This window comes from Sphaerisporangium sp. NPDC049002 (genome assembly GCF_040649355.1).
Classification (GTDB): Bacteria; Actinomycetota; Actinomycetes; order Streptosporangiales; family Streptosporangiaceae; genus Sphaerisporangium.
Genome location: NZ_JBEZFH010000036.1, coordinates 1 through 43,068 on the forward strand (window position 1 = coordinate 1; position 43,068 = coordinate 43,068).

Genomic DNA, 43,068 nt, shown 5'->3' on the forward strand with positions numbered 1-43,068 from the left:
TTGACGGCCCAGGAATGGTAGCCGGGCCCGGTCCAGGTGCTCTCCCACTCGGCCACCGGGCGGCCCGGGGTTCGCGCCCCCTCCGGCCTACCCGCCCGCGCCGTACGGGCATCCCGGGCAGCACGCCCCGGCGCCCTACGTGGACCAGCGGGTGGCGGGCTATCCTCCGCCGCCGCCCATGGGGCCCGCCACCCGGGGCGTCGCGCCCCCGCCGACCAACGCCCGCCCGCACCTCCCCGACCAGGGGCGCGGCCCGTACGCGCCAGAGCAGGGCCGGGGGCCGTACGCGGCCGAGCAGGAGCGAAGGCGCGAGCCCGACCGCCCGCGCTACCGCACCGGGCACCCGCTCCTCGCGGCCCTGATGCTGGTCGTCGCGCGCGCGAGCGCGCGCATGCTCCCCGTGCTGGTCGGCGTCCTCATGGTCGTCGTGGCCCTGTGCCTGCGCGTCGGCGAGTACCTCTGGAGCGACCTGGCCGAGCGCCGCTCGGTCCGGGGGAACAGCGCGAGCGATCCGCTGCTCGCCGTGCTCGGCACGCCGTGGGCGTTGATCAAGGCCGCTCTCATGACGGTCGTGGTCACGCCGCTGGCGGGGATGTTCGGCCTGTGCGTGTGGGGCGCGCTGTACTTCCTCGGCGGGATGACCACCGACGCCGCCGCCTCGTGGGCGGCCTCGGCGTTCGTCGGGGGGCTGTTCCTGCTGCCGGGTGGCGGGCCGCCGCGCAAGGCCGTGGCCCGCACGCTCACCGCCGTGATCCGCAGCCCGGGTGCGGGGATGGTGGCGACGATCATCGTCGGCACCCTGGCGTTCTTCGCCGTGGTGACCGCGATGTCCGCCGTTCCCTCCTGGATCCCCTGGCAGGCGCCGTCGAAGGCGATCAGCGCTCTGAGCGACCACGCCAGGAGCAGCGCCATGGGTCTCATCGGCGGCCTGGTCAAGGACCTCATGAACAACCTCGGCCTCGGATTCCTCGCCTTCTGGAGTAAATGACCTGGTCATCGTTTCCTCGATCGCGACTTTGGAAAAAGGTTCGCCGAGGGCGCGATCGCGTAGACGGGGCCGGAAGGAGTGCCATGAGCGTGCCGACGGCTGGTCAGCTCGGGCCCTACCGCCTGCTGTCACGGCTCGGAGCGGGCGGGTTCGGCGAGGTCCACCTGGCGCTCGACCCCGAGGGGCACACGGTCGCGGTCAAGGTCCTGCATCCGCACGTCGCGGCCGACGAGGCGGCGCTCGCCCGGCTGGGCCGCGAGGTCGAGACCATGCGCCGGGTGCGGGGCCCGCACATCGCGGAGGTGCTCGACGCCTCCCTGACCGGCCCCCGGCCCTACCTCGTCACCCGGTACGTCCAGGGCCGGTCCCTGGCGGCGGTGGTCTCCACCGGGGGCCCGCTGCGGGGCGAGGAGCTGGTTCGGCTGGCGCGCGGGCTGGCGGAGGCGCTGGCGTCGATCCACGGAGCCGGCATCGTGCACCGCGACCTGAAACCGGCGAACGTCATCATCGGCGACGGGGAGCCCCACGTCATCGACTTCGGCATCGCGTACGCGCTCGACTCCGCCTCGGTGACCGCCTCGGGCGCCGTGCTCGGCACGCCCGGATACCTCGCGCCCGAGGTGCTGGAGGGCGGGGAGGCGGGTCCCTCGGCCGACGTGTTCTCCTTCGGCGCCACCGTGGCCTACGCCGCCTCGGGACGGCAGCCGTACGGCACCGGGCCGGCGACGGCGGTGGCCTACCGCGTCGTCCACCACGAGCCCGACCTCGATGAGGTGCCCTCGTGGCTGGTGCCGCTGCTGGGCGAGTGCCTGCGGGCCGACCCCGCTGCCCGGCCCACGGCGGCGCAGCTCTGCGCCAGGCTGGGCGTCGTGGCGCCGCAGGTGTCGGTGCCCCCGGCGCGGCGGCCCGTCTCCGGGGTCCGCGAGCCTCCCACCCAGGAGTGGAGGCCGGGCGCGCGGGAGGCCTCCGGTTCCGTCGATGAGGCGCTGGCCCGGCATCGCGAGAAGGTGCGCAAGCGCTGGGTGGTCGGCACGGGCGTCGTCTCCGGGCTGGTCGCCGCCGCCGTGCGGGCGTACGTACCGGAGATGTCCCTGCTGGTCCTCGCGGCGTACGGCATCGGGGTGCTGGTCGACGCGGGGCTGGGCGTCGCGGCCAGAGCGCGGGCGCGCGTGGTGTTCGACCTGGTCGGCGGGGCGGGTACGGTCGGTCTGTACGCCGCGCTGACCGCGCTGTTCAGCCCTTCCACGTTGCTGCTCGCCCTGGCGACGGTGATGGTCGTGCTCGTGATGGTCGCGTTCGCCAGCTGATCCGCCGTGCGCGGAAGCTCTGGAATAAGGTTCGGTAGGGTGGGAAATGAAGGTCGCGAGAGCCGGTACGGCTGCGAGTTTGCCCCTAAGCTACTAGCGGGTAACATAACGGGAGGAAGGGATGGTCCCCGACACGGAGATCGTCCCGGGCCACCCAACGTCACGGCGCCCCAGGGCGCATGACAGTCTGGAGGCGGCTCCCGGTGCCGGTCACCGGGGCAGCCCGCACGACGTGTGCGTACCCCACGTGCACGTGCCGAGGAATCGGCGCCAGCCCAGCGATGTGGTGGCGCCTGTGAAACGGGAGGTCGGCCACCGGCCATGAACATCGTCGTCTGCGTGAAGCAGGTCCCCGACACGGCGACCGAGCGCAAGCTGAGTTCGAAGGACAACACGCTCGACCGTGACGCCGCGGACGGTGTCATCAACGAGCTGTGCGAATACGCCGTCGAAGAGGCGCTGAAGATCAAGGAGGCCCACGGCGGCGAGGTGACCGTCCTCACCATGGGCCCGAGCAAGGCCTCCGACACGATCCGCAAGGCCCTGGCGATGGGCGCCGACAAGGCCGTCCACCTCCTCGACGACGCCCTGCACGGCTCGGACGCGCTGTCCACCTCCTACGCCCTGGCCCAGGCGCTGAAGAAGATCGGTTTCGACCTGGTCATCCTCGGCTCCGAGTCCACCGACGCCCGCACGGGCGTGCTCGCCGCCATGCTGGCCGAGCGCCTCGGCGCGCCGCAGCTCACGCTGGCGAGCAAGGTCGACATCGACGGGTCCGCCATCAAGATCCAGCGGGTCACCGACTACGGCTTCGACAGGGTCGAGGCCACGCTGCCCGCCGTCGTCTCCGTGGTCGAGAAGATCAACGAGCCGCGCTACCCGTCCTTCAAGGGCATCATGGCCGCGAAGAAGAAGCCGGTGGAGACCCTCGGCGTCGCGGACGCGGAGATCGACACCTCCCAGGTCGGCCTGGGCGGCGCCTGGAGCGAGGTGGCGGAGTTCGCCGTCGCCCCGCCGCGCGCGGCCGGCACCATCGTCAAGGACGAGGGCGACGGCGGCTCCAAGGCCGCCGACTTCCTCGCGTCGAAGAAGTTCATCTAAGGGGGACCGATGGCTGAGATTCTGGTTCTCGTCGAGCACGTCGACGGCGCGGTCAAGAAGGTCACCCTGGAGCTGCTGACGCTGGCCCGCTCGCTGGGCGCTCCCTCCGCGGTGTGGGCCGGTCCCGGTTACTCCGCGGACGCCAAGGCCAAGCTGGCCGAGTACGGCGCGGAGAAGGTCTACGTCGCCGACTCCGCCGAGATCACCGACTACGTCGTGGCGCCGAAGGCCGAGCTGCTGGCCCAGCTCGTCTCCTCGGCCTCTCCGGCGGCGGTCCTCGTGGCCGCGACCGCCGAGGGCAAGGAGGTGGCCGGGCGCCTGGCCATCAAGACCGACTCCGGCGTGCTCACCGACGCGGTCGGCCTCGGTGACGGCTTCGTCGCCGAGCAGTCGATCTTCGGCGGCGGCGTCAACGTGAAGTCCAAGGTCGTCAAGGGCACCCCGATCGTCGCGGTCCGCCCGAACTCCACCGCCCCCGAGGCCTCCGCGGGAGCGGCGGCCGAGGAGCAGGTGTCGCTCTCGCTGTCCGACGCGGCCAAGACGGCCAGGGTCGTCGAGCGCGTCGTGCAGGAGAAGGGCGCCCGCCCCGAGCTCGCCGAGGCCGCGATCGTGGTCTCCGGCGGCCGTGGAGTCGGCTCGGCCGAGAACTTCTCGATCATCGAGAGGCTGGCCGACGCGCTCGGCGCCGCCGTCGGCGCCTCGCGCGCCGCGACCGACGCCGGGTGGTACCCCCACCAGTTCCAGGTGGGGCAGACCGGCAAGACGGTGTCGCCGCAGCTCTACATCGCGGCGGGCATCTCCGGGGCCATCCAGCACCGGGCCGGTATGCAGACCGCCAAGACGATCATCGCGATCAACAAGGACCCCGAGGCTCCGATCTTCGAGCTGGCCGACTTCGGCGTCGTGGGCGACCTCAACCAGGTCGTCCCGCAGCTCTCCGAAGAGGTCGACAAGCGCAAGTAACCACCTCGCCCGCCGACGGCGGTCACACGTGGAGAGGGCGGCGCCGCACCCGCGAAGGCGGGGGCGGCGCCGTCCGCTTCCTGGCCGGGCGCCGGTGTGACCGTCGTGGTCACGCGGCCAGCTTCAGGGGCTCCCTGTCCGCGAGCTCGTGGATCTCGGCGCCGTCCGTACGCGTCTCCGTACGCGTCTCCGAGCGGGGCAGGAAGCGCGCGGCCACCGCGATGAGCACGCCCAGCACCACCGCCACACCGAGCGCCACCCGCAGCGTCGCGGCGTGGCTGATGAAGCCGATCACCACGGGCCCGAGGAGCAGGCCCGCGTACCCCATCGCACCGGTCTGGGCGATGGCCGGGCCCGGGTTGCCGGTGGCCGTACCGGCCAGCGAGATCGCCATCGGCGAGACCGTCGCGACGGCGAGGCCGATGAGGATCATCCCGCCGACGGCGACCACCGGGGACGACGTGGTGATCACGAGCGCGAAGGCCGCGGCCGTGGCGAGCCCGGCGGCGATGATCAGGCGGCGGGCGCCGAACCCGGTGCGCAGCCGGTCGCCGGTGAGCCGGGAGACCAGCATGCCCGCCTCGAAGATCGGGTAGCCGAGGGCGGCGACCGCCTCGGGCGCGCCGATGGTGTCACGCAGGAACAGGCCGTTCCAGTCCGCGACGGCGCCCTCGACCATGAAGGCGCCGAACGCGATCGCGCCGAGCAGGTACACCACCGGGGGCATCCGCCGCCTCGTCTCGCCGGATCCGGTCTCGGTGGACACCGGGTCCGGCAGGAAGCCGCGGCTGAGCAGATACGCTCCGGGGGCCGACACCAGGGCGACCGCCGCCAGGTTGGCCGTGAACGACACCCCGGCCGAGATGGCCACGGTGCCGAGCAGGCCGGCCGACATGGCGCCCACGCACCAGCCGGCGTGCATGCCGTTCATCAGCGGGCGGCCGTAGGCGCGCTCCACCGCCGAGCCCTGCGCGTTCATCGCGACGTCCACGGCCCCGAAGAACATGCCGAACAGCCCGGCCGCGACCACCATCCACGGGAACGACGGGGCGAAGGCCACCCCGAGCAGCGATGCCGCGCAGAGCGGAGCCCCGACCCGCAGGACGGAGCGGCTGCCCGCCCGTGCCATCACCCCGCGCATGGACTGCATGGTCACCAGCGCCCCGAGCCCCCACGAGAGGAGCACGACGCCGACCGAGGCCTCGGACAGGCCGAGTTTGTCGGTCAGCGCGGGGATGCGCACGGTGAACGTGCCGCACATGAGGCCGGCGAGGACGAAGGTGAGGATCGCCCGGGAGCGGGCGGTCCTCAGGTCGCGGGTCATCACAGGGTCCTTTCAAGGGTTCTGCACGAGGGCGTAAGGGTGTGTGGATACGTGGGGGGTCTGCCGCTCCTGGCACGCCGTGGTGGCGCGCGACGCCGTCGCTGGTCAGGCGGGGCCGTACCAGGGGCGCGTCCGGGTTGGGGAGGCACGCCTGCCGGGCCGGGGCGCGGCAGGGAACAGCCTGCCCTGCTCAGGCGGACGGGGGGAGTACGGAGCCCGGCCCCCGGGTGAAAGACCGGGACCGGCCGGAGGCGGCCCGGGTCAGGCGGGACCGCGCACGGGGACGGCCCTTCCTGGAACGGCCCGGAAGGGTGAGCGCCAGGGTCAAGGGCTCTTGAGGAGCCTCAGGAGGGTCAAAAGCTCTTGAGAAGCGCCGGGAGGGTCAAGGGCTCGCGAGAAGCGCCAGGAGCCCGCGGTGGAGCTCCTCGTAGTGGGCCTCGCCGTAGAAGCCCGGGTCGTGGGTCACCACATCCCACAACCCCTCGCACGCGAGCCGGACGATCTGCGCCGCCATCGGGTCGGCCTCGGTCTCCATGCCCTCGCGATGCCACCTGGCCATCGCCTCGCGCAGGGGCGCGAGCAGCTCGGGGTCGCCGGCCGCGCCGGTGACCACCGCCCAGCGTCTCAGGCGCCCGCTCTTGATCGCGATGAACGTCGCGGCGAGGTAGGCCCGGGTGTAGGTGCTTTCGTCCTGGGATGCGACTAAGTGGTCGAAGTCGGCGACGAGCCGCTCGATCATGCCCTTGACCAGGGCCTCTTTGGTGTTGAAGTGGTAGAGGAGACCGCCTTTGCTCACGCCGGCGCGCTCGGCCACGGCCGACAGGGTCAGGCACGGGGCCCCCTGATCGGCTAGCAGCCTTTCCGCCGCGTCCAAAAGCTCATCTTTCCTCACATCCGGAACTATACCGTCCAGACGGTACAGTCGCAAACTGGGTACCCTGGGTACGTCATGGCATACCTAGACCACGCGGCGACCACGCCGATGCTCACCGAAGCGATCGAGGCGATGACCGCACAGCTCGTGCGCGTCGGCAACGCCTCGTCCCTCCACGCGGCGGGCCGCCGCACTCGCAGGGTCGTCGAGGAGTCGCGCGAGACCATCGCCGGCGCGCTCGGAGCACGGCCGAGCGAGGTCGTCTTCACCTCCGGCGGCACGGAGGCCGACAACCTCGCCATCAAGGGGCTCTTCTGGGCGCGCCGCCAGGCCGCGGGGGCCGACCGGGTGCTGATCAGCGCCGTCGAGCACCACGCGGCCCTCGATCCCGCCCACTGGCTGGGCGACCGGCAGGGCGCGTCCGTCGAGCTCCTGCCCGTCGACGAGTACGGCCGCGTCCATCCGGACACCCTCCGGGCGGCGATCGAGAGCGATCCCGGGCGCGTCGCCGTGGTCAGCGTCATGTGGGCCAACAACGAGGTCGGCACTGTCCAGCGGATCCCCGAGCTGGCGGCGATCGCCCGCGAGCACGGCATCCCGTTCCACACCGACGCGGTCCAGGCCGTGGGGCAGTTGCCGGTCTCGTTCGCGGAGTCGGGCGTCGAGGCGCTCACCCTGTCCGGGCACAAGCTCGGCGGCCCGATGGGCGTGGGAGCGCTGCTGCTGGCGCGCGGCGTCGACCCGGTCCCGGTGCTCCACGGCGGTGGTCAGGAGCGCGACGTGCGCTCGGGCACCTTGGACGCCCCGGCGATCGCCGGGTTCGCCGCGGCCGTACGGGCGGCGGTGGAGCAGCGGGAGGAGAAGGCGGCCCGGCTGCGGGCCCTGCGCGACGAGCTGATCGCCAGGGTCAGGGAGGCGGTGCCCGACGTGATCCTCAACGGCCATCCCGGCGAGCGCCTTCCCGGCAACGCCCACTTCTCTTTCCCCGGCTGCGAGGGCGACGCGCTGCTGATGCTGCTCGACGCCAAGGGCATCGAGTGCTCCACGGGCTCCGCCTGCTCCGCGGGCGTCGCCCAGCCGTCCCACGTGCTGCTGGCCATGGGGTCCGACGCCGTACGGGCGCGCGGGTCGCTGCGGTTCACCCTCGGCCACACCTCGACCAGGGCCGACGTGGACGAGCTGGTCGAGGTGATCGGCGGCGTCGTCGAACGCGCCCGCCGCGCCGGTCTGACGTAGGCCTCATGGGCCACGGGACGTACACGATCGGGCAGCTCTCCAAGCTCTCCGGGCTGCCGGTGAAGACGATCAGGTTCTACTCCGACGTCGGCGTCCTGCCCGAGCGGTCACGCACCCCGGCCGGCTACCGGATGTACGGCGAGAGCGACCTGGCGAGGCTGGAGCTCGTCCGCGCCCTCCGCGACATCGGCGTCGACCTCGCGACGATCCGCTCCCTGGGCGAGCGCGATCTCCGTCAGGTGCTCGCCCTGCACCTGCGCTCGGTGGAGACCCAGCTCAAGGCCCTGCAGCGCACCCGGGCCGTCCTGCGGGCCACACTCGACCGGGGCGACACCTCAGAGGCCGACCTGCGCAGGCTCAACACCCTCGGCCGCCTCGGGGCCGCCGAGCGCGAGGCGATGATGGACTCGTTCGTGGCCGAGGTCGGAGGCGGGATCCGCGCCCGCGAGCAGTGGCTGACGCGGCTGAGGGAGGCCATGGTGCCCGAGCTGCCCGCCGAGCCGACGATCGAGCAGCTCGACGCGTGGCTGGAGCTGGTCGAGCTGCTCTCCGACGACGACTACCGGGCGAGTCTTCGCCGGCAGAGCACCGGCTTCTGGGAGAAGCGGCAGCGGGCCGGGAAGCCTGACGCGGCGGGCTGGGATGAGGTCAACGAGGCCGTGGTCGAGACCGCGCTCACCGCCCTCGACGAGGGGGTGGAACCCGCATCCGCCGAGGCGGGGCCGATCCTCGACCGGCTGGTGGCCCTGCTCGGCACGATGCACGGCGAGGCCGACACCCCGGAGTTCCGGCGGTCGCTCTCGCGGGGCTACGAGGAGCACGACCCACGTGCCGTACGCCACTGGGAACTGGTGGCCACGATCCAGAACACCCCATGGCCACCCCCACAAACCCGCGCCCACACCTGGATCGCCGAGGCCCTACGCCTCAACCTCCCCTAACCCGTACTTGATGCCGAAGGCATGGTCTGGAGTCGCTCGATCACGAGACGGTGGGGCAACCTCGGTACGCGGCTGCTGCGGCGATCAGGTCGATGAGGAGGTCGGCTGCGACCTAGGCGGTTGGGCAGGGCGTGCAGGTGAGCCCAGGCGAATGGTGGTCCACCGTGAGCGCGGTACCGCGATGGTCATCGGTCATCCGACAGGGAGGATTCGACCAGCGAGCAACGGGTCAGTCTGGAACGCGGCCTGACCAGAATCGGCACCTACGGCAAGCACATCCTGGTCGGTCGGCACGCCAAGGAAAAGCTGCGCCACCTGCTCGCCCTGGCCTGCACCAACCCGGCCGGTTCCCAGATCGCCCACCGCCCGCACGCCTGGTGCGCCACCCGCCACAGCCTGCAGGCGTATATCCCACACCCACTAACCTACCGATACCGGATCAAAGAGGACGACATATCCATCTTGCGAGAAGATTTCATGGTATCCCCGCTGTCGCAGCAGTTCGACGTCCGCAGCCTGGTCTTGGAGCGAATCGAAGTGCGGCTGCTTTTCTTTGAGGTCAGCCAGAATCCATGGGGCACGCTCGGGACGTGCTGCGGTCTTCGCAGCCCAGGCCACGACCTTTGTACGAGCCGACATGTTCGGACCGACGGCACTCGCCGCTTCTACGAGGACGTCGTCCGGAATCTGGCGCATGGCTTCCACAGCCGCTGCGGATCGGGGACCGGCCTTGTACCAGTTCGGCATGAACACGTTTCCGAATGCGAAGAAGGGCACGATACCAACTGCTATGACCGCTGTTACGACGGTCCAAGTCGGGGTGAACCAGTTCAATCGCCGTCCTTGAACGGCCCGGCGAAGCCGCACCGCGCCATCGACGCCGGCGCAGCAGAGGGCCATCACGATCGCGGCGTTGTAGTGGTAGCGCGTCCCCCACCAGCCGGCGGCGCCGGGATCGGTGGCAAGCATGCGTTCGGCCAGCAAGGCGGCGGGCGCCAGGACATAGGGCGACAGCAGTGGAAGGAAAAGGAGAGGAGCAATGAGCAGGAGAAGCGTCCACAATTTGGTGTCCGGGGTGGAAAGAACGCTAAGGATCTCCTGGGGCCGGGTCATGATGCGTGTGACTGCCGCGCCGGGGGTTCTGCCCCACTCGCTGTAGTACCAGTAACGGGCGGGGTCACCACCGAAGGCGGGCATGATCACGTTGCTGGTCAGCCACAGGAACCCCACGCCGGTGGCGATCATCACAGTGCCTGTACGGCGCCATTCGTGGACGAAGAGAAGGCTCACCCCGAGACCGATGACGAAGAGCGCCAGGTCTTCCTTGACCATGAGTAGGGCAACTGCCGCCGCCAGCACGTGCGATCGACGCCGGGCCTGCAGTCTTTCGAACAGAATTGCGGTGATCAGCGGTACGAAGGCGTACTCATGGAAGTGAAAGTTCACTGCCTCGGCGACGGGCCAGGACAAGAGGTAGGCGATACCGAGCAGATATGCGGCTCTTGCGCCGAGTACACGATTGACGTAGGTCCAGAAGGGCACCACTGCGAGGGAGAGAAGGGCAGCCTGCGCCACGATGAGCGTCTCCGGGCCGTTATGGATCCAGTACAGCGGAGCCAGCAACGCGAGGATCGGCGAGAAGTGATCCCCTAGCAGGGAGAATGCCGATCCGAGCTCCTGCCAGTTCCCCTTTACGAACGACAGGGGGGGGCCGAAGTTCGCATACCCTCGTACACCCTGGTCGAAGATGACAAGGTCATAGATTCCTGTCCGGAACGTGTAGAACTTGACTAGCCCGAGCAGTGAATATCCCAAGAAGGCGAATAGGGTAACGGTTCCTACAAGGTAGCCATGGTGGAGACCCGCAGGAGATCGACGCGAAGACATGACGCGGATCATGCCACGATTTCTGGTGTCTGACCGACGTTGTTGAAACAGAGAGGCATGCCAGCCCGACCGGTCACGAAGACAAGCCTGCGCCAATGAGGATGCTTCGAATCCCAAGCACCGACGGATCAACATCACATGATCACGGATAGCCGCCACCCGTCAGATAATCTATCAAAACGTCAACGGCGTAAACGCGGAATTGCTGCATAAAAAGGCGGAGCCTCTGTGATTAATAAATACAGTCCAGTGGCATCCGGTGTGAATTCATGGTTTCCTGGTGGGCGATGCGCGATCATCGTCAAATGGGATCGATCTCGGCCGACGCGGTTCCTGGCAAAGAGTGGAAGCGCCAGGTATCGATGCCCGATACTCACCCTCACCCGGAAGGTTGGGTGCGCCACGGATCAGCGCACCCAACCTTAAGTAAATCAGAACCTGCGCATGGTGTGGGCCGTCGAACTCTTACCAGACGGACAGTAGGCGCTGAGTCCGGTCCGGTCACCGAATGCCTTGGCGCCGGCACTCCAGTACCAGACCGCGTCGGAGCACTTCACACCGACCTGGTACTTCTGCGGGCCTGTGCCGTCGCACCAGCCGGTAGCATATCCGGTACCGCCGCCCTGGTAGTGTTGGATATCGCAGACACCGTTCCAGTCAGCGTTAGCTGCGGGGGCGCTCAAGAGAGCTCCCGCCATGGCGGCCGAGGCCAGTCCTCCGAGCAGAGCTGCGCGCATGCGTATACGCATAGTACCCTTTCTTTTGCATCTACGGATGTTCCGTGGGCGGGGGCGTTCCAGGCTTTCCCGCCCACGGCAATATTCGCTTATCGTTGATCATTCAGCAAGCCTTGTTTTTTTGGCTTAAGACTGCTTACTATCGCAGGCTTGACGGTCAATCTGACTCTCTGTATCGGGAAAACTGCGTTCCGCCCCTTTTTTTGATCCGATGTGAGCTTCGTCGAATTGTCTGCACTCTTAACTAGAAGAACGCTGGGTCTACGAATTCAGGCGGGGATGCTCAGTCTCGGCTGGCGCGGGTAGTTGCGCAGCGTGACATAGACGTTGGTTAGTCATGTCGCGGGAGCCGCACACGCAGCGGGCTTCGAGCTTGATGACCCGGTTGGTTCCTTTGCTCTTGGCGTCGGTGATGCCGGTGAGTAGGAACGTTTTGACCTGTGAAGCCGACGTGCCATCGTCTGCCGTTGGCCGGTATTTGCGGTGATGGGGGCAAGTTTCGAGCGCCGCGCGGGTACAACTGCTCCTGGCAGGTCCAGCGGCGCTTGTGCCACAGCACGGTGATCGGCTCGCCACCCATGCACAGGTTTCTCGGCGAGGTGACCACGCGCTGCTTGACCCGTGCCGATAACACCCCGCAGGTGGGACAGGCTCGCGCGGCCTCATCCTGGGTGAGCACGTGGACCACCCGATGGCCGCCATCACCCGCTCCACCCTGCTGACGGCCAGGCCCTACAGCAGTCGCGAGCGACGTCCGCCGACTCGTAGACATCCCTGACGAGGCGCAGGAGGGAGATTCCAGCGGGATCCCGCTGGAATCCCGCACCTCGTCGGGCGGAGGCTTGCGCCCTCGCCGGAGGCGAGTTCGTACTCGGGCACCAGGTCCAGACCGTCGACGCCGGTGAGACCTTGCCGGTAGGCGTGGGCGAGGCGACGGACGTCGGAGGCGTGCTGGAAGGTGACGTGCCAGGTGTAGAAGCGGCGCCCGATACTCCAGCCGGGCCGCCACCACCAATGGTCTGTCATCTGCTGCTGATCACTCACGCGTTCTCCTCACATTCTCCCGCGTGGGCGGAGTGAAGGGGAGCCTCGGGGGTCGCGCCTTGCTTCTTGGTATCGCGCCCGGGTCGGGTTGGGAAGGAGGGTCGGGGCGTGGGTCAGTTTCAGTTGAGGAAGGGGGAGATGGCGATCCAGCCGGGGTCGGTGGTCACCTCGACGTCGGGTGAGCCTTCCTTCCAGCTCGCGGCCAGGTCGCCGACCCGCGACGCCGCGTCTCCCGAAGGGTCGGCGTAGACGTGGAGCACGCGGGTGCCTTCCGAGCTCACGTGGACGGCGAGCACGGCGGTGCCGTCCAGGCGGTCGAGGCGCTGGGCCAGCCGCTCCTCGAACTCGCGGAGCGCGGCCGACGACGCCCCGGCGGGCAGGCCGTCGTCATCGGCCTCGGTGTACGGAAGCGTGATCGCGATGTGCTGGTCGAGCAGCGGGTAGTCGACCGGGCGAAGGGGATGGCGTGCGGTGGCGATCAGGGGTGCCCCACCGGCCGTCTGGCCCTCCATGAGCGCCCACTGGTCCCGCGGGTACTCGGAGGCGAGGTCGGCGACCACGGCGGGGAGGTGGACGGCGGGCACGGCGTCCAGGGGCTGGAAGGTGGCGGCGACGATGTCGCCCACCCAGCGGGCCACCTCGTCCTCGCCGAGCAGCCAGTCGAGGGCGAGGACGGCCGCCTCGATGCGGGTCTCGTCGACCAGGTCAGGAAATATCGGGTGATAGGCGGTGACGTCGATGCGCGGCGTCCCCTTGGGCACCCGCAGCCCGAGCACCAGCTTGTCGAGCGCGAACTCCCGCCCGCCCACGTCGAGGGTCAGGTCGATGGCGCCCGGGTTGGCCTGCCGGGACGGGTGGAACTCCCACACCGCGTCGGCCGGCGGCGCGGCGAGCGCCCAGCGGTGGGCCAGCGGCCTGAGCTCGGGGTTGCCGGCCGCCGAGACCACCAGGGCCTGCCGCGCGGCGCCGCCGGGCGCGATGTCCCAGACCAGCCCCGGATCGAGGGCGGTGACCGCCGGAACCAGCTCCTCGGCGAGCCCTGGGCCGTCGCCCGCCTCAAGCAGGGCGTCGATCCTCGGCCGGGCCTGCGCCCACCACGCCCAGAAACCGGCGATCGCCTGGACCGGCTCACCCGGCTCGTTCTTACGCCCGAACAGTCGCATGGCACTCGATCCTCCCAGGTGTCCGGCGCCTGTGCCAACGCCGGCCGCCGCGGGGCGCGGAGATCTCCGGTGGCCCGCCGGCATCGCAGGGGCGCGGAGATCTGCGGGTGGCTGTCGGCGTCGCGGGGGGCGGAGATCTGCGGGTGGCCTGTCGGCGTCGCGGGGGCGCGGAGATCTGCCGGACGCCCGCCGGCGTCGCAGGGCGGGTAACCTCGACGGTGTTATGAGTCTTCGTGTGCTTGCCGCCATGTCCGGCGGCGTCGACTCCGCGGTGGCGGCCGCCCGCATCGCCGAGGCCGGCCATGACGTCACGGGCGTCCACCTCGCGCTGTCGTCCAACCCGCAGTCCTACCGCACCGGCGCGCGGGGCTGCTGCACCCTGGAGGACTCCAGGGACGCGCGCCGCGCCGCCGACGTGATCGGCATCCCCTTCTACATCTGGGACATGGCCGAGCGGTTCCACCGCGACGTCGTCGAGGACTTCGTCAACGAATACGCCGCCGGCCGCACTCCCAACCCGTGCCTGCGCTGCAACGAGAAGATCAAGTTCGAGGCGGTGCTCGACCGGGCGCTGGCGCTCGGGTTCGACGCGGTGGCCACCGGCCACCACGCCCGGCTCGAAGACGGCGTGCTGCGCAGGAGCGTCGACCCCGGCAAGGACCAGTCGTACGTCCTCGGGGTCCTCACCCGCGAGCAGCTCTCCCACGCGATCTTCCCGCTGGGCGGCTCCACCAAGGCCGAGGTCCGCGAGGAGGCCTCCGCCCGTGATCTCGCGGTGGCCGACAAGCCCGACAGCCACGACATCTGCTTCATCGCCGACGGCGACACGCGAGGCTTCCTGGCCGAGCGGCTGGGCGCCGAGCAGGGCCCGATCGTCGACGAGGCGGGCACCGTCGTCGGCACCCACGCCGGGGCCTTCGGCTTCACCGTGGGCCAGCGCAAGGGCCTGCGCATCGACCGGCCGACCGCCGACGGCCGCCCGCGCTACGTGCTGTCGATCGAGCCGGTGTCCAACACGGTGACGGTGGGCCCGCGCTCGTCCCTGTCGGTCAGCTCCATCGTGGCCGAGCGCCCGGTCTGGAACGGCCCGCTCGCCGAGCCGTACGAGCCGGTGGCGTGCCACGTGCAGCTCCGGGCGCATGGCGAGGTGTACGGCTGCCGCGCCCAGCTCTCGGGCGGCGTGGTCCACATCGAGCTCGAAAGCCCCGCCACAGGGGTCGCGGCGGGCCAGGCGGCCGTCCTCTACAGCGGGGACGCCGTCATCGGCTCCGCCACCATCGCCACGTCCTCCTGAGGCCCCCTGGGGTTCTTCTGAGGCGCCCGGGTGAGGCGGGTGGGGTCAGCCGCCCAGGACCACGCTCTCGCCGGTCTTGAGGCGGCGGAAGTCGCCTCCCTGCGCCTTGCCCCGGCGGTCGAGGAGGCCGTCGACCAGCATCAGCCCGATGTCGTTGTACAGGCCGTCGTGGATGGAGTAGGCGCGCCTGGGCGCCACCTCCAGCAGGTAGTCGACCATCTCGGAGGCCTTCATCCACGGGCCGCTGGTCGGCGTGAGCAGGGTGCCCACGGGCTGCCCCGGCACGGTGAAGGCGTCTCCCGGGTGGAACACCTCGCCGTCGACCAGGAAGCCGACGTTCTGCACCACGGGCACGTCGAAGGCGATCACCGCGTGGTCCCTGCCGACCACCCCCACCTCGAAGCCCGCCGCCGTGAACGAGTCGCCGTCCCCGATGACGCCGACCTTGGCGCTCAGGCCCTCCAACTGCCTGGCGACGGCCGCGCAGGTCCAGATCGGCACGTCCGGTCCGAGGGAGGCGAGGCGCTTGACCTCCAGGTGGTCGAAATGCTCGTGGGTGATGAGGACGGCGTCCGCCCCGTCGAGCGCGGACTCCTCGGTGAGGCCCCCGGGGTCGATGACCAGGGTGGCCCCGTCCTTCTCCAGTCGCACGCACGCGTGGCCGTGTTTGGTGAGCTTCATCTTCCCATCATGGCCCTCGCCTCGTCCGCTGAGGGACCCGAGGGACCCGAGGGCCTGAAGCGGCGACCTCGCTCCAGGCCCCTTGTGAACGGATAACCGGCTTCCGGGTTCAGGTCCCGGTCACCGGGGTTGCCTCAGACGGAGACGCAGATGCCGGGCGGGTCGATGTAAATGCCGACATCCACCCTGACCTGGCCACCGCTGAGCTTGTCGAGCTCGGTGTCGTCGAGCACCTGCCCGAGCATCTCCGGGTTGTTCACGTTTGGCCCCTCCTTTCGCTGCTTTGGGGAACGCCCCCAACAGCATCTAGATCTACGAGGCCACGCTTGGAATCGGCTTGGATCAGGCTTAACTGCCCCTGGTGACGGCTATCCGAGGGTCAATTCCCCGTCCTGGCCGAGGCGAGGTCCTGGCCCTCGACCAGGGTCACGTACTCCCCGCCGAGGGCCATGAGGTCGTCGTGACGGCCGCGCTCGACGATCCGCCCCTCACGCAGGACGAGGATCATGTCGGCGTCCCTGACCGTGCTGAGCCGGTGGGCGATCACGATCCGCGTCTGCCGCAGCCCGGACAGCCGGGCCTCGATGCCGGCCTCGGTGGCGGTGTCGAGGTGGCTGGTGGCCTCGTCCAGAACCAGCATCCGAGGCTCGGTGAGCAGCGCCCTGGCCAGGGCGAGCCGCTGGCGCTGGCCCCCGGACAGGCCGTGGCCTTCCGACAGCGGCGTCTCGTACCCCAAAGGCAGGTGCGCGATGTCCTCGTCCACGCAGGCCAGCCGGGCGGCGGCCACCACCCGCTCCATCGGGGCGGACGGGTCCCCGAGGGCGATGTTCTCCCTGATCGTCCCGGTGAACAGCGCGGGCTCCTGGGTGACGACCCCGAAACGGCGCCGCAGCGCGGGCATCTCCTCCGCCGCCACGGGCACGCCGTCGTAGCGCACCTCGCCTTCCGCCGGCGTGTACAGCCCGAGCAGGACCCTCGCCAGGGTGCTCTTCCCCGAGCCGGAGCGGCCGACCAAGGCGATCTTCTGGCCCGGCTCCGCCCTCAGGGAGATGTCGCGCAGCGTCCAGGCGCCCCTCGGGTCGTACCGGAAGCCGACTCCGCGCAGCTCGACGTCTCCCCGGAGGTCCGGAGCCCTTCCCGCGCCCGCCTCGTGGCCGGTCACCCCCATCTCACTCTCCGGGTCGCTGTCCAGGATGTCGGCCAGCCGTGCGATCGCCGCTCCGGCGACCTGCAGCCGTTGCAGGGCGCTCATCAGCGAGTTCAGCGGGGTTACGGTGGCGAGCCCGATGGCGTTGAGCGCAAGCAGCGTGCCGAGGGTCATGCTGTGGTCGATCACCCTCCAGGCCCCCACCCAGAGCAGGGCCATGGGCGTGAGGAGATGGATGGCGTTCTGCACGGCCGCCATCCCGCCGATGGCCGTCGTGCTCCGCGCGCCGGCGTTCAGTTGCGCCGTGAGCAGACCGGACCACCGGTCCATCACCCGGGACTCGGCGCTCATGGCCTTGAGCGACTCGATCCCCTTGATGGACTCGATGAGCCGCCCCTGGGCGTCGGCCTGGGTGGCGAGCTGACGCTGCATGAGCGCGGCCGTACGCCGCCTGTTGCCGAACAGCAGCAGCGCGTGCGCGGCCACCGCGGCGAGCAGGCACCCGCCCAGCACGGGATCGCCCACGGTCACGAGCGCTACGTACACCAGGGTGAGCGGTCCGTCCAGCATCGCCGGGAGCACCTGCCCGGTCGCCAGCTCCCGGATCGCCGTGACGCCCTGGATCCGCGTCACCAGATCGCCGGTGCCCCGCTGGGCGAAGAAGCGGTACGGCAGGGCGAACATGTGGCGTACCACTTCCGTGGTCAGGTCGCGGTCGGCCCTGACCTGGAGCGCGGTGAGCATCCGTACGCGCAGGTAACTCAGGAGCAGCTGCGTCGCCGCGGCGACCGCGATGCCGGCGCCGACGAGGGGCAGGAGCCCGGTGCCGCCCGAGGGCAGGATCCGGTCGACGATCACTCCCGATGACAGCGGCAGCACGAGGCCGAGCGCCTGGAGCAGCAGCGAGGCCAGCAGGACCAGGCCGACCAGGCCACGCGAGCGCCGCAGGACGTCGGCGGGCATCCTCCGCCGCCATGGGCGCGTGGGGATGCCGAGCCGCCGGGGGCGGAAACCGGGTCCGGGCGTGGGCACGAGCACGACGCCGTTGAACCCGGCCGCGAACTCGGCGGCCGTCAGCCGCAGGCGGCCCAGCGCCGGGTCGATGATGGTCACGTGGCCGCGCCGGGCCCGCTCGACGACCACGAAGTGCGCGGGATTCCAGTGGGCGATCGCGGGGAGGGTCAGATCGGCGACGCGTTCTGGCGCGATCCTGAGCGCGACCGTGTCCATGTCGTACTCCCTGGACACCGTCACCAGGGCTCTCGCGGTCAACCCGTCGCGCGAGACGCCGGCCCTCTCGGTCACCTCGCGGGTCGTCGTGCGCAGGCCGTAGTGGTCCAGCACCATGGTCAGGCAGGCGGGGCCGCAGTCGGTCAGCATGTTCTGCCGCACGACCCGCATACGGCGGCTCACGTGGTTTCCTCTCGTCGTCGTCACAGGGGTGCCGGTGCCGCCCGCGGTCGGGGCCGATGTCGCCGGTCACGACTACAGATAGGAGGAGGTCCTTGGAATCGGCTTGCGTCGCACTGGCCCGCGCCGCCGCGGTCTCCCGTGCCGTCCGTCCCGAGGCGCTTCTAAGCTTGCGCCTTGTGAGCGAGTTTCCGTGGAACGCGGCGAGTGCCACCGGGGTGGGTTCCCACCCCGGTGATGACCATGTGGAGACGCTGCGCATGGTGTTCGGGGAGCTTCCCGACCTGCCGTACCTCCCGGAGCTGCCTGATCGGGGAGTGGGCGCGGACATGGTCGGGCGTACCGCGTCCCTGCTCGTGGAGCTGCCGGTGGAGGTGCAGCCGTCCGGCTGGCGCTTCACCGACCGTCCCGGACGCGACGTCCGCCGCGCCAGGGACCACCTGAACCGCGACCTGGACGCCCTGGAGGAGGTCACGCAGGGGTACGAGGGGCCGTTCAAGATCCAGGTGTGCGGGCCGTGGACTCTCGCGGGCGCCATCGAGCTGCGCTACGGCGACAAGACGCTCGCCGACCCCGGAGCGGTGCGCGACCTGACCGACTCGCTGGCCGAGGGGCTGGCCGCGCACCTCGCGGCGGTGCGCGCGCGGATACCGGGCGCGCGGGTCGTGGTGCAGGTGGACGAGCCGGGCCTGCCGGGGGTGCTCGCCGGCACCGTGCCGACCGCCTCGGGATTCGGGCGGCTCGCCGCCGTCGAGGCCCATACCGCCTCCGAACGGCTCCGCGCCGTGCTGCCCTCCGATGCCTTCACGATCGTGCACTGCTGCGCGCCCGACGTGCCCTTCGGCGTGCTCCGTGCGGCCGGGTTCGGCGGCCTCTCGCTGGACGCGCGGTTCCTGCGGCGCCGCGACGAGGACCGCCTCGGCGAGGCGATCGAGGCGGGGACGGCGTTCTTCCTCGGCGTCGTCCCGGGCACGGACACGAAGCTCGCGGACGTCGACGTGATCGCCAAGCCGGCCACCGAGCTGTGGCGCAGGCTCGGCTTCGATCCGTCGCGGCTCGCCGAGCAGGTCGTGCTCACGCCGTCGTGCGGGCTCGCCGGAGCCTCTCCGGCGTACGCGCGGGCCGCGCTCGCCCGGTGCCGTGACGCGGCGCGCGTGCTGCGGGACGACCCCGGCGACGCCCGGTGATCGCGGCCATCGCGGTGATCGCGGCGGGGGGATCGCGGCCGGTAGCGGCGGGCGTTCCTGTGCAAGTTCGGTCAAGTTCGCTGCAAGGTCGCTGGTCTATCTCTTGAGGTGGTAACCGACCACGTCTTCAGGAGAGAAAGTCATGCACAGCGGTCTTCGCGTACTGCTCGGGCTCACCACCGCCGCCGCCCTGGGCCTCGGCCTGCCCGCCGCCGCGTCCGCCTCGGCGGGCGCTTCCTCCACGAGCCGGGCGTCCGCCGCCGAATCATGGTCCTGGGGGCCCACCGCCTCGTCCGACCGCAAGGGATGGGCGGGTGGCAAGATCCGTTCGACGAACTCCGGCCTGCGGATCACCGGAGACCTGTACGACGCGGGCGGCGCGCGCACGTGCTCCTGGTTGAAGATCAAGTGGCTCACGGACAAGGGGAAGTACCGCACGGCCACCTTCAGGAACTGCTCCCAGTCGCGGGCCCTCGCGTTCCGCGTGAACGCCGGGTACATGCTGAGCTCCACGGCCAAGGTCTGCCGGGGCACCTCCAAGAAGGTCACCGGCAAGTGCTCGCAGTGGGAGGGCGTCTGGGCACAGGGGGGCTGAGTTCCGGCCGTCCCGTCCCATGAGCGCGGGTACGGCCGAGGTTGACAGCGGCGGTCGTTTTGTACGGAAATGTCGGTGGTGGATGGCATGGTGGAGGTAACGATTCCCCAGGTAGACCGCATTCGCGGAGGCGTGAGCACTCGTCGCTGGCCGTAGCGTTCTCCTTGGGTTCGACCGACGAGGGGAGACGGCATGGCTGCCGAGGTGGAGGGCGTGCCGGTGGACGCACTGGAGCGTCACGCCGAGCTGGCCGAGCTGGCCGACGACGCCAACTGGCGCTACTACGTGCTCGACGCGCCGACGGTGAGCGACGGTGAGTACGACGCGTGGATGCGCGAGCTGCGCGAGCTGGAGGAGGCGCATCCGAGCCTGCGTACGCCCGACTCGCCGACGCAGAAGGTCGGCGCGCCGATCTCCACCGACTTCACGCCCGTGCAGCACCTCCGGCGGCTCGAAAGCCTCGACAACGCCTTCAACGACGCCGACCTCGCGGGCTGGCAGGCCCGCGCCGAGCGGCTCGTCGAGGCCGACCCCGGGCCGTACCTCTGCGAGCTGAAGATCGACGGGCTGGCGATCGCCCTGGTGTACGAGAAGGGCAGGCTGGTCAGGGGCGCCACGCGGGGCGACGGGCGCGTGGGCGACGACGTGACCGCGAACGTGCGCACGATCGCGAACATCCCCCACCGGCTCACCGGTGACGACGTTCCCGACCTGCTGGAGGTCAGGGGCGAGGTCTACCTCTCGGTCGAGGGCTTCGAGAAGCTCAACGAGCAGCTCGTGGCGGCGGGCAAGGCCCCGTTCGCCAACCCCCGCAACTCGGCGGCGGGGTCCCTGCGCCAGAAGGACCCGCGCGTCACCGCCCAGCGCGCGCTCGGCATGATCGCGCACGGCGTCGGCACCTGGGAGGGCTCCCCGCTCCCGGCGACGCAGTCGGGGGTCTACGAGCGGCTGAAGGAGTTCGGGCTGCCGGTCAGCGACCTCTACAAGGTCGTCGGGAGCCTCACGGAGATCGACGAGTTCATCGAGCACTACCGGCAGCGCCGCCACGACACCGCGTACGAGATCGACGGCGTCGTGGTGAAGGTCGACCGCATCGAGCTGCAGCGGCAGCTCGGCTCGACGTCGCGCGCGCCCCGGTGGGCCATCGCGTTCAAGTACCCGCCCGAGGAGGTCAACACCAAGCTCCTCGACATCCAGGTGGGCGTCGGCCGCACGGGGCGCGTGACGCCGTACGGCGTGATGGATCCCGTCGTCGTCGCCGGGTCCACCGTGGAGCGGGCGACCCTCCACAACGCCTCGGAGGTCGCGCGCAAGGGCGTGCTCATCGGCGACACCGTGGTGCTGCGCAAGGCGGGCGACGTGATCCCCGAGATCGTCGGGCCGGTGACCGCCCTGCGCGACGGGAGCGAGCGCGAGTTCGTCATGCCTACCCACTGCCCCGAGTGCGGCACCGAGCTGCGGCGCATGAAGGAGGCCGACGTCGACATCCGCTGCCCCAACGCCCGCTCGTGCCCGGCGCAGCTGCGTGAGCGCATCTTCTTCGCCGCCGGCCGGGGAGCGTTCGACGTCGAGGGCCTCGGCTACGTCGCCGCCACCGCGCTGACGGCCCCGCTGCCTCCGCAGGAGCCGCCGGTCCGCACCGAGGCCGACCTGTTCGACCTGACGATCGACCGGCTGCTGCCGATCAAGTCCGTCGTGCGCGACCAGGACACCGGCCTGCCCAAGACCGATCCCGAGACCGGCGAGCCGAAGGTCGTCACGTTCTTCGCCAACATGAGCGGCGAGCCGAGCAAGAACGCCGAGCACATGATGGAGCAGCTTGAGCTGCGCAAGTCCCAGCCGCTCTGGCGGGTGCTGGTGGCCCTGTCGATCAGGCACGTCGGGCCGACGGCGGCGCAGGCCCTGGCCTCGGCGTTCCTGTCACTCGACCGCGTCTTCGGCTCCTCGGTCGAGGAGCTGGCCGTGGTCGAGGGGGTCGGCCCCACCATCGCCGCGTCCATCCACGAGTGGTACGCCGAGGACTGGCACCGCGAGATCGTCGAGCGCTGGCGCCAGGCCGGGGTGCGCATGGAGGACGAGCCTCCCACCGGGCAGGGCCCGCAGACCCTCGCCGGGCTGACATTGGTGGTCACCGGCACCCTCAAGGGCTTCACCAGGGACGAGGCCGGAGAGGCCATCCAGAGCCGCGGCGGCAAGGTGACGAGCTCGGTCTCCAAGAAGACCGCCTTCGTGGTCGCCGGCGAGAACGCCGGCTCGAAGTACGACAAGGCGCTGAAACTCGGCGTCCCCATCCTCGACGAGGACCGTTTCCAGGTCCTGCTCGACCAGGGACCGGACGCCGTCACCCCGGCAGAGCCCGGGGAAGTGCCCGCCGAGCCCAAGGAGACGCCTACCCCCGAGGCCGGAGAACTCTCCCGTGAGGAGACGCCGGCCTAGCCCGGGAGGACGCTCGCCGGGGCCGGGAGGATTCCTTCCCGGCCCGCGTGATGGGACCCGTCATGGCGCCCATGAGGGCTTGATCCGAACTTTTCCGCCCTAGACGGATATTTCCCGAAAAATTTGTCATCCGTCATCGTCGCTCGTCACGAACAGGAAGAGCTGGAGCGCCGAAATTGCCGGTGACGGAACGTGCCCAACCGGTTTCGCGAAGTGGCCCAGAGGTCGTACCCTCCCATAGTGACCTCTTGGGGGTTTACTTGCCTATGACGGACCCATCCGACACGCGCGACACCGCACCTCGGCCCTTCTCCCCGCTCTGGACCTACCTGACCGGGGTCGTCGCCACCGGGCTCGTGGCGCTGCTCGTCGCCGAGGTCCGGCTCGGTTTCAGCGAGCTGGCCACCCTGGCGCGCACCCCGCTGTTCTGGATGCTCGTGGCCCTGGTCGTGCTGGGAGAGCTACGGCCGATCGTGGTCTCCACCTCGCGCCTGGCCGGGGGCACGGCGACCTCGACGCTGTTCACCTTCGCGGTTCTGCTCTACCACGGTCTGTCCGTCGCGGTGCTGATCCACTCGCTGGCGCTGGTCGTGAGCGGTCTGTCGCACCACAGGGCCTGGCACCGCACGGTGTTCAACGTCGCGCAGGTCTCCCTGGCCTCCACCGCGGCCGGAGTGGTGCTGGCCGCCTTCGGGCACCACCCCCATCCGGCCACGCCCTGGGTGCCCGAGGGCACCGACATCACGGCGGTCGCGCTCGCGGCCGTGGCCTACTTCGCGGTGCGCGGCGTCCTGGTCTGCGGGGCCGTCGCGCTGCACGAGCGCCGGCCGCTGCTCCGGGTGATCCGCACGACGATCGGGCACCAGAGCCTCGTGTACGCGGCCCTCCTCGGGCTGGCCCCGCCGGTCGTGGTCGTCATGAGCCACTCGACCGCGCTGGTCCCCCTGTTCGTCGCCCCGCTCGCCACGATGTACTTCACCGCGTCGCTGTCGGTGCGCCGCGACCACCAGGCCATGCACGACGGGCTGACCTCCCTGCCCAACCGCAAGCTGCTGATCCTTCGTACGGAGGAGGCGCTTGCCGAGGCGCGCGAGGACGTGCGGGTGGGCCTGCTCCTGCTCGACCTCGACCGGTTCAAGGAGGTCAACGACACCCTCGGCCACCCCGTGGGCGACCGGCTGCTGCAGATCGTCGCGCACCGGCTCACCCACAGCGTGCGGCCGGGCGACGTCGTGGCGAGGCTCGGGGGCGACGAGTTCGCCGTGCTCCTGCCGACCGTGCGCGACTCCGTCGCCGCCCGCGAGGTGGCCGCCCGGCTGAGGGCCGCGCTCACCGAGCCCGTACGGCTGGAGGGCATGACCTTCGACCTTGACGCCTCCATCGGCATCGCGCTGTACCCCGACCACGCGCCCGACTTCGAGCTGCTCCTCCAGCGGTCCGACGTCGCGATGTACTTCGCCAAGGAGGGCCGGACCGGGGTCGAGGTCTACCTCGCCGAAAAGGACCGCAACTCGCCCGAGCGGCTCAACCTCCTCGGCGACCTGCGCAGGGCCGTCGGCGGGAGCGAGCTGGAGCTGCACTACCAGCCCAAGATGAGCCTCTCGTCGGGCGAGGTGCAGGGCGTCGAGGCGCTGCTGCGGTGGTGGCATCCCGACCGGGGGCCGGTCTCCCCGGCCGACTTCATCCCGCTCGCCGAACAGTCGTACCTCATGCGCCAGATCACCGAGCACGTGATCGACGCCGCGCTGGAGCAGGCGGCCCGCTGGTGGCACTCGGGGCTCAACGTGCCCGTCTCGGTCAACGTGTCGGCCCGTGACCTGCTCGACTCCGCGCTGCCCGACCAGCTTGAGGCGGGACTCGACCGCCTGCGGCTCCCCGCCGAGGCGATCCAGCTTGAGGTGACCGAGCGCATCCTGATGACCGACCAGGCCTACAGCTCCGACTCGCTGCACGCGCTGGTCGCGCTCGGGATCCCGCTCGCGCTCGACGACTTCGGCACCGGCTACTCCTCGCTGGTCCGACTCCAGCGCCTCCCGGTGCGCGAGGTCAAGATCGACGGGTCGTTCGTCCAGCGGCTCGGGAAGTCGGTGGACGACGAGCGCATCGTCCGCTCGATCGTCGACCTGGTCAGGTCCCTCGGCCTGCGGTCGGTGGCCGAGGGCGTCGAGACCGAGGAGGTGGCCCAGCGCCTTCGCGACATGGGCTGCGACTCGGGCCAGGGATGGCGGTTCGCCGAGCCGATGCCGGCCTCCGAGACGACCGCCTGGCTCCGCGAGCGGCTCAGCTCGCCCTCGTACGACCGCTGCGAGTCCGCCGAGGTCACGACCCTCTAGGGCTTTCGCCCGGCCGGTGCGGGCGTGGAGATCCCCGGCTACGCGGGGCCCGCGGCCGTCCGACGCGCACATGGCCTCGGAGAACCATGGTTAATGGTTCGGCCACGTTCGGTCACGAGCCCTAGGATGACACTGTCCAATTGCCATCCATGAAACGGGTTAACGACTCATGTCCGCCATAACCCGCGACGAGGTCGCTCACCTCGCCCGGTTGTCCCGGCTGGCGCTGGCCGACACCGAGCTCGACCACTACGCCGCGCAGCTCGATGTCATCATCGGCGCGGTCGCGCGCGTCGCCGAGGTCGCCACCGACGACGTGCCGCCGTCCTCACACGCGCTGCCGCTGACGAACGTCTACCGTCCCGACGAGGCACGGCCCAGCCTGACCCCGGAGCAGGCGCTGGCGGCCGCTCCGGCCGTCGAGGACGACCGTTTCCGCGTCCCGCGCATCCTCGGGGAGGAGGCATGAGCCTCACCCGCAAGACCGCCGCCGAGCTGGGCGCCCTGATGGCCTCCGGCGAGGTCTCCGCCGTCGAGGTGGCCCAGGCGCACCTCGACCGCATCGCCGAGGTCGATCCCAAGGTCAAGGCGTTCCTGCACGTCGCCACCGAATCGGCGCTGGAGCAGGCCCGCGCGGTGGACGCCAGGCGCGCCGCCGGCGAGGAGCTCGGCCCGCTCGCGGGCGTGCCGATCGCGCACAAGGACGTCTTCACGACCAAGGACATGCCGACCACCGCCGGGTCGAAGATCCTCGAAGGCTACCGCCCGCCGTACGACGCGACGGTGACCGCGCGCCTGCGCGAGGCCGGCCTGGTGATCCTCGGCAAGACCAACCTCGACGAGTTCGCGATGGGCTCCTCCACCGAGAACTCCGCGTACGGCCCGTCCCACAACCCGTGGGACCTCGGCCGGATCCCCGGCGGCTCCTCGGGGGGTTCGAGCGCCGCCGTGGCCTCCTACCAGGCCCCGCTGTCCACCGGCACCGACACGGGCGGCTCGATCCGGCAGCCCGCCGCCGTCACCGGCATCGTCGGGATGAAGCCCACCTACGGCGGTTCCTCGCGGTACGGCGTGATCGCCTTCGCCTCCTCACTCGACACCCCGGGCCCGTTCGCCCGCAACGTGCTGGACGCGGCGCTGTTGCACGAGGCCTTCTCCGGCCATGACGTGATGGACACCACCTCGATCCACGCCGAGGTGCCGCCGGTCGTCGAGGCCGCGCGTCGCGGCGATGTCGCGGGGCTGCGCGTCGGCGTGGTCAAGGAGTTCGGCGGCGAGGGCTACCAGCCGGGCGTGCTGGCCCGCTTCCAGGAGGCCGTCGACCTGCTGGAGTCCCTGGGCGCCAAGGTCGTCGAGGTCTCCTGCCCGAGCTTCACCTACGCCCTTCCCGCCTACTACCTCATCGCCCCGTCCGAGGCCTCGTCCAACCTCGCCAGGTTCGACGGCATGCGCTACGGGCTGCGCGTCGGCGACGACGGCACCCATAGCGCCGAGGAGGTCATGGCGCTGACCCGCGCCGCCGGCTTCGGCTCCGAGGTCAAGCGGCGCATCATGATCGGCACCTACGCCCTGTCGAGCGGCTACTACGACGCCTACTACGGCTCGGCGCAGAAGGTCCGCACGCTGATCGCGCGTGACTTCGAGGCCGCGTTCCACCAGGTGGACGTCCTGGTCTCGCCGACCACGCCCACCACCGCGTTCCCGATCGGCGAGCGCGCCGACGACCCGATGGCGATGTACCTCGCCGACCTGTGCACGATCCCCGCCAACCTCGCGGGCAACGCCGCCATCTCGGTGCCGTGCGGCCTCGCCGACGAGGACGGCCTCCCGGTCGGCCTCCAGATCATGGCCCCGGTCCTCGGCGACGAGCGCTGCTACCGCGTGGGCGCCGCTGTGGAGAGGGCCTTCGAGGACCGCTGGGGCGGCGGCCTGCTGTCCCAGGCGCCGACGCTCTAGAGAGGAGGGACGGCGGCATGATCACCCGCATCGAGATCGACGGCTTCAAGTCGTTCGAGAGCTTCGCCCTCGACCTGCCGCCGTTCCTCGCCCTCATCGGCACCAACGCCAGCGGCAAGTCCAACCTGCTGGACGCCCTGACCTTCGTCTCCACGGCGGGCGTTCATGGACTGGACGCCGCCGTGGCCGCGGTTCGCGGCGACGCCCGGAGTCTGTTCCGGAGGCGCGGCGACGGCATTCGAGTGGACAGGATGAGCTTCGCTCTGGAGTTCATCCTGGGAGGGCTACCACAGCACGTGCCCAACCGCTGGCGTTACGAGCTCGATCTCGTTTGGGCCGAGCCCGAAGACGAGCTTGAGGGGATAGCCGTCCGTGGACAGCGACTCGTGGGGCTCTCTGCCGATCAGGACAGGTGGAGAGGTCTCGACGGCATGGCGCCGGAATGGGTCACCAGCGGATTGATCAGACACAAGGCCTCACGGGTCATCGAGATCCCCTCTGAGCTGCCCGCGTCATTCCCGGAGTCTTCGGGCCTGCTGTTGTACATGACGAGGGGGCCCAAGCGGGACAGGTCCGGCGCACAAGCGTCGAACGACCCCTCCTCTCTTTTCTCTGCATTGCTGGTCGAATTCGCGGGGGTTCGGTTCCTTCATCTTGAGGCCGGCGCGCTTCGTCAGCCCAGCGAACTGGGGGGCCCTCGGCACATGACCGCGGCTGGGCGTGACCTGCCCAACTACCTGCGGCACCTGGCCAGGGAAACCGGCTCGAAGAGTTGGCCGCTGGGAGTGGTCGGCGAGATAAAAATGCATCTCGTCGGCCTCGTGAGGGAGGTAAGCGACTTCGCCATCCTCGAAGACGAGCGCCGCAGGGATGTGCGGCTGGAGTTCTCGTCGCCGTATGAGCAGGGGCTAGGGGCCGACCTGGCCTCCGACGGCACGCTGCGAATGCTGGCCATCCTGGCGGTCCTTCATGATCACGGGACCATGGCCGTCGAGGAGCCGGAGAACGGCGTCTTCCCTGAACGGCTGCGGCAGTTGCTCGGCCTGGCCCAAGGTCTGGTGACCGATCTGCGCGAGCCTCCGGAGCGCGACGATGACGGATCTTCTGTCCGTTATCGTCAGGCGATCTTCACCAGCCATTCGCCGGTGGTGCTCGACGCGGTGCCGTACGCGAACATCGCGTTCCTCGACATGACCACCGTTCTCGAAGACGGGAAGGCCAGCAGGGTGAGCCGTGTGAGATGGCTCAGAGAGGGCGGCGGCCCCGTGAGGGTCGAGGGCGAGCGGTGGCCCCGGGTCACCGATTCGGAGCTGAACAGGTTCCGGGCCGGTTTGGAGGAACCGGTCTGATGCGGAGTCTGAGCTGTGTGCTCGTCAGGGAAGGCATCTCGGACGACTGGTACCTGCCGATCCTGCTGCGCCGGGCGCTTGAGGTCATGGTCGTCGAGCGTTTCCCCGGCTGCCGGGAGGTCCAGGAGGTCAGGAGTCTGCCAGAGGCGGGCAACCAGCATCCCGACCCTGTGCTGAAGTCCCTGGAGCAGGAGCGCGGCACCTTCGACGTGGTGCTTTTTCACCACGATGGGGCTCCGGCCGCCAAGTCGGATGAGGTCATCGGGAGGATGCGGAAGACGTGGGAGGACAGCACGTTCACAGAGCCCCTCGTGGCGGTCGTGCCGGTGCGCGAGACCGAGGCGTGGCTGCTCGCCGACTACGGGGCCCTGGTCAAGGTGCTGGGCCGCCAGAGACTGGCGGCCAGACTCGTCTCAGGTCCGGCCGTGGAGTCCTGCCGTGATCCCAAGGCGGTCCTGGAGGGGCTGCTGAAGGACGAGGCCGGGATGAATCCCGGCAGGCGTGGCGTGCTTCGCGGCTTCTTCGTGTCGGTGGCGGAGACCGCTGACATCAGTGAAATGAGGAAGGTGCCTGCCTTCCGGCAATGGTGGAATGACATGATCGAAGCTCTGGAAGGATTGGGTTACCAGCATGGTTGAAACGGCGACCGTCATGCCGTACGACGAGGCGCTTGAGCGTTTCGCGCCGGTGATCGGCCTGGAGACCCACGTCGAGCTGGGCACGACGTCCAAGATGTTCTGCGGGTGCCCGACCACGTTCGGCGCGCCGGCGAACACCCACGTCTGCCCGGTCTGCCTCGCGCTGCCCGGCGCGCTGCCGGTGGCGAACGACAAGGCCATCGAGTCGACGATCCGCATCGGCCTGGCGCTGAACTGCACCATCGCCGAGTGGTGCCGCTTCGCCCGGAAGAACTACTTCTATCCGGACATGCCGAAGAACTACCAGATCAGCCAGTACGACGAGCCGCTGTGCGTCAACGGGTACCTCGACGTCGAGGTGGGCGGCGAGACGGTCAGGGTCGAGATCGAGCGGGTCCACCTGGAGGAGGACACCGGCAAGTCCACGCACGTGGGCGGCGCCACGGGCCGCATCCAGGGCGCCGACTACTCGATCGTCGACTACAACCGGGCGGGCATCCCCCTCGTGGAGATCGTCACCAAGCCCGTCGAGGGCACCGACCGGCTCGCCCCCGAGGTCGCCAAGGCGTACGTCACCGAGTTGCGCGAGGTGATGCGCACTCTGGGCGTCTCCGACGTGCGCATGGAGGAAGGCTCCATGCGGTGCGACGTCAACGTCTCGCTCATGCCCCGGGGGTCGAGCGTGTGGGGCACCCGCACCGAGACCAAGAACGTCAACTCGCTGCGAAGCGTCGAGCGGGCGGTGCGCGGCGAGATCGAGCGGCAGGCGGCGATCCTCGCCGACGGCGGCAGGATCGTCCAGGAGACCCGCCACTTCCACGAGGACACCGGCGCGACCACGCCCGGCCGGTCCAAGGAGGAGGCGCAGGACTACCGCTACTTCCCCGAGCCCGACCTGCTGCCGATCGCCCCGACCCCCGAGTGGGTCGAGGAGCTGCGGTCCGAGCTTCCCGAGCTGCCGACCGTGCGGCGCAGGCGGCTCCAGGCCGAGTGGGGCGTCTCCGACCTCGACATGGCCGCGATGCACAACGCCGACGCCATCGGCCTGGTGGAGGCGACGGTCACGGCCGGCGTGCCCGCGGCCGACGCGCGCAAGTGGTGGATGGGCGAGCTGGCGCGGCGCGCCAACGAGGCAGGCACCTCCCTCGCCGACCTGCCGATCACGCCCGCGCAGATCGTGCGGGTCGTCGAGCTGGTGGCGTCCGGCGCGCTGAACGACAAGCTGGCCCGCCAGGTGCTCGAAGGCGTGCTCGCGGGGGAGGGCTCCCCTGACGAGGTCGTCGAGGCGCGCGGCCTGCGCATCGTCAGCGACGAGGGCGAGCTGTCCTCGATCATCGACCAGGTGCTCTCCTCGAACGCCGACGCGGCCGACAAGGTGCGCTCCGGCAAGATCGCCGCGGTGGGCGCGCTGGTCGGCGGTGTGATGAAGGCCAGCCGTGGCAAGGCCGACGCCGGCCGTGCCCGCGAGCTGATCCTGGAGAAGCTCGGCGTTTCCGAGTAACACCCCGGCCGTACGGCCGGGCGCACGGGCTCCGCGCACGTTCGCGGGGCCCGTCGTGCCGTCCGGGGCCCGCCGTACCCCCTCGTACTTAGTACGTGTACAAGCGGGAATTCTCTATACCTGGGACTGGATTCATCCAAAGATGTAGAGGAATTTGCGAGTGATGTTGGTTTAGGGTGATGCGGGGGAACCGGTACGGAGCGGGAGGAGACGAGGGCGTGCGGAACGCCGGAGCGTCCATCGACCCGCCGCCCGACCCGTTCGCGGCGGTGCGTCCAGACTCCCCCGTCGCATTGCCCGTCGACCGCCAGTATTCGAGGGACAGTACGCCCGCGCGTCCCGCGGGCGGGCGCAAGAAGCTTCCCCCAGGCGTTTCGCCCCTGCCGCCCGGCGTGTCGCCCGACATCTTCGCGCGGACGCCGCCGTCCGGGATCGGCGGGCCGGGCCAATCGGTGACCCTGCCTCCTCCCGCGCCTCCGGCCGAACCGTGGCCCATGACCGCGAACGTGCGGCTGCGCAGGAGCGCCGACGATCCGGCGGTCGAGCCCTCGGTCGTCATCCTGCCCGAGCCGTCCGAGCCTCGAAGCAGGTTACGGGTCTTCCTGATCCTCACGGGCGGGCTCGCCTTCCTCTTCCTGCTCGCTTACGCGATCCCCGCCACGTACATGTGGGGCAGGGTGCTGCCCGGCACGCACGTCGCGGACGTACACATCGGGAGCCTGACCGAGACCGAGGCGATCGACCGCATCCACCAGCGCTTCGACGGCAACGACCACGAAGCCGTCGGCCTCATGCTGGACGGCCGGCGGGTGGGGGCGCTCGACCCGCGCGACGCGGGGCTGACGATCGACGTGGAGGCCACGGTCGCCGACGCCAAGACCGGGTTCCCCAGTCCCCTCGCCGTCTGGCATTCGCTCACCGGAGATCGCGTCCTGCCGCTCCGGATCTCCACGAACTCCGCCAAGCTGAGCCAGCGGGTGCGCAAGATCGCCAAGCAGGTCGACCGGCCCGCCCACGAGGGGGCGATCGTCTACAAGGGAACGACCCCGCAGATCATCCCTCCCAAGGAGGGCGTCGTCCTCGACCAGAGGGCCACGGGGGAGGCGATCAAGCGGGCCTTCGTCAACGCCCCCGCCTCGGTGTCGCTGCCGGTGATCCCCGTACGTCCGAGGGCGGGCAAGGCCGCGTTCGACGGCCATCTGGAGATGGCGCGACGGGCGGTGTCGGCGCCGATCGTCCTGGCGAACGGCAGCAGGCGGGTGACTCTCTCCCCGCCGGTCATCGCCGCCCACCTGAGCTTCGCGGCCGACCAGCGCGGGGTGGTACGACCCCGGTTCGACGCCTGGACGGCCGCGGCGGGCCTTTCGACCAGGCTTGTCGGCGTCGCCGAGACACCGCGAGAGGCGGGGTTCGTCATCGAGGGCGGCGCGCCGAAGCTCGTACACGCCCGCACGGGCAAGGGCGTCGACGCCGCCAAGCTCGCCGCCGCGGTGGCCGACGTGGTCACGGGGGGCGGAAGCCGTACGATCCCGGTCTCCCTCGCCATCACCCAGCCTCTCCTCACCGACGAGGCCGCCATGAAGCTCGGCGTGAAGGAGCAGATCGGTTTCTTCACGACGTACTTCCCGTGCTGCGCCGCCAGGGTGACCAACATCCACAAGGCCGCCGACCTCGTGGACGGCCGGCTGGTGAAGCCGGGGGAGACGTTCTCGCTGAACGAGGTCGTCGGGAAGCCGGACGCCGCGCGCGGGTTCGTCCCCGCGCAGGCCATCGAGGACGACCGCCTGGTCATCGCCGTCGGCGGAGGCGTCTCCCAGCTCGCGACCACCATGTACAACGCGGCGTACACCGCCGGCATGGAGGACGTCGAGCACACCGCGCACGCGTTCCACGTCTCGCGCTACCCCCCCGGGCGGGACGCGGCGGTGTCGTATCCCGACACCGACCTGCGGTGGAGGAACGACACGGAGCACGGCGTCCTGGTCGAAGCCTCCTACAGCGCCACTTCCGTGACCGTGACCCTGTGGAGCACCAAGCGGTACGACCGGATCGACGTAGAGACCTCCGAGCGGTCCGACGTGACCCAGCCGGAGAGCAAGTCCGACAGCGACCCCGGTTGCCTCCCGATGGAGGGCGCGCCGGGATTCACCGTCACGGTCACCCGGGTCTTCTACGAGGACGGCGAGGTCGTCAAGCGCGACCGGCCCGAGACCACGGTGTACGAGCCGCAGGCGAAGGTGACCTGCGTACACGCGCGCACGACCCCGATCGCAGGGTCCGCCGGGCGCGAGAGTCCGAGCCCGGACACCATCGTGGAGCCGCTGCCGGGGTGACCCCCCTCAGCTCATGGGGATGATCAGGATGCGGTCGTCGCCCTCCCTGGGGGAGCCCCGCCCGTCCTTGTTGCTGGTCGACACGTACAGGTTGCCGTCCGGCGCCGCCGCGACGGCCCGCAGCCGGCCGAACCGGCCCTCGTACCGGGGGATGGGCTTGCCCACCTGGCCGGAGGCGGACAGCGGGATCTGCCACAGCCGCGTCCCGCGCAGCGCCGCCACCCACAGCGACCCGCCCGCGTAGGCCATGCCGGACGGGGACGACTCGTCGGTGGACCAGGTCAGCAGGGGGTCGACGTACTGCTTCTGGCCGCCGAAGCCCTCCACCGCGGGCCAGCCGTAGTTCCTGCCCTTCTTGATCAGGTTGACCTCGTCGTAGGTGTTCTGGCCGAACTCCGAGGCGTACATGCGGCCGGAGGGGTCGAAGGCCATGCCCTGGACGTTGCGGTGGCCGTAGCTCCAGATCACGTTCTGGAACGGGTTGCCGGGGGCGGCCTTCCCGTCGGTGGTCATGCGAAGGATCTTGCCGCCCAGCGAGCCGAGGGCCTGGGCGAGGGGACGGTCGCCGGTCTCGCCCGTCGAGGCGTACAGGTACCCGTCGGGGCCGAACGCGAGCCGCCCGCCGTTGTGGATGCTTCCCTTGGGGATGCCGCTGAGGATCGTCTCGGGGTCCTTCAGGCCGCCGTCGTAGCGGTAGCGCACGATGCGGTTCTCGGTCGCCGCCGTGAAGTACACGAAGACATGGTGATCCTGCGTGAACTTCGGGGAGACCGCGACGCCGAGCAGGCCGCCCTCCCCGCTCGCGGACACGCCGTCGACCACCCCCACCGGGCTGGTCTCCCCGGCCGGGGTCACCCGCAGCAGGCGCGCGGAGTCGCGTTCGGTCACCAGCGCGTCGCCGCCGGGCAGGAACGCGATCGCCCACGGCACGGACAGCCCCTCGACGAGCGTCCGGGGCTCCCCCGGCTCCTTCTGGGGAAGGGAACTCGCCGGAGGGGACGGTGTGCCGCCCTCCTCGCCGCCTCCGCGCGCCGCCGTCCCGGGGGTGCATCCGGCCACCAGCGCCACCGCCGTGATCGCGGCGAACGCCCGCCGGGCGACCGCGGCGCGCCAGTGGGTGGTGGCTCGGGGCTCGATATCGCGGGAACAAAAGGTTCGGTTCGACATAGTGGACCTCCTCCGTGACTCCATACTGGTGCCGGCGTCACGAGGTTCCCGGCCCAGTAGGGGGTCGTTAGGCTTGACGGTCATGAAGATTTGGGCTCCCTCGCAGGCCGTCGTCGAAGTTCTGACCGATCTGCCCGACGTCGACTGCGTCCTGTACGACGGTGGCCCGCGGCCGCCCGAGGGGGCCGAGGAGATCGAGGTCTGGGTTCCCCCTCTGGTGCCCCCGCGCCAGACCCCGGAGCTCCTTGGCCGCATGGCCAAGCTGCGTCTGCTGCAGACCGTCACGGCGGGCGTGGAGGCCTACCGCCCGCACCTGCCCGACGGGGTCGTCCTGTGCAACGCGCGGGGCGTGCACGAGGCCGGGACCGCCGAGTGGGCCGTGGGCGCGATGATCGCGGTGCTGCGCGACTTCCCCGCCTTCACCGGCGCCCAGCGCCGGGGCGAGTGGGCCTACCGCTACACCAGCGCCCTGGCCGACGCGACCGTGCTGATCGTCGGGTACGGCTCCATCGGCCAGGCCCTGGAGCGTCGCCTCGACGGGTTCGAGGTCGACGTCGTACGGGTGGCGAGCACCGCCCGTGAGGGCGTCCACGGGCAGGACGAGCTTCCCGCCCTGCTGCCGGAGGCCGATGTGGTGGTGCTGCTCGTGCCCTCCACCCCGGGCACGGCGGGCCTGGTGGACGCCGCGTTCCTCGCGAGGATGAAGGACGGCGCGGTGCTGGTCAACGCGGCCAGGGGCCCCGTGGTCGACACCGGCGCGCTCGTCGCCGAGCTCCAGCGGGGCCGGATCAGGGCCGCGCTCGACGTGACCGACCCCGAGCCCCTTCCCGAGGGACATCCGCTCTGGACGGCTCCGGGAGTCTTCATCACGCCGCACGTGGCCGGCAGCACGCCCGCCTCGATCCGGCGCGTGCGCAAGCTCGTACGGTCTCAGATGCTGAGATATTTGTCCGGGGAGCCGCTGAACAACGTGATCACGGGGTCCTACTGACACGCTTGACATGTCTTTCTGACTCGGACCGATAGGAAAGCAAACCCAGACCGTGGCTGCCTCGTGACCTCCGCTGCGTACCGTGAATCTCACCACGCGAACCGTTCGCGGGCACCACGGCGGTTATCAGATCGGTGACGACTGGGCGGTTGTCGCCCCTTCCGCCGCCGGGCGGGCGCGACACTGGCGACGTGACAGGGATGAGCCGCATGGGCGACGACGTTGAACGGCCTTCGTGACCCAAGGGTCCCGTTGACCGCCGCCGCCGGGCTCGGCGCGGTGGGCCTCGCGGCTGCCCTTCTCGTCGGCGGGTCCTCCACCGTCGTCACCGCGGTCGCGGGAGTGGTGGCGGGACTCCTCGCCGTCGTCTCGCTGTTCGTGGCGGCCATACGCACCGCCCCGCCTCCCCCCTCCTCGTCCTGGCGCTGGCTCGCCGGGGGGGCGATCACCTGGCTGGCGGGCGTCGGCCTGCGGCCGATCGCCGAGGGCACACCCTTCGTGCTGACCTTCGCCGACGTCCTGCTGCTCGTGGGCACCCTGCTGCTCGCCATCGGATGCGGCGTCAGCGTGGGGCGTCCCGCGTACGGCAGGTCGCTGCTCCACTACGTCTCCAGCGCTTACGTGAGCGCCGCGTCCCTCTTCACGATCTGCTGGGTCGTGCTGCTCGCGCCCGCCTACGCCAAGGCCGAGGAGCCGAGCACGCTGGCCCTGCCCGTGGTGTGCCTGCTCATGACCTGTGCCGTGGCCCCCGCCGTGCTGGCCGCCCGCTCCGGCGGACGGCGGGCGGGCATGGCCGCGCTCGCCGTGCTCGCGGCGATCACCGTCGGGGAGCTGGCCACGGCCCTCGGGCGGCTGACCGCGGGCGGCACCCCGCCGCTCGTCGCGGGCATGTTGGCCTCGGTCACCTTCCTGCTGCTCGCCGCCACGCCCTGGGCGAGCCGCGCCTGCGCCAAGCCGGTACGGTCCGCGCCCTCCTCCGTGGTCGACGGCGCGCCGCTGGCCCTGGCGGGCGTCGCCGCCGTCGTCCTGGTCGTACGCGTGCTCGCGGGCCGGCCCGACGACCCGGTGCCGGTGCTGCCGATCGTCGCGGGCTCGGTCGTGGCCGTGCTCCTCGCCCGGGTGTTCGTGCTGGCCCTGGAGACCGCGAGCATGCGCGGCACCGTGGAGTCGGGCGAGCGGCGGCTCATGCACCTCGCCGAGAGCGCCGGCGACCTCGTCCTCGTCTGCGACCCCGAGGGGGTCGTCCGCGAGATGGGGTCCGGGGTCGAGGAGCTTTACGGCTACCGCCCGGAGGATCTGGTCGGCACCTCGATCTTCGACTACGTGCATTCGGAGGACGCTCCCGCCGTCCAGGCGGCGCTGCGGGCGATGTCGGCCGATGAGGAGTCCTCCGCCGACCGCCAGAGCGCCTGCAGGGTCGCCTGCCGGGTACGCGCGGCCGACGGCACCTGGTGCCCCGCGGAGTCCGTCGCCACCCGGCACCCGCGCGAGGGCGAGGATCTCGTCCTCATCTCCACGCGCGACGTCAGCGACCAGGTCGCCCTGCGCAACCAGGTAGCCCACCTGACCTTCCACGACGGTGTGACCGGCCTGCCCAACCGCGCCTACTTCGAGGAGCGCACCCGCGAGGTGCTCGCCCGCAGGGGCACGGGGCGCACGGCCGTGGTCTTCGTCGACCTCGACGGGTTCACCGGCGTCAACGACTCCGTGGGCCACGCCAGCGGCGACTACCTGCTCAGCCAGGCGGCCCGGCGGCTGCGCGCGGCCGTACGCGCGGACGACACGCTGGCCCGCTGGGGCGGCGACGAGTTCGCGGTGCTCCTGGAGTCGGGCAGCTCGGGCGGGTTTGGCGCGTCGGGGAGCTCGGGCACGGCGGACGCGCAGATCGCCATCGACCTCGCCGAGCGGCTGGTGCGCGCGGTGTCCTCAGAGCCCTTCCGGGTGGCCGACCGCGACATCGCGCTGACCGCCAGCGTCGGGGTGGCGTTCGCCGAGGACGGCGTCCCCGCCGGCGACCTCATCCGCAACGCCGACGTGGCGATGGCCAGGGCCAAGGAGCTCGGCGGGCGCCGGGTCGAGGTGTTCGCCGCCCACATGCACGCCGACGTCGTACGGCGGCTTGAGCTGGCCGCCGACCTCCAGCGCGCGCTGCTCGCCAACCAGTTCGCCGTGGAGTACCAGCCGGTGGTCGACCTCGCGACGTCGCGGGTGACGGCGGTGGAGGCCCTGGTGCGCTGGTGGCGGGGGAGCACGTTCGTCCCTCCCCAGCAGTTCCTCGGCGCCGCCGAGGACACCGGGCTGATCGTCCCCCTGAGCGAGTGGATCCTGCGGGAGGCCTGCCGCGAGGTCGCCGGCTGGCGGGCGTCGTCGTGGGACATCGGGCTCTCGCTCAACCTGTCCAGCCGCCAGATCACCGATCCCCGGTTCGTCGAGACCGTCGAGGAGGCCCTCGCCGAGAGCGGCCTGCCCGCGAGCGCCCTGACCCTCGAAGTCATCGAGGAGATGCTCGTCGAGGACGCAGAGGAGATCATCAACCGCCTGTCGGAGCTGCGCGCTCTCGGCGTGCGGCTCGCGATCGATGACTTCGGCACCGGGTACGCGTCCCTCGCCCTGCTCCGCAGGCTGCCCGTCGACATGATCAAGATCGACCCGTCGTTCGTCTCAGGTCTCGGCCGCGATGAAACGCTCACCCTGCTCACCCGCACGATCGTGCGGCTCGGCCACGATCTCGGGCTGATCGTCGTGGCCGAGGGCATCGAACGTCCCGAGCAGCTTGAGCTCCTGCGTGAGATGGGCTGCACCCGAGGTCAGGGCTATCTGGTGGCCAGGCCCATGGCGGCGAGAGGGGTCGACTCGCTGATGCGTACGAGCCTGTCGCCACTCCAGAACACCGCTTAGCTTTCTCCCTCCGAGATCCCATATTGTGAGACATGTGTCCGGGGATTTGACACGTCGGATGTGTCAGGGGCTATCGTTGCGGCATGCGTATCACTGGGGACCTCATCGCCGGGCTCTCGCGAGCCTGGCTTGACGGTGTAGTACTTCGCCGGCGCGCGGGTCGCTGACGAAGAGTCCCCAGCCTGCGCGCCAGCCCCAGCACCGCCATACCGGCGGGCGGGGCATTTTTTATGGCCACACCCAGCTCAGCCACGCAAGGAAACGAGCCGATGACCGAAGAGATGACAGGTGCGCAGGCCCTCGTCCGGGCACTGGAACAGGTCGGGGTCGACACGGTGTTCGGGATCCCCGGCGGTGCCATCCTGCCCGCCTACGACCCGCTCTACGACTCCACCAAGCTCAGGCACGTGCTCGTACGTCACGAGCAGGGTGCCGGCCACGCAGCCGAGGGGTACGCCCAGGCGACCGGGCGCGTCGGGGTGTGCATGGCCACCAGTGGTCCCGGCGCCACCAACCTCGTGACCGCCATCTCCGACGCCTACATGGACTCGGTGCCGATCGTCGCGATCACCGGCCAGGTCGCGTCTCCTCTGATCGGCACGGACGCCTTCCAGGAAGCCGACATCTCCGGCATCACCATGCCGATCACCAAGCACAACTTCCTGGTCACCGACGCCGACGACATCCCCCGGATCATCGCCGAGGCATTCCACATCGCCTCAACCGGTCGTCCGGGCCCCGTGGTGGTCGACATCTCCAAGGACGCGCTCCAGGCGAAGACCACCTTCGCGTGGCCGCCCACGATGCGCCTGCCCGGCTACCGTCCGGTCACCCGGCCGCACTCCAAGCAGATCAGGGAGGCCGCGCGCCTGATGGTCGAGGCCAAGCGGCCGGTGCTCTACGTCGGCGGCGGCGTGCACAAGGCGCGGGCGTCGGCCGAGCTGGCCGAGCTGGCCGAGCTGACCGGCATCCCCGTGGTCACCACGCTGACGGCCAGGGGCACCTTCCCCGACAGCCACCGGCTGCACCTCGGCATGCCCGGCATGCACGGCACGGTCGCGGCCGTCGGCGCCCTCCAGCGCAGCGATCTGATCGTCGCCCTCGGCACGCGCTTCGACGACCGTGTGACCGGTCGGCTCGACAGCTTCGCCCCGCACGCCAAGGTGATCCACGCCGACATCGACCCGGCCGAGATCTCCAAGAACCGCCACGCGGACGTCCCGATCGTGGGCGACTGCCGGGAGGTCCTCACCGACCTGGTCGCGGCCGTCGAGCACGAGCACACCGAGGGTCGCGCCGGCGACTACGCCGCCTGGTGGACCCTGCTCCAGGGCTACAAGGACACCTACCCCCTCGGGTACGACCAGGCCGAGGACGGCTCGCTGTCCCCGCAGTACGTCATGGAGCGGCTCAGCGAGATCGTCGGGCCGGACGCCTACTACCTGGCGGGCGTGGGCCAGCACCAGATGTGGGCCGCGCAGTTCGTCAAGTACGAGATCCCCGGCACGTTCATCAACTCGGGCGGCGCGGGCACCATGGGCTTCGCGGTCCCGGCCGCGATGGGCGCCAAGATGGGCCGGCCCGAGGCCACGGTGTGGGCCATCGACGGCGACGGCTGCTTCCAGATGACCAACCAGGAGCTCGCCACCTGTGCCATCGAGGGCGTGCCGATCAAGGTGGCCGTCATCAACAACGGCAACCTCGGCATGATCAGGCAGTGGCAGACGCTGTTCTACAACGAGCGCTACTCGAACTCCGACCTGAAGACGGTCCGTCGCATCCCCGACTTCGTGAAGCTGGCGGACGCGTACGGTTGTGTCGGCCTGCGGTGCGAGCGGCCAGAGGACGTCGACGCGACGATCCGCAAGGCCATGGAGATCAACGACGTGCCCGTGGTCATCGACTTCGTCGTCCACAAGGACGCCATGGTCTGGCCCATGGTCGCGGCGGGCACCGGCAACTACGAGATCAAGATCGCACGGGACATGGCTCCCGTGTGGGACAACGAGGAGCTGCTGTGAGCCGCTTCGCACGCCTGACGGGTTTCGCGGGAGGGAACGCATGAGCCGCCACACGCTGTCGGTTCTCGTCGAGAACAAGCCGGGCGTCCTCGCCCGGGTCGCCTCGCTGTTCAGCAGGCGGGGCTTCAACATCGACTCGCTGGCCGTCGGGCCGACGGAGCACGCCGACGTCTCGCGGATGACCATCGTCGTCAGCGTCGCCGAGCTTCCGCTGGAGCAGGTCACGAAGCAGCTCAACAAGCTGGTCAACGTGATCAAGATCGTCGAGCTCGACTCCTCCCAGTCCGTGCAGCGGGAGCTGACGCTGATCAAGGTCAGGGCCGACGCCGAGACGCGCGGCAACGTGCTGGAGCTCGTGCAGCTCTTCCGCGCCCGCTGCGTGGACGTCGCCACGGACGCGGTGACCATCGAAGTCACCGGCACGCCGGACAAGCTCGACGCCTTCATCAGGGTGCTGGAGCCGTTCGGCATCAAGGAGCTCGTCCAATCGGGCATGGTGGCCATCGGCCGCGGCGCCCGTTCCATCACCGACCGCTCGCTCCGGGCCCTGGACCGCAGCGCTTGAGCGCGCGGGCGCGAGCCGTACGAAATCACGAAAGGCAAGCTAGTGACTGAGATCTTCTACGACGACGACGCCGACCTGTCGATCATCCAAGGTCGGCACGTGGCCGTGCTCGGGTACGGCAGCCAGGGCCACGCCCACGCGCTGTCGCTCCGGGACTCCGGCGTGGATGTCCGGGTGGGCCTGCCCGAGGGCTCCAAGAGCCGCGAGAAGGCCGAGAACGACGGCCTGCGCGTCGTCAGCCCGGGGGAGGCGGCCGAGGAGGCCGACCTCATCATGATCCTCGCGCCCGACCACATCCAGCGTCACCTCTACGCCGAGCACGTCGCGCCGAACCTCGTCGAGGGCGACGCGCTGTTCTTCGGGCACGGCCTCAACATCCGCTACGGCCTCATCGACGCGCCCGAGGGCGTCGACGTCGCCATGGTGGCGCCCAAGGGCCCGGGCCACCTGGTCCGCCGGCAGTTCACCGCCGGTCGCGGCGTCCCGGTCCTGGTCGCCGTCGAGAAGGACGCGACCGGCGACGCCTGGCCGCTGGTGCTCTCGTACGCCAAGGCCATCGGCGGCACCCGCGCCGGCGCGCTCAAGACGACCTTCACCGAGGAGACCGAGACCGACCTGTTCGGCGAGCAGGCCGTGCTGTGCGGCGGCGTGTCCGAGCTGATCAAGACCGGCTTCGAGACGCTGATCGAGGCCGGCTACCAGCCCGAGGTCGCCTACTTCGAGTGCCTCCACGAGATGAAGCTCATCGTCGACCTCATGTACGAGGGCGGCATCTCCAAGATGTACTGGTCGGTCTCCGACACCGCCGAGTACGGCGGCTACTCGCGCGGGCCGCGCGTCGTCACCTCCGAGACCAAGAAGGAGATGGAGCGCATCCTCGGCGAGATCAAGTCGGGTGAGTTCGCCCGCGAGTTGGTCGAGGAGTTCGACGGCGGCCAGAGCAACTTCCGCAAGTACCGCGAGGAGCTGGCCGAGCACTCCATCGAGAAGACCGGCGCCAAGCTCCGCCCGATGATGAGCTGGCTCAAGGAGAAGTAACCCTCCTCGGCCATTCCGCGTGACAGTGATCGCCCGAGCCCAGCTCGGGCGATCACTGTTTCCGGCTCGACCTTCAGCTTGTCTTCGGTGATAGATCCGGCGGCCCAGGGTCTACGGACGGAGTAGACCCTCCCGAAGCGCACCGGCGAACGACGCCCACTCGTCCGCCGAGAGGATCAACACTGGGCCGACACGGTTCTTCGAGTCGCCTACGGCCACATCACCGTTGGCCAGGGCGGCGACTTCGACACAGTTGCTGTTGTCACCGCTGTGGCTGCTCTTACGCCATCTGACCTGAAGCTCAGTGGCAGATCGTCCGCTCAGTTGTTCCACACGCACTTCCTACAGTTCGCCGGCTACTGCGGAGATCAGCTTCATCGACTCTTCTGTCGGTAGTGCAGACGCCCGCAGATGGTCAAATGCCAGCGTATATCTACCGACCTCTTCTTCGGTTTCGAGATACAGCCCTCCTGTGAGGTTCTCCAGGAAGACGACCTTGCCCAGCCCCGGCTGCGGGAACTCAAGAACGACGTACGGGCCGTACATGCCGGTCGACGCGCCGGCGGAGAAGGGCAGGACCTGGATGGTGATGTTGGGTCGTGCCGCCATCTCACGGAGATGTCGGAGTTGACCCCGACTTCGTATAGCCATCTGGGACCACCGCCGCGCGCGGCGGGGCGCAGGGTGAGGTAGGCGAGGTCGGCCTTGTCGATGACCGCCATGGCACCCCAGCCGAACTGGGGCTTGACCATACTGCTGTCGATGGCTGAGCGTTGCACGGGCATCCGGCTCAGGCTGCAGGTGAGCCACAGGTCCAGCCACTTGAACGACTCCGCCACACCGAACAGCACGCCCGTCCATGCCTCGCTGGGAAGTGGCCGAGTACTTCCGCGAGGGCTGCCGCGTCGACCGCCTGCTCTTGGTGGGCTTGGAGGATGACGGTCCGGTCTTCGGTCAGCGGGAGGGTACGCCGGGCGTCTGGACGAGATCGACCACCCATTGGTCCGCAAGGCGTCCGCTCAGTTCGCCGGGGACAGCGCCCGGCAGCGCATCGTCTCGGTGGATGACAACGAGCTGTTGAAAGTCAAGATCCATCGATGGCGGGGAGCTGTCCGCACGGCAGGCCTCGATGATCACTCGCTGGAACCGCGATCACGTCTGGTCTGTCGAGGACGCACGTCGGCTGTCGGAATCTCTGGGGCACCTCACCCGCGCGTACGAGGACTGGTACGGATGCCTGCCGATCCATGGCGGCTTGCAGTCCACCAACATCATCCAGGCTCGCGGTGCAACAGCGATGTGCTAGCGCGGGTGACCTGGATACTGTTGGATCACGACGCCTGATATGGCGGTGGCTCATCGCAGGGAAGGATCAGCGGAATCGGCGTGAGCGGGGAAGAGCAGCTTGACATACCGGTGGAGTACGACTTCAGGGGCTTGAGTACGGGTGTCGAGGCGGAAGAGGAACCGCTGGACGGCCTGATCCACGAGCCGTTCGATCCGGCCAAGATCGACGTTCAGACGCGAAACATGACAGTCGACCTGCTACTGGCGCGGCTCCGGCGTGGAGTCCTCGATCTCGCGCCCGACTTTCAGCGTTTTGCTGGCATCTGGAGCGAGGTCGCTCAGAGCAAGCTCATCGAATCGCTGCTGCTCCGCATACCGTTGCCAACACTTTATGCCGCCGAAAGCGGTGAGGACCGCTGGGTGATCGTCGACGGCATCCAGCGACTCACCACCATCGCGCGCTTCATCGCGCCAGAGTTGATCAATGACGAGCCCTTGACGCTTCGCGGTCTGGAGTATCTGCAGCAGTACGACGGTTGCAGGTACTTTGAACTTCCCGGCGGGCTCAAGACCAGGATAGATGTCACCGGCCTGTCGCTCAAGGCCGACGGGCTCGATGTGCTCCCGGGCACGGTGACCCACCTCGGGTCGCTGTACTCCGGCGTGCCCCTGACCG

General features: G+C 70.0%; 35 protein-coding genes. 23 read left to right on the forward strand and 12 right to left on the reverse strand.

Going from position 1 to position 43,068, the window contains the following annotated elements; translation table 11 throughout:
• Nucleotides 1-151 precede the first annotated feature (151 nt).
• The 4 genes from AB0B89_RS10545 to AB0B89_RS10560 all read left to right on the forward strand — a co-directional run bounded on the left by AB0B89_RS10545 (nt 152) and on the right by AB0B89_RS10560 (nt 4,359).
• A complete protein-coding gene (locus tag AB0B89_RS10545; protein WP_358550813.1) occupies nt 152-988 on the forward strand; it encodes a hypothetical protein in 837 nt (278 codons plus the stop codon).
• 83 nt (nt 989-1,071) lie between these two features.
• A complete protein-coding gene (locus AB0B89_RS10550) occupies nt 1,072-2,295 on the forward strand; it encodes a serine/threonine-protein kinase (protein ID WP_358550815.1) in 1,224 nt (407 codons plus the stop codon).
• Nucleotides 2,296-2,616: 321 nt separating this feature from the next.
• Entirely contained in the window at nt 2,617-3,396 is a 780-nt protein-coding gene (locus AB0B89_RS10555) for an electron transfer flavoprotein subunit beta/FixA family protein (protein WP_358550817.1), read from the forward strand.
• A gap of 9 nt (nt 3,397-3,405) precedes the next feature.
• Nucleotides 3,406-4,359, forward strand: coding sequence for an electron transfer flavoprotein subunit alpha/FixB family protein (locus AB0B89_RS10560; RefSeq protein WP_358550819.1), 954 nt, complete (start codon nt 3,406-3,408; stop codon nt 4,357-4,359).
• 109 nt (nt 4,360-4,468) lie between these two features.
• On the opposite strand, the gene AB0B89_RS10565 is transcribed toward AB0B89_RS10560, so the two are convergent.
• Nucleotides 4,469-5,683, reverse strand: coding sequence for an MFS transporter (locus tag AB0B89_RS10565; protein WP_358550821.1), 1,215 nt, complete (start codon nt 5,681-5,683; stop codon nt 4,469-4,471).
• Between the two features lie 382 nt (nt 5,684-6,065).
• Nucleotides 6,066-6,575 carry a TetR/AcrR family transcriptional regulator gene (locus AB0B89_RS10570; protein ID WP_358550823.1) on the reverse strand — a complete coding sequence of 170 codons (510 nt, stop codon included), beginning with the start codon at nt 6,573-6,575 and terminating at the stop codon, nt 6,066-6,068.
• A 57-nt stretch (nt 6,576-6,632) separates the two neighbouring features.
• On the opposite strand from AB0B89_RS10570, the gene AB0B89_RS10575 reads away from it, so the two are divergent.
• Together AB0B89_RS10575 and AB0B89_RS10580 are read left to right on the forward strand one after the other, a co-directional pair.
• Nucleotides 6,633-7,793 carry a cysteine desulfurase family protein gene (locus AB0B89_RS10575; RefSeq protein ID WP_358550825.1) on the forward strand — a complete coding sequence of 387 codons (1,161 nt, stop codon included), beginning with the start codon at nt 6,633-6,635 and terminating at the stop codon, nt 7,791-7,793.
• Nucleotides 7,794-7,798: 5 nt separating this feature from the next.
• Nucleotides 7,799-8,734, forward strand: coding sequence for a MerR family transcriptional regulator (locus AB0B89_RS10580; RefSeq protein ID WP_358550827.1), 936 nt, complete (start codon nt 7,799-7,801; stop codon nt 8,732-8,734).
• 420 nt (nt 8,735-9,154) lie between these two features.
• On the opposite strand, the gene AB0B89_RS10585 is transcribed toward AB0B89_RS10580, so the two are convergent.
• The 4 genes from AB0B89_RS10585 to AB0B89_RS10600 form a co-directional block, all read right to left on the reverse strand.
• Nucleotides 9,155-10,549: a DUF2079 domain-containing protein gene (locus tag AB0B89_RS10585; protein WP_358550829.1), complete on the reverse strand. Its 1,395-nt coding sequence runs from the start codon at nt 10,547-10,549 to the stop codon at nt 9,155-9,157.
• A gap of 1,140 nt (nt 10,550-11,689) precedes the next feature.
• Complete coding sequence (locus tag AB0B89_RS10590; protein ID WP_358550831.1) at nt 11,690-12,130, reverse strand: transposase family protein; 441 nt, start codon at nt 12,128-12,130, stop codon at nt 11,690-11,692.
• On the reverse strand, nt 12,091-12,402 hold the full coding sequence (locus tag AB0B89_RS10595) for a hypothetical protein (RefSeq protein WP_358550833.1): 312 nt from the start codon (nt 12,400-12,402) through the stop codon (nt 12,091-12,093). The genes AB0B89_RS10590 and AB0B89_RS10595 overlap by 40 nt, the downstream gene beginning before the upstream one ends.
• A 119-nt stretch (nt 12,403-12,521) precedes the next feature.
• The gene (locus AB0B89_RS10600; protein WP_358550835.1) at nt 12,522-13,565 is read right to left on the reverse strand and encodes a DUF695 domain-containing protein; all 1,044 of its coding nucleotides are present in this window, start codon (nt 13,563-13,565) and stop codon (nt 12,522-12,524) included.
• 223 nt (nt 13,566-13,788) lie between these two features.
• Here AB0B89_RS10600 and mnmA point away from each other — a divergent pair, with 223 nt between their 5' ends.
• Nucleotides 13,789-14,859, forward strand: coding sequence for a tRNA 2-thiouridine(34) synthase MnmA (gene mnmA, locus AB0B89_RS10605; RefSeq protein WP_358550837.1), 1,071 nt, complete (start codon nt 13,789-13,791; stop codon nt 14,857-14,859).
• 45 nt (nt 14,860-14,904) lie between these two features.
• Here mnmA and AB0B89_RS10610 read toward each other — a convergent pair whose 3' ends face one another.
• The 3 genes from AB0B89_RS10610 to AB0B89_RS10620 all read right to left on the reverse strand — a co-directional run bounded on the left by AB0B89_RS10610 (nt 14,905) and on the right by AB0B89_RS10620 (nt 18,100).
• Entirely contained in the window at nt 14,905-15,540 is a 636-nt protein-coding gene (locus AB0B89_RS10610) for an MBL fold metallo-hydrolase (RefSeq protein ID WP_358550839.1), read from the reverse strand.
• A gap of 134 nt (nt 15,541-15,674) precedes the next feature.
• Nucleotides 15,675-15,800 (reverse strand): hypothetical protein, encoded by a 126-nt coding sequence (locus AB0B89_RS10615; protein ID WP_358550841.1) that lies wholly within the window; start codon nt 15,798-15,800, stop codon nt 15,675-15,677.
• A gap of 119 nt (nt 15,801-15,919) precedes the next feature.
• Nucleotides 15,920-18,100, reverse strand: coding sequence for a peptidase domain-containing ABC transporter (locus AB0B89_RS10620; protein WP_358550843.1), 2,181 nt, complete (start codon nt 18,098-18,100; stop codon nt 15,920-15,922).
• Between the two features lie 176 nt (nt 18,101-18,276).
• On the opposite strand from AB0B89_RS10620, the gene AB0B89_RS10625 reads away from it, so the two are divergent.
• From AB0B89_RS10625 to AB0B89_RS10670, 10 genes are all read left to right on the forward strand, one after another.
• On the forward strand, nt 18,277-19,284 hold the full coding sequence (locus AB0B89_RS10625; protein WP_358550845.1) for a methionine synthase: 1,008 nt from the start codon (nt 18,277-18,279) through the stop codon (nt 19,282-19,284).
• 142 nt (nt 19,285-19,426) lie between these two features.
• Entirely contained in the window at nt 19,427-19,879 is a 453-nt protein-coding gene (locus AB0B89_RS10630) for a hypothetical protein (protein ID WP_358550847.1), read from the forward strand.
• A 192-nt stretch (nt 19,880-20,071) separates the two neighbouring features.
• Entirely contained in the window at nt 20,072-22,315 is a 2,244-nt protein-coding gene (ligA, locus tag AB0B89_RS10635; protein ID WP_358550849.1) for an NAD-dependent DNA ligase LigA, read from the forward strand.
• Between the two features lie 266 nt (nt 22,316-22,581).
• Nucleotides 22,582-24,648, forward strand: coding sequence for an EAL domain-containing protein (locus AB0B89_RS10640; RefSeq protein ID WP_358550851.1), 2,067 nt, complete (start codon nt 22,582-22,584; stop codon nt 24,646-24,648).
• Nucleotides 24,649-24,817: 169 nt separating this feature from the next.
• Nucleotides 24,818-25,117 carry an Asp-tRNA(Asn)/Glu-tRNA(Gln) amidotransferase subunit GatC gene (gene gatC, locus AB0B89_RS10645; protein ID WP_358550853.1) on the forward strand — a complete coding sequence of 100 codons (300 nt, stop codon included), beginning with the start codon at nt 24,818-24,820 and terminating at the stop codon, nt 25,115-25,117.
• The gene (gene gatA / locus AB0B89_RS10650; protein WP_358550855.1) at nt 25,114-26,604 is read left to right on the forward strand and encodes an Asp-tRNA(Asn)/Glu-tRNA(Gln) amidotransferase subunit GatA; all 1,491 of its coding nucleotides are present in this window, start codon (nt 25,114-25,116) and stop codon (nt 26,602-26,604) included. The genes gatC and gatA overlap by 4 nt, the downstream gene beginning before the upstream one ends.
• 17 nt (nt 26,605-26,621) lie before the next feature.
• Nucleotides 26,622-27,953, forward strand: a complete 1,332-nt coding sequence (locus AB0B89_RS10655; RefSeq protein ID WP_358550857.1) for an AAA family ATPase — start codon at nt 26,622-26,624, stop codon at nt 27,951-27,953.
• The gene (locus tag AB0B89_RS10660) at nt 27,953-28,591 is read left to right on the forward strand and encodes a DUF4276 family protein (protein WP_358550859.1); all 639 of its coding nucleotides are present in this window, start codon (nt 27,953-27,955) and stop codon (nt 28,589-28,591) included. Before AB0B89_RS10655 ends, AB0B89_RS10660 begins: the two co-directional genes overlap by 1 nt.
• Nucleotides 28,584-30,092 carry an Asp-tRNA(Asn)/Glu-tRNA(Gln) amidotransferase subunit GatB gene (gene gatB, locus AB0B89_RS10665; RefSeq protein ID WP_358550861.1) on the forward strand — a complete coding sequence of 503 codons (1,509 nt, stop codon included), beginning with the start codon at nt 28,584-28,586 and terminating at the stop codon, nt 30,090-30,092. Before AB0B89_RS10660 ends, gatB begins: the two co-directional genes overlap by 8 nt.
• A 218-nt stretch (nt 30,093-30,310) precedes the next feature.
• Nucleotides 30,311-32,425, forward strand: coding sequence for a VanW family protein (locus tag AB0B89_RS10670; RefSeq protein ID WP_358550863.1), 2,115 nt, complete (start codon nt 30,311-30,313; stop codon nt 32,423-32,425).
• A gap of 6 nt (nt 32,426-32,431) precedes the next feature.
• On the opposite strand, the gene AB0B89_RS10675 is transcribed toward AB0B89_RS10670, so the two are convergent.
• Nucleotides 32,432-33,592 carry a PQQ-dependent sugar dehydrogenase gene (locus AB0B89_RS10675; RefSeq protein WP_358550865.1) on the reverse strand — a complete coding sequence of 387 codons (1,161 nt, stop codon included), beginning with the start codon at nt 33,590-33,592 and terminating at the stop codon, nt 32,432-32,434.
• An 82-nt stretch (nt 33,593-33,674) separates the two neighbouring features.
• Here AB0B89_RS10675 and AB0B89_RS10680 point away from each other — a divergent pair, with 82 nt between their 5' ends.
• From AB0B89_RS10680 to ilvC, 5 genes are all read left to right on the forward strand, one after another.
• A complete protein-coding gene (locus tag AB0B89_RS10680) occupies nt 33,675-34,583 on the forward strand; it encodes a 2-hydroxyacid dehydrogenase (RefSeq protein WP_358550867.1) in 909 nt (302 codons plus the stop codon).
• Nucleotides 34,584-34,835: 252 nt separating this feature from the next.
• Nucleotides 34,836-37,481: an EAL domain-containing protein gene (locus tag AB0B89_RS10685; protein WP_358550869.1), complete on the forward strand. Its 2,646-nt coding sequence runs from the start codon at nt 34,836-34,838 to the stop codon at nt 37,479-37,481.
• A 230-nt stretch (nt 37,482-37,711) separates the two neighbouring features.
• Nucleotides 37,712-39,502 carry an acetolactate synthase large subunit gene (locus AB0B89_RS10690; RefSeq protein WP_358550871.1) on the forward strand — a complete coding sequence of 597 codons (1,791 nt, stop codon included), beginning with the start codon at nt 37,712-37,714 and terminating at the stop codon, nt 39,500-39,502.
• A 40-nt stretch (nt 39,503-39,542) separates the two neighbouring features.
• On the forward strand, nt 39,543-40,067 hold the full coding sequence (ilvN, locus tag AB0B89_RS10695; protein ID WP_358550873.1) for an acetolactate synthase small subunit: 525 nt from the start codon (nt 39,543-39,545) through the stop codon (nt 40,065-40,067).
• A 51-nt stretch (nt 40,068-40,118) separates the two neighbouring features.
• Nucleotides 40,119-41,105: a ketol-acid reductoisomerase gene (gene ilvC, locus AB0B89_RS10700; RefSeq protein WP_358550881.1), complete on the forward strand. Its 987-nt coding sequence runs from the start codon at nt 40,119-40,121 to the stop codon at nt 41,103-41,105.
• 111 nt (nt 41,106-41,216) lie between these two features.
• On the opposite strand, the gene AB0B89_RS10705 is transcribed toward ilvC, so the two are convergent.
• Both AB0B89_RS10705 and AB0B89_RS10710 read right to left on the reverse strand, forming a co-directional pair.
• Nucleotides 41,217-41,444 (reverse strand): DUF397 domain-containing protein, encoded by a 228-nt coding sequence (locus AB0B89_RS10705; RefSeq protein WP_358550875.1) that lies wholly within the window; start codon nt 41,442-41,444, stop codon nt 41,217-41,219.
• A gap of 3 nt (nt 41,445-41,447) precedes the next feature.
• Nucleotides 41,448-41,966 carry a Scr1 family TA system antitoxin-like transcriptional regulator gene (locus AB0B89_RS10710; protein ID WP_358550877.1) on the reverse strand — a complete coding sequence of 173 codons (519 nt, stop codon included), beginning with the start codon at nt 41,964-41,966 and terminating at the stop codon, nt 41,448-41,450.
• A gap of 525 nt (nt 41,967-42,491) precedes the next feature.
• Between AB0B89_RS10710 and AB0B89_RS10715 the strand changes: the two genes are divergently transcribed.
• Nucleotides 42,492-43,068, forward strand: a 577-nt coding sequence (locus AB0B89_RS10715; protein ID WP_358550879.1) for a DUF262 domain-containing protein, incomplete at its 3' end; no start/stop codon positions are given.

Bases quoted from the DNA above. Each gene is read 5' to 3' on its own strand.
- AB0B89_RS10550 (WP_358550815.1), top strand. From the start codon at position 1,072: ATGAGCGTGCCGACGGCTGGTCAGCTCGGGCCCTACCGCCTGCTGTCA.
- AB0B89_RS10555 (WP_358550817.1), top strand. From the start codon at position 2,617: ATGAACATCGTCGTCTGCGTGAAGCAGGTCCCCGACACGGCGACCGAG.
- AB0B89_RS10560 (WP_358550819.1), top strand. From the start codon at position 3,406: ATGGCTGAGATTCTGGTTCTCGTCGAGCACGTCGACGGCGCGGTCAAG.
- AB0B89_RS10565 (WP_358550821.1), bottom strand. From the start codon at position 5,683: ATGACCCGCGACCTGAGGACCGCCCGCTCCCGGGCGATCCTCACCTTC.
- AB0B89_RS10575 (WP_358550825.1), top strand. From the start codon at position 6,633: ATGGCATACCTAGACCACGCGGCGACCACGCCGATGCTCACCGAAGCG.
- AB0B89_RS10580 (WP_358550827.1), top strand. From the start codon at position 7,799: ATGGGCCACGGGACGTACACGATCGGGCAGCTCTCCAAGCTCTCCGGG.
- AB0B89_RS10590 (WP_358550831.1), bottom strand. From the start codon at position 12,130: ATGTCTACGAGTCGGCGGACGTCGCTCGCGACTGCTGTAGGGCCTGGC.
- AB0B89_RS10600 (WP_358550835.1), bottom strand. From the start codon at position 13,565: ATGCGACTGTTCGGGCGTAAGAACGAGCCGGGTGAGCCGGTCCAGGCG.
- mnmA (WP_358550837.1), top strand. From the start codon at position 13,789: ATGAGTCTTCGTGTGCTTGCCGCCATGTCCGGCGGCGTCGACTCCGCG.
- AB0B89_RS10610 (WP_358550839.1), bottom strand. From the start codon at position 15,540: ATGAAGCTCACCAAACACGGCCACGCGTGCGTGCGACTGGAGAAGGAC.
- AB0B89_RS10630 (WP_358550847.1), top strand. From the start codon at position 19,427: ATGCACAGCGGTCTTCGCGTACTGCTCGGGCTCACCACCGCCGCCGCC.
- ligA (WP_358550849.1), top strand. From the start codon at position 20,072: ATGGCTGCCGAGGTGGAGGGCGTGCCGGTGGACGCACTGGAGCGTCAC.
- AB0B89_RS10640 (WP_358550851.1), top strand. From the start codon at position 22,582: ATGACGGACCCATCCGACACGCGCGACACCGCACCTCGGCCCTTCTCC.
- gatC (WP_358550853.1), top strand. From the start codon at position 24,818: ATGTCCGCCATAACCCGCGACGAGGTCGCTCACCTCGCCCGGTTGTCC.
- gatA (WP_358550855.1), top strand. From the start codon at position 25,114: ATGAGCCTCACCCGCAAGACCGCCGCCGAGCTGGGCGCCCTGATGGCC.
- AB0B89_RS10655 (WP_358550857.1), top strand. From the start codon at position 26,622: ATGATCACCCGCATCGAGATCGACGGCTTCAAGTCGTTCGAGAGCTTC.
- AB0B89_RS10660 (WP_358550859.1), top strand. From the start codon at position 27,953: ATGCGGAGTCTGAGCTGTGTGCTCGTCAGGGAAGGCATCTCGGACGAC.
- gatB (WP_358550861.1), top strand. From the start codon at position 28,584: ATGGTTGAAACGGCGACCGTCATGCCGTACGACGAGGCGCTTGAGCGT.
- AB0B89_RS10675 (WP_358550865.1), bottom strand. From the start codon at position 33,592: ATGTCGAACCGAACCTTTTGTTCCCGCGATATCGAGCCCCGAGCCACC.
- AB0B89_RS10680 (WP_358550867.1), top strand. From the start codon at position 33,675: ATGAAGATTTGGGCTCCCTCGCAGGCCGTCGTCGAAGTTCTGACCGAT.
- AB0B89_RS10690 (WP_358550871.1), top strand. From the start codon at position 37,712: ATGGCCACACCCAGCTCAGCCACGCAAGGAAACGAGCCGATGACCGAA.
- ilvN (WP_358550873.1), top strand. From the start codon at position 39,543: ATGAGCCGCCACACGCTGTCGGTTCTCGTCGAGAACAAGCCGGGCGTC.
- AB0B89_RS10710 (WP_358550877.1), bottom strand. From the start codon at position 41,966: ATGGACGGGCGTGCTGTTCGGTGTGGCGGAGTCGTTCAAGTGGCTGGA.